Source organism: Telluria antibiotica (genome assembly GCF_011682055.1).
Classification (GTDB): Bacteria; Pseudomonadota; Gammaproteobacteria; order Burkholderiales; family Burkholderiaceae_D; genus Telluria; species Telluria antibiotica.
Window position 1 is genome coordinate 242,463 of sequence record NZ_JAAQOM010000004.1, and the last position, 55,596, is coordinate 298,058.

A 55,596-nucleotide genomic window follows, 5' to 3' on the forward strand; every position below is an offset into this window, starting at 1 on the left:
CCGTCCAGCTGCTGGACGGTGGCCGCCTGGTTCTGCGCGAGGTGCGCGGCCAGTTCCTGGCGCGTGGCCTGCGCACTGGCCTGCAATTCCTGGCGCAGTTCGCGCTCCAGGCGTTCGAACGCGTGGCGCTCGTCGCCGCCGCGCCGCGCGCGGCTCAAGAGGACGGCCTGCAGGCCGAGCACGGCCAGCAACGCCACCGCGAGCACGATGAATTCCAGGGTCGACATTTAGTGAGCCCGGTTCCGCATCCAGTCGGCCGTCTGATAAAACGATTGCATCAGCGCGAGGCGCAGATCGTAGTCGTAGCCGAGATCTTCCAGCGCCATCGCCATGCAGCGCAGCCACTGGTCGCGCTCCGACGTGCCGATCGCGAACGGCAGGTGGCGCGCGCGCAGCATCGGGTGGCCGTAGCGTTCGATGAACAGGTTCGGTCCGCCCATCCAGCCGGACAGGAACATGAACAGTTTGTCGCGCGAGCTGTCGTTGGGGACGGGGTGCATTGCGTGGATGCCGGCGAAATCCGGCTCGAGCTGCATCAGGTCGTAGAAACGGTCGACCAGTTCGCGCAGGCGGCTTTCGCCGCCGATGATTTCGTAGAGGCTGCGAGTCTCTTCCTGCGCGTCCTGGGACTCTTGGGGTGCGTTGGTATCGGACATCCATCCATGATAGCGCAACGCACGCACCGCGGGTATGTCACGCCTCCCTGAGCGTCTGCAACGGTGGCTGCCGCAACACATTGCGGAGGCCAAGCCAGCCGCCGACCAGCGCACACACGGCGCCCGCGACGAGGCCCGCGATCCAGACGGTCGGATCGAACGTCCACGGGAACTTGAACTGGTACTCGGCCAGCGCCCAGCCCAGCGCCGCCGCGCCCGACGCCGCCAGCAGGCCGGACAGGCCGCCGACCAGCACGAACTCGATGCGCTGCGCCCGCGCCAGCTGGCCGCGCGTGGCGCCCAGCGCGCGCAGCAGGCCCGCTTCGCGCGTGCGCTCGGCCGTTGACCCCATCAGCGCCGCGTACAGCACGAGCACGCCGGAGGCCAATGTGAACAGGAACAGGAATTCCACGGCGACGACGACCTGGTCGAGCACGTCCTGCACCTGGCGCAGGATGCCGCTGACGTCGATGACCGTGAGGTTCGGCCACGCGCGCGTCAGCGTGTTGGCGAGGCCGATGCCCCGCGCAGGCAGGTGGAACGCCGTCATGTACGTCGTCGGTGCGTCGCGCATGGCGGCCGGGTTGATGATGACGAAGAAGTTCGCGCGCATCGAGCCCCATTCCAGCTTGCGCAGGCTCGTGATCCGCGCGTCGACGACCTGGCCGCCCATGTCGAAGCGCATCGTGTCGCCCAGTTTCAGGCGCAAGGTGCGCGCGAGGCCCTGCTCGACCGACGCTTCGGCCACGCCCGGCGCGTCGCGATACCAGCGGCCTTGCACGATCTCGTTCGTCGCGGGCAGCGCGCTGGTGGACGACAGGTTGAACTCGCGCTCCGCGAGGCCTTTCGCGCGCTCGTCCGTGTACGTGGTCGCCGTCACCGCGTTGCCGTTCACCGCGACGAGGCGGCCGCGGATCATCGGGTACAAGGTGACGTCGCGCACGCCGGCCGCGCGGATCGTGCGCGCGACGCCGTCGCGCTGGTCGGGCTGGATGTTGATGATGAAGCGGTTCGGCGCATCGGGCGGCGTGGCCGTGCGCCAGGCCGCCATCAGGTCGCCCCGCACGACGGTCAGGACGAGCAGCGCCATCAGGCCCAGCGACAGCGACACGATCTGCACGACCGTCGCGCCGGGCCGCCGCTGCAGCGACGTGACGGCGAAGCGCCACGCCTGGTGGCGGAACGCGCCGCGCACGCTGCGCAAACCGCGCAGCGCCAGCCAGCCGACGAGCGCGAACAGGCCGAAGGCGCCGGTGAAGCCGCCCGCGGTCAGCAGCGCGAGCTGCAGGTCGCCGGCCTGCCACAGCAGCAGTCCGACGAAGACCGCGGTGCCGAGGCCGTACGTAGCCAACGCGAGCGGCTTCGGTGCATCCTGCTCGCGCCGGATCACGCGGTTGTGCGGCACGTTGCGCAACTGGAGCACGGGCGGCAGCGCGAAACCCACGAGCAGCAGCAGGCCGGTGGCGATGCCCTGCAGCGCGGGCAGCGCCGACACGGGCGGCAGCTCGGTCGGAATCAGGCCCTTGACCATCTCGAGCAGCACGAAGTGCGCGCCGAAACCGACGAGCACCCCGAGCACGCTGCCCGCGAGGCCGACGATGAGGAATTCGACGAGGAACAGCGTCCCGACCTCGTTCTGCGTCATGCCGAGGCAGCGCAGCATGGCGCAGGCGTCGAGGTGGCGCTGCATGAAGCGGCGTGCGGCCATCGCGACGGCCACCGCGGCCAGCATCGCCGACAACAAACCGACGAGCGACAGGAAACGCTCGGCGCGGTCGATCGTCGAGCGCATCTCGGGGCGGCCGTTTTCCAGGGTCTCGATGCGCACGCCACGTACGTTGTCGGCAGCGATCCTGCCGCGCAGCCACCGTTCGTACCCGGCGACGGAAGCCTGGTCGTTCGGCGACTTCGCCGCGACCTGCATGCGGTACGTGACGCGCGCATAATTGTCGACGAGGCCCGTGGCTTGCAGGTCGCCGAGCGCCAGCATCACGCGCGGCGCGAAGTTGGCGAACGAGGCGCCGCGGTCCGGCTCCGACGCGATCAGGCGGACGATCTTGAAACTCTTGTCGCCCAGCTGGATCGTCGAGCCGACCTTCGCGCGCAGCGGCGGCAGCAGGTTGACGTCGACCCACACCGTACCCGGCGCGGGCGTGTCGTGCGTGACGTCGCCGAGCGCTTCGCTCGCGTCAATCGGACTCGTCGTCACGCGCATGGTGCCGCGCAACGGATAGCCCGGCGACACGGCCTTCACGGACGCGAGCAGCGCCTGCGACGCGTCGCCCTGCCCCGCCTGCGCCATGCTGGGAAACGTGACGGTGTCGGCCAGCACGAGCCCGCGCCGCACCGCTTCGTCGCGCCAGTCCTGGCGCAGCGGCTGGTCGGCATTCACGAGCAGGTCGGCGCCAAGCAGCTGGCGCGCGTCGCGGTTCAAACCCGCGCGCATGCGGTCGACGAAAAAGCCGACGGCGGCCAACGCCGACACCGCGACCACGAGCGCCACCAGCAGGAAGCGCAATTCGCCCGCGCGCCAGTCGCGCATCGTCATGCGCAGCGATTGCTTCAGCATGTCATGCGGCCTGCGCGGCGTCGAAGAACGCGTCGACCTCGGCGAGCCAGGCGCGCTTGCGCTCCGGTTCGACAAAGGCAGCGGCAAAGCTGTTCTTCGCGAGCCGGCGCGCGTGGCCCGCGTCGAGCGGCAGCGCGTCGAACGCGGCCAGGTAGTTGTCGTTGACGTAGCCGCCGAAATACGCGGGGTCGTCCGAGTTCACGGTGGCGACGAGGCCCGCGTCGAGCAGGCGCCGCAGGTTGCTGTCGCCCATCACGTCGAACACGCGCAACTTGGTGTTCGACAGCGGACATACGGTCAGCGCCATCTGCTCGCGCGCCAGGCGCTCGACCAGCGCGGGGTCTTCGAGGCAGCGCACCCCGTGGTCGATGCGCTCGACGTTGAGGACGTCGAGTGCGCTCTCGATGTACGCCGGCGGCCCCTCCTCGCCCGCGTGCGCGACGAGGTGCAGGCCCAGGTTGCGCGCGCGCTCGAACACGCGCGCGAATTTTTCCGGCGGATGGCCGACTTCGGACGAATCGAGGCCCACGCCGATGAGCTTGTCGCGGAACGGCAGCGCTTCCTCCAGGGTGGCGATGGCTTCTTCCTCGGACAAATGGCGCAGGAAACACATGATCAACGTGGCGCTGATCGGGCCGTCCTGGCAGGCGCGCCAGATGCCGTCGATGACCGTCTTGAACGGCACGCCGCGCGCCGTGTGGGTCTGCGGATCGAAGAAGATCTCGGCGTGGCGGACGTTGTCGGCGGCGGCGCGCTGCAGGTACGCCATCGTCATGTCGTAGAAGTCCTGCTCGGTCAACAGCACGCTTGCGCCCGCGTAATAGATGTCCAGGAAAGACTGCAAATCGGTGAAAGCGTACGCTTGGCGCAACGCTTCAACGGATGCATACGGCAGCGACACCCGATTCCTTTGCGCTAACTCAAAAATCAGCTCGGGCTCGAGCGAACCTTCGATGTGGATGTGCAATTCTGCTTTCGGCATCGCCTGCAGCAGGTGGCGCAGCTGGTCGTTCAGCATGGGATCTCCGCGATGGATCGTGAAATGGATACAGGCGACCAGTGTAGCGCATGGCTGCCCGCCTCTCATTTCACGGGAGAATTCCTGGTATGTCGGGACGCGATACGCGTGCGCCACTGCTTAGCAAGATGGTGCACTATTTACTTACCAATTAATAAACACGATTGCCGCTGCCGGGGGCAAAAGTCCCGAATGGAAATCATGTCGTTAATACCAAAACCAGGGTAAAGACGTGGTCCTCGATCCTATTTAAATTATTTATTTTCTTATTCGTTTCAAGGACTTGGAAAGACCACGCACAAGTGCGCGACACTGTTTTGACTTCGAGAACTAATAGGCAGATAATAAATTTCATAAGCGTAAGAAGACGCTCTCTGCGGGCGCTAACAAACCGGCGAGGGGCCTCGCCACCAGCGCGGATCCACGACAGCGGGCTCCACGAGGTCCCGGTAAAACTGGTTGAGAACAAGAACATCGCCCTACGTTTTGTGTCAGATCTTCTGACCTCCAGACGCAGGCGGCGACCCCGACAACAACACCTGCCAAAACGGGGCTTGGGCGGCTGACTTCACGGGCCGCCGGACAGTGATCAGTGTTAGCACATTAGAGGACATTCACATGACCATTTTTGATAACTACGCAGCCCGCTATGAGCGTACCCGGGAAGAGGAATACTCCCTGTCTGAGTACCTTCAGCTTTGCAAAAAAGATCCCCTGACTTACGCCAGCGCTCCCGAGCGCATGCTGGCCGCAATCGGCGAACCCACCCTGGTCGACACCCGCCTCGACCCGCGCCTGTCGCGCATCTTCGCCAACAAGGTCATCAAGATTTATCCTGCTTTCCGCGAGTTCTACGGCATGGAGGAAGTGATCGAACAGGTGGTTTCCTATTTCCGTCACGCGGCCCAGGGCCTCGAAGAGCGCAAGCAGATCCTTTATCTGCTGGGACCGGTCGGCGGCGGTAAGTCGTCCATCGCGGAAAAACTCAAGCACCTGATGGAACAGGTGCCGTTCTATGCGCTGAAAGGCTCGCCGGTGAACGAATCGCCGCTCGGCCTGTTCAACGAAGAAGAGGATGGCGCGATCCTCGAGGAAGACTACGGCATCCCGCGCCGCTTCCTGCGCGCGATCCCGAGCCCGTGGGCCGTCAAGCGCCTGCACGAGTACGGCGGCGACATCAACAAGTTCCGCGTCGTCAAACGCTATCCGTCGATCCTGAAACAGGTCGCGATCTCGAAGACGGAACCAGGCGACGAAAACAACCAGGACATTTCCTCGCTGGTCGGCAAGGTCGACATCCGCAAGCTGGAAGACTATGCGCAGGACGATCCGGACGCCTACAGCTATTCCGGCGGCCTGTGCCTGGCGAACCAGGGCCTGATGGAATTCGTCGAGATGTTCAAGGCGCCCATCAAAGTCCTGCACCCGCTGCTGACCGCGACGCAGGAAGGCAACTATAAAGGCACCGAGGGCTTCGGCGCGATCCCGTTCGAAGGCATCATCCTGGCGCACTCGAACGAGTCGGAGTGGAAGACCTTCCGCAACAACCGCAACAACGAGGCATTCCTCGACCGGATCTACATCGTCAAGGTGCCGTACTGCCTGCGCGTCGCCGACGAGATCAAGATCTACGACAAGCTGCTGCGCAATTCCTCGCTCGACAAGGCGCCCTGCGCCCCGGGCACCTTGCGCATGATGGCCCAGTTCGCGATCCTGTCGCGCCTGAAGGACCCGGAAAACTCGAGCATCTATTCGAAAATGCTCGTGTACGACGGCGAGAACCTGAAAGACACCGACCCGAAGGCCAAGTCGCTGCACGAATACGTCGACTATGCCGGCGTGGACGAAGGCATGAACGGCCTGTCGACCCGCTTCGCCTTCAAGATCCTGTCCAAGGTCTTCAACTTCGACAACACGGAAGTGGCAGCGAACCCCGTGCACCTGCTGTACGTGCTCGAACAGCAGATCGAGCGCGAGCAGTTCCAGCCGGAGACGGAACAGCGCTACCTGTCCTATATCAAGGAGCACCTGGCGAACCGCTACGTCGACTTCATCGGCAAGGAGATCCAGACGGCCTACCTGGAAAGCTATTCCGAATATGGCCAGAACATCTTCGACCGCTACGTCACGTTCGCCGACTTCTGGATCCAGGACCAGGAATTCCGCGATCCGGACACGGGCGAAAGCTTCGACCGCGAAACGCTCAACGCCGAGCTCGAGAAAATCGAGAAACCGGCCGGCATTTCGAACCCGAAGGATTTCCGCAACGAAATCGTCAACTTCGCGCTGCGCGCACGGGCGACGAACGGCGGCAAGAATCCTGCGTGGACCAGCTATGAGAAGTTCCGTACGGTGATCGAGAAGAAGATGTTCTCGAATACCGAGGAGCTCCTGCCGGTCATTTCGTTCAACGCGAAGGCCAGTGCGGAAGATGCAACCAAGCACGCCGACTTCGTTGCTCGTATGGTCGAAAAAGGCTATACGCCCAAGCAGGTCCGCCTGCTGTGCGAATGGTACTTGCGCGTCAGGAAGTCCTCGTAAAGGCCATCGCAAAACCAGGAGCGTGGGGCGGACGATGGAGCGTCCGCCAGGCAGGACCGGTGGACCGGCACGAGGCCGGCTGCCGGAATCCGCAGCGCCAACCACGTGACGACGCGGCGCGTTATATTATGTAAGGACCGGGAAGGAATCCGGCCCGCCGCGACTTTCAGCAGGAGGCCTGTTTTGACTTACCTCATCGACCGACGCTTGCAGGGCAAGAACAAGTCTGCGGTCAACCGCGAACGATTCTTGCGCCGCTATAAGGCGCAAATCAAGGATGCGGTGGGCCGGGCGATCAAGGGTCGCTCGATCACCGACGTCGAGAATGGCGAGAAGGTCTCGATTCCCGTCAAGGACGTGAACGAGCCCCACTTCGGACATGCCCATGGCGGCGTGTGGGAGACCGTCAACCCCGGTAATACGGAGTACCAGAAAGGCGATACGATCAACCGCCCCCGCGGCGGGGGCGGCGGTGCCGGGCGTGGCCGCGCCGGCAACAGCGAGCAGACGACCGAGGACGATTTCATCTTCGAGCTCAGCCGCGAAGAATTCATGAACTATTTCTTCGAGGACCTCGAGCTGCCGAATATGGTGAAGACGCAGCTCACCCAGGTCGTCGAGTACAAGAACCAGCGCGCCGGCTACAATATTTCCGGCACGCCGTCGAACATCCACGTGCTGCGCTCCCTGCGCGGCGCGCTCGGCCGGCGCATCGCGGTGGGCGGCCCTTCCCGCAAACAGCTGACGGCCCTCGAGCACCAGTTGCGCGAACTGCGCGAACAGGGTGTGGAAGACGACGATCCGCTGGTCATCGAACTCAAGCAGAAGATCCATCACCTGCACACGCGCCTGCTGGCGATTCCGTTCATCGATCCCATCGACCTGCGCTACAGCAACCGGATCAAGATCCCGAAGCCGTCCACGGCGGCCGTCATGTTCTGCATCATGGACGTGTCGGGCTCGATGGACGAAAGCCGCAAGGACACGGCCAAGCGCTTCTTCATCCTGCTGTACCTGTTCCTCAAGCGGGTCTACGAACGGATCGACGTCGTCTTCATCCGCCACCACACGGCGGCGGCCGAGGTCGACGAAAACGAGTTCTTCCACTCGCGCGAATCGGGCGGCACCGTCGTGTCGTCGGCGCTGCACCTGCTGAACAAGGTCATCAGCGAGCGCTACAGCAACGGCGACTGGAACAGCTACGTGGCGCAAGCGTCGGACGGCGACAACTGGGACAACGATTCCGTGCTGTGCAAGCAGATCCTGACCAGCGCCATCATGCCCCGCGTCCAGTACTACACCTATGTCGAGATCACGGACGGTCCCCCGCAGAACCTGTGGGAGCAGTATGCCGAAGTGGCGGCCACGCACCAGAACTTCGCCATGCAGAAGATCGTGACGCCCGCCGACATCTATCCGGTGTTCCGCGAATTGTTCAAGAAGCAGCCAAAGTAGCGAGGCCCGCTCATGCCAAGAGATCCCAACAACCCGCGCGCCCTGCCGGAACAGTCGGAATGGACGTTCGACCTGATCGAACAGGCGCACGAGGAAATCCGCCGGGTGGCCAAGAAGTTCGGCCTGGACACCTACCCCAACCAGCTCGAGATCATCACGGCCGAGCAGATGATGGACGCGTACACGTCCGTCGGCATGCCCGTCTCGTACAACCACTGGTCGTTCGGCAAGCACTTCCTGACAACGGAAAAGAACTACAAGCGGGGACAGATGGGCCTCGCCTACGAGATCGTCATCAACTCGAACCCGTGCATCGCCTATTTGATGGAGGAAAACAGCCTGACGATGCAGGCGCTCGTGATCGCGCATGCGGCCTATGGCCACAATTCCTTCTTTAAAGGCAATTATCTGTTCCGGACCTGGACCGACGCCGACGCCATCGTCGACTATATGGTGTTCGCGAAGAACTATATTGCCGAGTGCGAACAGCGTCATGGCATCGACGCCGTCGAAGAGCTTCTCGACTCCTGCCACGCGATCCAGAACTATGGCGTCGACCGCTACAAGCGGCCGGCCAAGCTGTCGGTGGCGCAGGAAGCGGCGCGCCAGAAGGAGCGCGAGGAATACATGCAGTCGCAAGTCAACGAGTTGTGGCGCACCCTGCCGCGGCGCGAGGAACAGGTGAAGGACCAGGCGCCGTCGCGCTTCCCGCTCGAGCCCGAGGAAAACCTGCTCTACTTTATAGAGAAGTACGCGCCACTGCTCGAACCGTGGCAGCGCGAACTCGTGCGGATCACGCGCAAGATTTCGCAGTATTTCTATCCGCAGCGCCAGACCCAGGTCATGAACGAAGGCTGGGCGACCTTCTGGCACTATACGATCCTGCAGGAGCTCTATAAAGAAGGGATCGTCGGCGACGGCTTCATGCTGGAATTCCTGCAGAGCCATACGAACGTCGTCTACCAGCCGCCGGCCACGAGCCCGTATTACAACGGCATCAATCCGTATGCGCTCGGGTTTGCGATGATGACCGACATCAAGCGCATCTGCGAAGACCCCACGGATGAGGACCGGACCTGGTTCCCCGACATCGCCGGCAGCGACTGGCTCAAGACCCTCGACTTTGCCATGCGCAACTTCAAGGACGAGAGCTTCATCGCCCAGTACCTGTCGCCGAAGCTGATCCGTGAATTCCACTTCTTCGCCGTGCTGGACGACGACCGCAGCGACAAGCTGACGATCTCGGCCATCCACGACGAGGCCGGATACCGCTATGTCCGCCAACAACTGGCCGATCAATACAATATCGGCAACCGCGAACCCAACATCCAGGTCTGGCAAGTCAACACGCGCGACGACCGGGCACTGACGCTGCGTCATACCCAGTTCCAGCGCCGCCCACTGAACCAGCAGGCCCATGAGGTCCTGAAGCACGTCGCACGCCTGTGGGGGTTCGATGTGCGCCTCGAGACCGTTGACCCATCCGGGCGTGTCGTCAGCAGCCTGGAGTGCCGCCGCGAGAAACGGGCACGTTACTAATCCTCCCGCCCGCACTACTCGGTGCGGGCACTCTTTTCTTCCATCCTGTTGACATCCTTCTCGCCTTGTGATGTAGTTCGACTAACATCCGACGTGGTGAGTGAGCCATACAAATCGCCTGTATCCGCATAAGCGTTTGTTATGGCCGAGCCCTCTGATCCAGGGCGAAATCCGTTTCAACAGTACGCCTAACCCGGTTTAACTTCGCTATAGTTGGCAGAAACGCCATGACGCTTTCTTATGATATTTGCTGAGCTGCAAAATAGGCATGGAAAATTCGGTGATCGGGCGTTCGCAGCCTTATCTTCTATAAGTCACGAAAGGGGCCCACACGACATTGCAAAAAAACTAACTTCCACTTCCATCGGCACCCCTGCGAGCGTACTTTCTTGATCACATTCTTTGCCTGTTTTTACAGACAAATAGCCTCTCTTTGAGGGTGTAAAAATGTATGTGCAAAAAAGAATTCGTAGGTATAATTCGCCGATGTCCCGGATGCGGCTCTTAGCTTTATGTCGTGTTTTGTGGGTTTAGTGGCAACAAAAAAAGGTTGGTATTGGAGAAAGCAGGATGAATTTTTCGCATGAGAAGAACCCCGGGAAGAATTTGACTGGTATCGCCATTGTCATCATCTTGCACCTGATCGTTGCTTACGGGATCGTGACCGGTCTCGGCAAACGGATGGTCAGCAAGATGGCCGAGGCAGTGGAGACCAAGATCATTGAAGATGTAAAACCGCCACCTCCTCCGGAGACGCCGCCCCCGCCGCCGCCGCCGGAAATGAAGGCGCCGCCTCCGCCGTTCATCCCGCCGGTGGAAGTGCAAGTGCAAACCCCGCCGCCGCAACAGAACGTGATCGCGAATGCGACGCAGACGAAACCGGCGACGACGGAAATCATCAAGGCACCGCCGGCACCTGCCGCCGCGCCCCCGGCTACCAAGCCGGCCGGCCCGGCCCGGACGCCGGCTGTCGCAGACTTCAATTCGTGCGCGAAGCCGGAATATCCGAAGGCGTCGCAGCGTAACGAAGAAACGGGTGTGTCGACCATTTCGTTCCTGATTGGTGCGGATGGCAGTGTGAAGGATTCCAAGGTCACGAAGTCCAGCGGCTTCCGCGACCTGGATAAGGCTGCTCTTGTGGCGCTGGGCAAGTGCCGGTTCAAACCGGCTACTGAAAACGGCCAGGCCATCGAGTCTTGGCAGCCGGTACAGTACGTCTGGCAGCTGGATTAACCAGGGACAGCGTATCTCTCAACGCGTGATTTTCGTTGTCATTTGTTCAGCGAACTGTTCATTTTAAATTTTTGGAGGAAGCATGTTTAAGAATACCCGTTTGTCCGCTACCGTAGCGGCTCTCCTGTTCTCGGTCACTGCGGCATCGGCACTGGTGTCCGCTCCGGCCTTCGCCGACGCTCCGGCCTCGGCAGCAGCGAGCGCCCCGGCCGCAGCACCGGCGGCTGACGCAGCAGCACCGGCAGCCGACGCTGCCGCTTCGGCACCGGCAGCGGCTCCGGCAGCTGGCGGCGAAGCCAAGAAAGAAGAAGTCGAGAACCCGTTCGGTATCTCGGCTGTGTGGGAAGGCGGCGTGGTTTCGCGCGGCACCCTGATCATCCTGGCCATCATGTCGATGGGTTCCTGGTACATCATGATCACCAAGCTGATCGACCAGATGAAGATCTTCAAGCAGTCGAAGGAAACCAACCAGAAATTCTGGAAAGCACCGTCGATCGCTGCTGGCTCGGCTCAACTGACCGACGGCTCGCCGTTCCGCTTCATCGCTGAAACCGGCACCAAGGCAACCCAGCACCACGACGGCGCCCTGCTCGAGCAGATCGACCTGTCGACCTGGGTGACGATGCAGATCCAGCGCGCCGTGGACAAAGTCCAGTCGCGTCTGCAAGATGGCCTGTCGTTCCTGGCAACCGTCGGCTCGACCGCACCGTTCATCGGTCTGTTCGGTACCGTCTGGGGTATCTACAACGCACTGACCAACATCGGTATGACCGGTAACGCGTCGATCGACAAGGTCGCTGGTCCGGTGGGTGAAGCACTGATCATGACCGCCTTCGGTCTGTTCGTTGCAGTTCCGGCCGTTCTGGGCTACAACTGGCTGGTCCGTCGCAACAAGTCGGCAATGGAAGACGTCCGTTCGTTCGGCGCTGACGTGCACTCGGTCCTGATCTCGGGCGCAATGCACACCTCGGAAGCTGCACGTGCTCAAGGCGCCAGCACCGCTAAAAAGGTTGGCTAAACCATGAGCATGAGTGTTGGCTCCGATAGCGGAGATGAAGATGCAGTGATGTCAGAGATCAACACCACGCCCCTCGTGGACGTGATGCTGGTTCTCCTGATCATCTTTCTGATCACCAGCCCGGTTGTCCTCCACCTGCAGAAGATTAACCTGCCGATCGAGACCAACCAGGCTGCCAAGACCACGCCGGAAGACGTGAACATCGTCGTCAACAAAGATGGCGAGATGTACTGGAACCAGAAGCACCTGAACAACACCGACGAGCTGTTCGATTTCCTGGCCAAGGAATCGGTGAAAGTTCCGCAGCCGGAAGTGAAGATTCGTGGCGACCAGCAAACCCGCTACGAAGCGATCGGTCGGGTGCTTTACACGGCCCAGCGTGCCGGGATTCAGAAGGTCGGTTTCATCACCGAACCGCCTGATAAGGGCTGATCCACCAGGACACAACCCGCCAGCGTGACGGTGGCTCTGCCGCTGTCACGCTGGTTCCCAAGATTTGAAAGGAAACACCATGGGTATGAACGTTGGTTCGTCCGGTGCTAAATCGGCAGATCCGGAACCGATGATGGAAATGAACATGACGCCGCTGATCGACGTCATGCTGGTGCTGATCATCATGATGATCATCACCATTCCAAAACAAAACCATTCGGTTAACTTGAACATGCCGGTTGGCACTCCGCCGCCACCGACCAAGGAACCGGTAGTCATCACGATTGACGTGGACTTCGACGGAACGATCCTCTGGGATAACACCCCCATTCCGGACCGCGCCACCCTCGAAGCGAAGCTGGCCAACGTGGCGGCCCAAGCTGATCAGCCGGAAGTGCACCTGCGTCCGAACAAGCTGGTCGAGTACAAGGTTGTCGCCAGCGTCATGGCAGCCGCCCAGCGTCTTGGCGTGACCAAGATCGGTATGGTCGGTAACGAACAGTTCCAGTAAGTCGCTTTGGCTATAATGAACACGGCAGGGTTTCCCTGCCGTGTCTATTTTGAATGAAAGAATTTCGATAATGGCTAAATTCCGCCTCGCACACCTCGGCCTCGTTGTGGCCGCCCTCGGATTCACCGCTGCTGCTCCCGTCGTTGGCCTGGCGCCCGCTTATGCGGCCGAGACCCTCCGTCCGGAAATCGGCAAGCCTCTGCAGGAAGCCCAACAGCTGATGAAGTCGGGCAAGAACAAGGAAGCGCTGGCCAAGCTGCGCGATCTGGACAAGGTCGGTGGCAAATCGGCAAACGAAACGTATTTGATCGAACGCACCCGCGCCGGTGCCGCGTCCGCCGCCGGCGACTACGAAACGGCCGCGAAGGCCTTCGAATACCTGATCGGTTCGGGCAAGCTGTCGGGCGCCGAAAAGGCCCAGTTCTCGGAAGGCCTGATCGGCATCTACATGCGTGCCGGCGACCTGGGCAAGGCAAACGCCGCGATCGAACGCCAGCTCAAGGAGCATGACGATCCGAAGCTGCGCGCCTACCTGATGCAGAACTATTACAAGCAGGGCAACATCAAGGCGCTGGAAGACGAGCTGCGCTCGGCCGAGAAGAACGGCCGCCTGAGCGAAGACCAGCTGGGCATGCTGGCCAACATCCAGCTCAAGAAGAACGACAAGGCCGGCTACGTCAACACCATCGAGAAACTGGCTGCGAACTATCCGAAGGCCCAGTACTGGACCGACCTGCTGAACCGCGTGCAAGGCAAGCCGGGCTTCTCGGGCCGCCTGTCGGTGGACGTCTACCGCCTGAAGCTGGCCAACAACCTGCTGAAGAAGCCGAGCGAGTTCATGGAAATGGCCCAGCTCGTGCTGCAGGCCGGCGCGCCGGCGGAAGCGCTGAAGGTCATCGACAAGGGCTACAAGGCAGGCGCACTGGGCACCGGCCCGGACGCCGCCCGTCACCAGCGCCTGAAGGACCTGGCCGATAAGACCCTGGCCGACCAGAACAAGAACCTGGCCGCCACCGAAGCACAGCTGACGAAGGACGCCGACAACGACGGCCTCGCCTCGCTGGGGTACGCGCTCGTGCAGTCGGGCCAGGTCGACAAGGGCCTCAAGATGATGGAAGCCGCGGCCAAGACCAAGGACTTGAAGCATCCGGAAGACGTCAAGCTGCACCTGGGCGAAGCGTTTGCCGTCGCCGGCAAGAAGCAGCAAGCCATCAGCACGCTCAAGACCGTCGGCGGTACCGATGGCACGGCGGATCTGGCCCGCTACTTCATCATGGCGATCAACAAGCCGCTGTCCAACTGACATCCTGCTTTACGCATGCCGGCCGCCCACGGGTGGCCGCACGAAGCGCAGCCCGCTCACGCCGGCTGCGCTTTTTTGTAGGGTGGGCACCCCGTGCCCACTCGTAACATTCGCACATTGCAAACGTCCGCGTGGGCACAGGGTGCCCACCCTACACTTCCCCGTGCAAACAAGGCATTGCGCTGTGCAACATGTCCTTTGCCGTATAATCTGGTATTTCGCCTAGAAGCACGATTCAACCAATGAAGGTATTTCGCGGACTTCCCAACGACAGGGCGCGCGCGCCTTGCGCCCTCACGATCGGCAACTTCGACGGTGTCCACCGCGGACACCAGGCGCTGTTGGCCCACGTGACCGCCAGCGCCCGCCAGCTCGGGCTGGAAGCCGCCGTGATGACCTTCGAGCCCCATCCGCGTGAATATTTTGCGCAGCGCAGCGGCGACATGTCGAAGGCGCCGGCCCGCATCGCGAACCTGCGCGACAAGCTGGAATCGCTGGAGCACGCCGGCATCGACCGCGTCATCGTCGAACACTTCAACGAACATTTCGCGTCGATGTCGCCCGATGAATTCACGCAGCGCGTGCTCGTCGACGGCCTGCACGTGAAATGGCTGATGGTCGGCGACGACTTTTGCTACGGCGCCCGGCGCGCCGGCAACGTCGCCCTGCTGGCCGAAGCCGGCAAGCGCCACGGCTTCGAGGTGCACAGCCTGCCGGCCGTGCTGCACGACTCCACCCGCATCTCGTCGTCGGCCGTGCGTGCCGCCCTCGCCGCCGGCGACTTCGACGCGACGCGCGCGCTGCTGGGCCACCCGTACTCGATGTCCGGCCACGTGATCCATGGCCAGAAGCTGGGCCGCACCTTGGGCTTTCCGACGTTGAACCTGCGCGTCGCCCACCGCCCCGCGCTGGCCGGCATCTTCATCGTGCAAGTGCATGGCCTGGCCGACGGCCCGCTGCCCGCGGTCGCCAGCCTGGGTGTCCGCCCGACCGTCGAGGATGCGGGCCGTATGCTGCTGGAAGTCCATGTTTTCGATTGGAATGCGCCCTGCTACGGCAAGCTCGTGCGCGTGGAATTCCTCGCCAAACTACGCGACGAAGAAAAATACGTCGACCTTCCGACCCTCACGGCCGCCATCGACCGCGACGCGCAGCAAGCCCGTGCCTGGTTCGCGCAGCGCGCCGGCGCCCTCACGGCCACCGACCGAATTTGAGCGGGGCTCGCGCGGTCTCGTCCGCTCCCGGCGCCCACGCGCCGTCCCGTCTTCACGAATAACAGCAGTCCATTTAGAAACCACCATGTCCGATACCAAGCAAGGCCAGAAAGGCCAACAAGGCAACAAGAAGCCTGAGAGCAAATACCCGGTCAACATGACCGACACCCCGTTCCCGATGCGCGGCGACCTCGCCAAGCGCGAGCCGGGCTGGGTCAAGCAATGGCAGGACAAGAAGATCTACCAGCGCATCCGCAAGGCGGCCGCCGGCCGTCCGAAGTTCGTCCTGCACGATGGTCCGCCGTACGCGAACGGCGACATCCATCTGGGCCACTCCGTCAACAAGATCCTCAAGGACATGGTGGTCAAGTCGCGCACGATCGCCGGCTACGATGCACCGTATGTGCCGGGCTGGGACTGCCACGGCATGCCGATCGAGATCCAGATCGAAAAACTGTACGGCAAGAACCTGCCGACGGCCGAGGTGCTGCAGAAGGCGCGCGCGTACGCGCTCGAGCAGGTCGACCGCCAGCGCGCCGGCTTCATCCGCCTGGGCGTGCTGGGCGAGTGGGACAACCCGTACCTGACGATGAACTTCAGTAACGAGGCCGACGAGTTGCGTGCCCTCGGCACGATGCTCGACAAAGGCTATGTGTACCGCGGCCTGAAGCCCGTGAACTGGTGCTTCGACTGCGGCTCCGCGCTGGCCGAGGCGGAAGTGGAATACCAGGACAAGCGCGACCCGGCGATCGACGTCGGCTTCCCCTTCGCGGAAGGGGACAAGCTGGCGCAGGCGTTCGGCCTGCCCGCGCTGCCGGCGGGCGACGGTTTCATCGTGATCTGGACGACGACCCCGTGGACGATCCCGTCGAACCAGGCGCTGAACGTGCATCCGGAAGTGACGTACGCGCTGGTGAAGGCCGATCGCAACGGCTCGCCGGTCATGCTGATCGTCGCGCAGGATCTCGTGGAGAGCGTCCTGCAGCGCTACAAGCTGGAAGGCGAGATCGTCGCGACGACGACCGGCGAAAAACTGGGCGGCATCCGCTTCAAACACCCCCTGCACGCGGCCGATCCGTTCTATGACCGCACGTCGCCCGTCTACCTGGCCGACTACGTGACGACCGACAGCGGCACGGGCGTCGTCCACTCGGCCCCCGCATACGGCCTGGACGACTTCCAGTCCTGCAAGGCGCACGGCATGAAGGACGACGAGATCCTGAAGCCCGTGATGGGCGACGGCCGCTTCGCGAGCACGTTGCCGCTGTTCGGCGGCATGACGATCTGGGAAGCATCCAAGCCGATCTGCAATGCGCTCACGGAAGCAGGCGCCCTGTTCGAACTGAAGATGTTCGACCACAGCTACATGCACTGCTGGCGCCACAAGACGCCGATCGTCTACCGCGCGACGAGCCAGTGGTTCGCCGGCATGGACGTGAAGCCGAAAGACGGCGGCCCCACCCTGCGCGAATCCGCACTGGCCGGCATCGCCGACACGCAGTTCTTCCCCGACTGGGGCCAGGCGCGCCTGCAGGGCATGATCGCCAATCGTCCGGACTGGACCCTGTCGCGCCAGCGCCAGTGGGGCGTCCCGATGGCCTTCTTCCTGCACAAGGAAACGGGCGACCTGCATCCGCGTACGCCGGAGCTGCTGGAGCAGGTGGCCAAGCTGATCGAACAAGGCGGCATCGACGCGTGGCACAAGCTCGACCCGCGCGACCTGCTGGGCGATGACGCGGCGATGTACGAAAAAAACCGCGACACGCTGGACGTGTGGTTCGACTCGGGCACGACGCACCAGACCGTGCTGCGCGGCTCGCACGCGGCGCAATCGCACTTCCCCGCCGACCTGTACCTGGAAGGCTCGGACCAGCACCGCGGCTGGTTCCACTCGTCGCTCCTGACGTCGTCGATGCTGAACGGCCGCCCGCCGTACAAGGCGCTGCTGACGCACGGCTTCACGGTGGACGAGCATGGCCGCAAGATGTCGAAGTCGCTCGGCAACGTGCTGTCGCCGCAGAAGATCAGCGACACGCTGGGCGCCGACATCCTGCGCCTGTGGGTCGCGTCGACCGACTACACGGGCGAGCTGGCGCTGTCCGAGGAAATCCTGAAGCGCGTGACGGAAGCGTACCGCCGCATCCGCAACACGCTGCGCTTCCTGCTCGCGAACACGTCGGACTTCGATCCCGTCAAGAACGCCGTGGCCGTTGCCGAGATGCTCGAGATCGACCGCTACGCGCTGGCCGAGACGGCGCGCCTGCAGGATGACGTGGCGAAGCACTTCGAGCGCTACGAATTCCACCCGGTCGTCGCGCGCCTGCAGAACTTCTGCTCGGAAGACCTGGGCGGCTTCTACCTCGACATCCTGAAGGACCGCCTGTACACGACGGGCGTGGACTCGTTCGCGCGCCGCTCGGCGCAGACGGCGCTGTGGCACATCGCGCACGCACTGCTGCGTATCATGGCGCCGATCCTGTCGTTCACGGCCGAGGAAGCATGGGCCGTGTTCGCGGGCGATGCGGCCTACAAGGACAGCGACGAAACCATCTTCACGCAGACGCTGTGGACCTTCCCGCAGATCGGCGACGCCGCCGCGCTGCTCGACAAGTACGCGCTGCTGCGCGCCGTCCGCGCCGACGTCACCAAGCAGCTGGAAGAAGTGCGCGCGTCCGGCGCGATCGGCTCGTCGCTGCAGGCGGAGCTTGCGATCAAGGCCGCGGGCGACAAGTACGCGGCCCTCGCGAGCCTGGACGACGACCTGAAATTCGTGTTCATCACGTCGCAGGCCAAGGTCGAACAAGTGCAGGACGCGGCCGCCGAAGCCGTCGCCGTGACGCCGTCCGACGCCGCCAAGTGCGAGCGCTGCTGGCACTACCGTCGCGACGTCGGCCACGACCACGCGCACCCGGGCCTGTGCGGCCGCTGCACGAGCAACCTGTTCGGCAGCGGGGAAAGCCGCCGCTTCGCCTGACCTACCGTCCCCGGGCCCTGTGCCCGGGGTTTTCACTTCACGACCATCGACATGGCCAGCAAAAAAAAACCGACATTCTCCGCCGTCTCGTCGCGCTCTGGCGGCAGCCTCGCCCCGTGGCTCGGCATCGCCTTCATCGTCATCCTGCTCGACCAGATCAGCAAGATTACCATCACGCGCACCTTCTCGCTCGGCGAGGAAAAGCCCATCACCGGGTTCTTCAACCTCGTGCTCGCGTATAACAGGGGCGCGGCATTCAACTTCCTGTCGGACCAGAGCGGCTGGCAGCGCTACCTGTTCGCCGGCATCGCCATCGCCGCGGTCTGCTTCATCGTGTACCTGCTGCGCAAGCACGCGGGCCAGCGCACGTTCTGCTGGGCCCTCGCGCTGATCATGGGCGGCGCCCTGGGCAACCTCATCGACCGCATCGCGCACGGCCACGTGATCGACTTCCTCGATTTCTACTGGCGCGGCCTGGAGCACTTCCCGGCCTTCAATATCGCCGATACGGCCATCTCCATCGGCGCGTTCCTGTTCATCGTCGATGAACTGCGGCGCGTGAACAAGCATTGAACGCAGCATTGAACTCAGCTTGGAGGATGTCATGAGCATGGACTTGAAGGGCAAGAAGATCGTCCTCGGCCTGTCCGGCGGCGTGGCCTGCTACAAGGCCGCGGAACTGTGCCGCGCCCTGACGAAGGAAGGTGCGCACGTGCAGGTCGTGATGACGGAAGCGGCCACGCATTTCATCGGCACCGTGACGATGCAGGCGCTGTCCGGCCGCAGCGTCTACACGGACCAGTGGGATGGCCGCGTCCCCAACAACATGGCGCACATCGACCTCACGCGCGACGCCGACGCCATCCTCGTCGCGCCCTGCTCCGCCGACTTCCTGTTCAAGCTCGCGCACGGCGCCACGGACGACCTGCTGTCCACGCTGTGCCTCGCGCGCCCGCACACGGTACCGCTGCTCGTCGCGCCCGCGATGAACGTCGAGATGTGGGAAAAAGCGCCCACGCAGCGCAACGTCGCGCAGCTGCGCGAGGACGGCGTCTGCATCCTCGGCCCCGCCGCCGGTTCGCAGGCCTGCGGCGAAACGGGCATGGGCCGCATGCTGGAGCCGGACGAACTGCTCGATGAACTCGTGGCGTCGTTCCAGCCGAAGCTCCTGGCCGGCAAGCGCGTGCTGATCACCGCGGGCCCCACGTACGAAGCGATCGACCCCGTGCGCGGCATCACCAATCTCTCGTCCGGCAAGATGGGTTATGCGATCGCGCGCGCCGCGCGCGAGGCCGGCGCCGAGGTCACGCTCGTCTCCGGTCCCACGGCGCTGCCCACGCCGCATGGCGTGCGCCGCATCGACGTGCAGAGCGCGCGCCAGATGCTGGACGCCGTCATGCAGGCCGTCGGCGGCCAGCACGTGTTCGTGGGCGTGGCGGCCGTCGCCGACTGGCGCGTCGACAACGCCAGCGACCGGAAGATCAAGAAGGACGGCAGCGGCGACGCCCCGCAGCTGCAGTTCGCGGAAAACCCGGACATCCTCGCGAGCGTGGCCGCCACGACGTCGCTGAACGGCTGGCCGTATTGCGTCGGCTTCGCGGCGGAATCGGAGAACCTGATCGAATACGGCGCCGTCAAGCGCGAGAAAAAAGGCATTCCTCTGCTCGTGGGCAATATCGGTCCGCAGACGTTCGGGCAGGATGAGAATGCGATCGTGCTGTTCGACGAAAGCGGCCACACCGTACTTCCGCGCGCGACCAAGCTGGAACTGGCGCGCCAGCTCGTATCCGAAATCGCCAAGCGCCTCGAACGCCGTTCGCTGCTGGCCTGAACCATCCCGCATCACAAGCAAAAACGACTACCCAAGCTTCATGAAGAACATCGACCTGAAAATCCTCGACCCGCGCATGAAGGACTTCCTGCCGGCCTACGCCACCGCCGGCAGCGCGGGCCTCGACCTGCGCGCCTGCATCGAGGCGCCCATGACCATCGAACCCGGCCAGACCGTCCTCGTGCCGACCGGCCTCGCCATCCACATCGGCGATCCGGGCTATGCCGCGATGATCCTGCCCCGGAGTGGACTCGGCCATAAGAACGGCATCGTTCTGGGTAATCTGGTAGGCTTGATCGACTCCGATTACCAGGGCCAGTTGATGGTCTCGACCTGGAATCGCGGCCAATCGACGTTCACGTTGCAGCCGATGGACCGCCTGGCGCAGCTGATCGTGGTGCCTGTCCTGCAGGTAGGCTTCAACGTCGTGGAGGATTTCGCAACGAGCGACCGGGGTGACGGAGGTTTCGGCTCCACCGGCAAACACTAGAATGAGGAGCACATGACCGGCATTCATCGTCAGCGCCCCGCGGGCTTCAAGACGTCCGCGCTGGGCATCACCGCAGCCCTGCTGCTGTCGGCCTGCGCCACGCAGGCCCCGCGCCAGCCGTCCACCGCGCCGCGCATCATCGAACGCAACGCGGAAGCGCCGTCCCTGACGCCGCACATGGCCGCCGCGGCCGACACCCTGACGAAGATGGCGGGCCTGCAGGACCGGTTGTACAAGGTGGCCGCCCCGCTGCTGATCCAGAATGCCGAATTGTGCAAGGGCCAGGCCCGCAACCTGCTGGGCTTCACGGCGAAGAACCGCTGGTCCTATCCGGGCGAATACAACGAAGCCGCCCACGTCGCCTTCGGCATGGACGAACGCCTGCAGGTGACGGGCGTGCTGGCCGGCAGCGGCGCCGCGCGCGCGGGCCTGCAGACGGGCGACATCCTCCTCACCGCCGGCGGCAAGCCGCTGCCGACGGGCGAACATGCGCTGTCCGAGGCGGGCGCCGTGTTCAGCAGGGTCAAGGCGAGCCTGCCGATGACGGTCGAACGCCGCCGCAGCGAGCGCGAGCTGACGATCCCCGTCACGCGCGCGTGCGCGTTCGCGATCGAGCTGGGTAACTCGGACAACGTCAACGCCTATGCGGACGGTTCGCGCGTGCTCGTCACGCGCGGCATGATCAACTTCACGCGCGACGACGACGAACTGGCGTTCGTGCTGGCCAAGACGATGGCCCACAACATGCTGGGCCACGCGGCCGCGCAGCACAACAGCGCGACGATCGGCACCATCATCGACAACCTCAAGAGCATCACGCCGGACACGTCGCTGCTGATCGGCAGTGGCGGCATCAAGGCGATGCCGGCGGAAGCCGACGCCGCCGCCGACCGCCTCGGCATCTACCTGGCCGCACGCGCCGGCTACGACGTCAAGGACGCGCCCGCGTTCTGGACGCGCCTGGCCGAGACGTATCCGCCCAGCGTGTTGAACGGCTACAGCGCCAATCATCCGGCGCTGCCGCAGCGCTTGACGGCCGTCGAGAAGGCGATCGCGGAGGTCAAGGCGAAGCGGTCTGCAAAGAAGCCGCTGGTGCCGTGAGCATCGACGAACCGACGTAATCGACAGGGGCCGCGTTTGCGGCCCCATTCAATTCCGCGTGGGCTCGTTTCATTTGAGGCACCCCGGCCTCAAATGCCCACCCTACCACGCTGACGTAGGGTGGGCACCCTGTGCCCACGCGTTCATCACCGCAAATTTGACCGCCTCCGGCAACGTTCCCGGCCTTTTTGTATCATTACCAATTCCCCACCCCCGCCGCGCAATTCGAGCGCAAGAAACGGGAAGGCGGGGCAAGCCGCGCGCCCTATCATCCGGCGCCGGTCAAACCTGATACCCACCCAGGAACCATGAACACTGCCAACCTGCTGCGCCTCATCGTGCTCGCCGCCATCTGGGGCGGCTCCTTCCTCTTCATGCGCATCAGCGCGCCCACGCTAGGCCCCGCCGTGCTGATCGAATTCCGCGTGCTGTTCGCCGCGCTGTTCCTGGCCGGTGTCGGCGTCGTCCTCAAGAAGCGCCTCGACCTGCGCGCCCACTGGAAGCATTACTTCATCCTCGGCTTCTTCAATTCCGCGTTTCCGTTCCTGCTGTTCGCATTCGCCGCGCGCACGTTGCCCGCATCCGTGCTGGCCGTGCTGAACGCCACCGCGCCGATGTGGGGCGCGCTGCTCGGCGCCATGTGGAACCGCCAGCGGATCGGCGCGCGTACGGCGCTGGGCCTCGTGCTGGGCACCGTGGGCGTCGCGCTGCTCGTCGGCTTCGACCACGCGACCACCCGTCCGGGCGCCGGCATCGCCGTCGCCGCCGCGCTGGTGGCGGCGCTGAGCTACAGCGTCGCGAGCCAGTATGCGCGCACGGCCACGAGCGTCGAGCCGTTCGCCAATGCGCACGGCACCATGTGGACGTCCGCGCTGATGGTGCTGCCCGCCCTGCCCCTGTTCCCGCCCGCGGGCGCGCCGACGGCCGGCATCGTCGGCGCCGTCGTCGCGCTGGGCGTGCTGTGCAGCGGCATCGCGTACATCCTGTACTTCAAGCTGATCGAGGAAGTCGGCACGACGTCTGCCCTCACCGTCACGTTCCTGAGCCCCGTCTTCGGCATCCTGTGGGGCCGCCTGTTCCTGGGCGAGGCGATCGGCTGGTACACGGTCGTGGGGTCCGCGGTCGTGCTGGTGGGCACCGCATTCGTGACGGGCTTCGTGCCCCGCTTCGGCCGCGCCGCGGCGCTGACGGCGTCCGGCAAATGAGCGAGCACCATCACACGATCGCGCTGCCGGCCGGCTACCGCCACGCGGACGCCTTCACGTTCCACGGCCGCGATGCCGATGCGCTGGCCGAACGGGTCGAGCCGGAAGCCGGCCGCTCCCACGGCGGCCGCATACGCAAGGGCGTGCTGCTGGGCGGCGTGCCCGTCATGCTCGACATCACGCTGCACGCGGACCGCGCCGAGTGCAGCGTCGCCAGCGATGGCGCGGCGCCCGGCGATGTCGTGCACGACGCCCTCGTGAACATGCTGGGCATGCGCATCGATCCCGCACCGTTCGAGGACGCCGTGCGCGACGACCCGCTGCTCGGCCCCGTCGTCGCGCGCCAGCCGGGCCTGCGCGTCATCCAGTCCGCCACCGTGTTCGAAGCGCTGACGTGGGCCATCATCGGCCAGCAGATCAACCTGTCGTTCGCGATTGCGCTGCGCCGCACGTTCATCGGCCTGGCCGGACGTGCCCATTCGAGCGGCCTGTGGTGTTATCCGGAAGCGGCGGACGTGGCCCGTCTCGACCTCGAGCAACTGACGAGTCGCAAGTTCTCCGGTGCGAAAGCGGAAACCCTGCTGCGCTTCGCGCGCCTCGTCGCGGATGGCGCGCTGTCGCTGGATCGCGCGGACGACCCGGCCGCCGTCGGCGAGCGCCTGCTCGCGGTCAAGGGCATCGGCCCGTGGACCGTCAACTACGCGCTGCTGCGCGGCTGGGGCTATGCGGATTGCTCGCTGCACGGCGACGTGGCCGTGCGCAATGCCATCGGCCGCCTGCGCGGCACGGAACGTCCCGGCCTGCGCGAAGCGGAAACGTTCCTGGAAGCGTATCGTCCGCACCGCACGATGGCCGCCGCCTACCTGTGGGCCAGCCTGAGCCAGGACGCCGGCTGACGCCAGCCAAACGGGCCGACGCCGGAATTTACGCGGCCACAAGGCTTACCCGCCACGCTTGTCCAGACTGCTGCTAGACGCCACTCAGGCGGACTCGAGCAGAGGTAAATCATGACAGCGACAACATGCATGGCGGCGGTGCTGGTAATGCAGGCCGCGTTGGCCCACGCAGGCGTGGGGGCTGCGGCGGGCGATCCTGCGGCAGGCGATCCTGCGGCAGGCGATCCTGCGGCAAGCGACCCCGTGGCAGGCGACCCCGACGACCGCGGCGCGTATCTCTCGACCGCGTTCGGCAACGGCCGCATCCACGGCGGCAACGCGAGCGGCGACCGCTGGATGCGGGGCCGCACGTTCGAAGTCCGTGCCGGACGCCAGCAGCACGACGTATGGGGGCTCGCCCTGCCTCCCGGCTGGACCATGCGTGTCGACTTCGTCCACTACAACGAAGGCCATCCGGACAACAACCACCGCGACGGCTTCGCGCTGCAATGGCTGGCCGTGCGCCGCCTGGCGCCCGCGTGGACGGGCGAACTGGGCGCCGGCCCTTACCTCAGCATGAACACGACCAAGATAGCCGGCGAACAGATCGACGACGCCCGCCTCGGCGCGCTCGTCAGCGTCGCGCTGCGCGTGGCCGTGCCCGGACCGTCCGGCACGCACCTGCGCCTCGGCTTCAACCACGTGGCCATGCATACCGTGCACCGGTCGGACGCGCTCGTGTTCGGCATCGGCCGCCAATTCGGCGCGGCCGAGCCGGCGCCCGCCGTCGTGCCGGACGGCCGGCCGTGGCTCGGCGCCACGCTCGGCACGTCGATCACGAACATGGCGGGCACCCACGGCGCCCATGCGGCCGTGCTCGAGGCCAGGCAGTATGCGGGGCGCTGGGGTATCGGCTACAAATTCCTGTTCGAAGGCGACGACGGTGCGCGCGTGGACCGGCGCGGGCTCGCGGGCCAGCTGTGGTACGTGCAGCCCGTCACGCCGCGCTTCTCGATGAGCGCCGGCCTCGGCCCCTATTTCGCCGCAAACCGGCGCGACGGCAATCGCACGGCCACGAATCTCCTCGTCACGTTCCAGGCCGAACACGCGCTGTCCGCGCACACACGAGTCGTCGTGAACTTCAACCGCATCAAGACGTTCCGCAAGACGAACGACCGCGACCTGTTCCAGGTGGGCCTGCTGCGCCGTTTCTAGACGAACGCGTCCCAGCCGGGCAGCCCGTCGAACTGCTGGGCACCTTCGCCGGAAAAGCGGATCAGCTCGTGCAGCGGCACCATGGCCAGGTTGTCGCGCCCGTAGTGCCCGCCCAGCGCGCTCGGGATCCGCAGGCAGTACTTGCGCCCGGCCGTCAGCGGGCCCAGCGCCGTCTCGGCCAGGCGCACCTGGTCGGGCATGTACCAGCCGTCGAGGAATTCCTGGTTGTACGACAGGGCGTCGAGGGCTGCCCTGTCTTCCGCGACGGGCTCGCACCGGAGGTCTTGCGGCGACAGGCGCCAGTACATGCCGTCGTCGTCGCGCACGATCAGGTTGCCGAAGGCGTTCTCGCCCAATACCTCGACGGCATGGAGACCGGTCCAGCCCCATGCATCATTGATCTCGTCCACGGTAATCATCCGTTCGCTCCTTTTTCGATGCACACGGAGACTTCGACCGAGCCGGACGGCGCGCGTTGCGGGGATGGCGGGAAGGCTTGACCGGGGTCGAAAACGAAAAAGCCGCTGATCCTGAACAGGGTCAACGGCTTTGGAATCTGGTTGCGGGGACAGGATTTGAACCTGTGACCTTCGGGTTATGAGCCCGACGAGCTGCCAGACTGCTCCACCCCGCGTCTGATGATTCGCATTATACGCACCTTCGGCACTTTAGGCAATCGCAGTTCTAAGACGCCCCGGTATCGCAGCATAAGCGCCCTCTGTCGGCGGCGCGAACGGCAGGCGGATTGCGGCACCACGGGTCCGATACAATGGTAAAGTAAGGACAATTCAATTCATCCGTTTCCTATGAAATTCTGTTCCGAGTGCGCCCACCCGCTCACGGTGTCCGTTCCCGAAGGCGACAACCGTCCCCGTTTCGTGTGCACCCATTGCGGCACCATCCATTACCAGAACCCGAAGATGGTGATCGGCTCGATTCCCGTGTGGGAACAGGACGGCGAGTTCAAGGTCCTGCTGTGCAAGCGCGCCATCGAGCCGCGCTACGGGTACTGGACGCTGCCGGCCGGCTTCATGGAAAACGGCGAGACGACGAGCGCCGCCGCCGCGCGCGAGACGGAAGAGGAAGCGGGGGCCAACGTCGAGCTGGGCCATTTGTTCACCTTGCTGAACGTCGTGCACGTGCACCAGGTCCACATGTTCTACCTGGCCCGCCTCGTCGACCTCGATTTCGCGCCCGGCATCGAAAGCCTGGACGTGCAATTGTTCAGCGAGAGCGAGATCCCGTGGAGCGACCTGGCCTTCCCCACCATCCGCACGACGCTCGAACTGTTCTTCGCCGACCGCGCCCGCATCCGTGAACACGGCGGCACCTACGGCTTCCACACGCACGACATCGCCGGGCCCATGCGCGCACCCGTCCAACCCGACTGACACACCGCACGACCATGATTCCCTGGCTCGAGGCCCATACGCCGTTTCCCGACGTGTCCGAAGCGTTGACGACGGACGCACCGGGCCTGCTCGCGGCCGGCGCCGACCTCTCGCCGCAACGCCTGCTGCAGGCGTACCGGAACGGCATCTTCCCCTGGTTTTCCGAGGGCCAGCCGATCCTGTGGTGGAGCACCGACCCGCGCATGGTGCTGTACACGGAACGCTTCAAGGTCAGCGACAGCCTCAAGAAGACGCTGCGCAAGATCGAGCGCAGCCGCCAGGCCGGAGGGCCGTGGGTCGTGCGCTTCGACGGCGCCTTCGAGGCCGTGATGCGCGCCTGCGCCGCGCCCCGCAAGGACGGGCCGGGCACGTGGATCTCGGAAGACATCATCGCCGGCTACACGGGCCTGCACCGCATGGGGTATGCACACTCGTCCGAGGTCTGGCTGGACGGCGAACTGGTCGGCGGCGCCTACGGCGTATGCATCGGCCGCATGTTCTACGGCGAATCGATGTTCGCGCGCGTGTCGGACGCGTCGAAGGTCGCGCTGGCCTACCTCGTCGCCTTCCTGCGCAGCCACGGCGTGACGCTGATCGACTGCCAGCAGGAGACGGGACACCTGGCCTCGCTGGGCGCCGTGCCGATCCCGCGCCGCGATTTCCTGCGGCATCTGCGCCACGCAATCGCGGAACCGCCCATCGAACGGTGGGAAATCACGCCACCGTTGACCACCTAACGGTGCGCGGCGCCGTCTTTGGCTACAATGGGTCATACACACGTCGTTCCGAGAGCCTTGCATGACGCACCTGAATGATCTGCCATTTTCCACGCTGCAGTTCTATACGACGGCACCGTATCCTTGCAGCTATCTGGACGCACGCCAGGCCCGTTCGCAGGTCGCCACGCCGTCGCACCTGATCAATGCGGACGTCTATTCGGAACTCGTGCGCAACGGCTTCCGCCGCAGCGGCATCTTCACGTACCGTCCCTATTGCGACGGCTGCCGCGCCTGCATCCCCGTGCGCGTGGCCGCGGAACAGTTTGCCCCCAACCGCAGCCAGCGCCGCGCCTGGAAGCGCCACGACGACCTGACGGCGATGGTGGCCAACCTGTCGTTCTCCGACGAGCACTATGCGCTGTACCTGCGCTACCAGACCACGCGCCACGTGGGCGGCGGCATGGACCAGGACAGCCGCGACCAGTACGCGCAATTCCTGCTGCAAAGCCGCGTCAACACGCGCCTCGTGGAATTCCGCGAACCGGACGGCACCCTGCGCATGGTGTCGATCATCGACGTGCTGTCCGACGGCCTGTCGTCCGTCTACACATTCTTCGACCCGGACGTGGCCGGCGCCTCGTACGGTACGTACAACGTGATGTGGCAGATCGGCCAGGCGCGCGAGCTGGAGCTGCCCTACGTCTACCTCGGCTACTGGATCGAACAAAGTCCCAAGATGGCCTACAAGATCAATTTCAGGCCGCTGGAAGCGCGTATTGACGGCGCCTGGGGTGTGCTGGAACATTGACGGCCCGCAGGTGGCGATGAAAGTGCGGTATTGCCTCCACACAAGGTAAAATGTCGCGAATTCTGAATTAGGCCACCATGTCCGACAAACTCCTGTACGCACTCGCCCGCCCGCTGCTGTTCTCCCTCGATCCCGAAACGGCTCACAACCTGACGCTGCCCGCGCTGCGCCGCGCGGCCACGATGGGGCTGACGGGCGTCGTCAAGAAGCCGAAGCCGGATCCGCGTACGGTGATGGGCATCACGTTCCCGAACCCGGTGGGTCTCGCCGCCGGCCTCGACAAGGACGGCGCGTACATCGACGGCCTGGCGGCGCTCGGCTTCGGTTCCATCGAGATCGGCACCGTGACCCCGCGCGCCCAGCCCGGCAACCCGCGTCCGCGCATGTTCCGCCTGCCGGCCGCGCGCGGCATCATCAACCGCATGGGCTTCAACAACGGCGGCGTCGACGCGTTCGTCGCCAACGTCCAGGCCTCGCGCTTCTACCAGGACCGCCAGGGCGTGCTGGGCCTGAACATCGGCAAGAATGCCGACACCCCGATCGAACGGGCCGCCGACGACTACGTGGCGTGCCTGCGCAAGGTGTACCCGTATGCGAGCTACGTGACCGTCAACATCTCGTCGCCGAACACGAAGAACCTGCGCCAGCTGCAGGGTGCGTCGGAACTGGATGCGCTGCTGTCGCAGCTGAAGGAAGAGCAGGCGCGCCTGGCCGACAAGTACGGCCACTACGTGCCGCTGGCACTGAAGATCGCGCCGGACGTCGACGGCGACCAGATCCGCAACATCGGCGCCGCCCTGGTCCGGCACCGCATCGATGGCGTGATCGCCACCAACACGACCTTGGCCCGCCGCGACGTGGAAGGCATGCGCCATGCGGCCGAACAAGGCGGCCTGTCGGGTGCGCCCGTGTTCGAACAGTCCAACATCGTGATCCGCGCGCTGAAGACGGAAGTGGGCGATGCCGTGCCCATCATCGGCGTCGGGGGCATCCTGAGCGGACGCGACGCCAAGGCCAAGATCGCGGCCGGCGCGCAACTCGTGCAGCTGTACAGCGGCCTGATCTACCGCGGTCCCGCGCTCGTGCGCGAATGCGCGGACGCGCTGCGCGCGTAAACGCCAACACACCGCATGCGTTCGCGTGGGCACGGGGTGCCCACCCTACTCCACGACCGGATGCAGCGCCTTCTCGATATCCGACTTCGTGAAACCCTGCGCGAAACGCTCGATGAAGTCGTAGGCATACGCACGCAGGTACGCGCCGCGGCGCACCGCCAGGCGCGTCACGTTTGGCGCGAACAAATGCGACGACTCGATCGCGCGCAGCCCGCGGTCGCGGCCGTGGTCGAACGCCATCGACGCGACGACGCCGACGCCCATCCCCAATGACACGTACTGTTTGATGACGTCCGAATCCATCGCCGTCAGCATGATGTCCGGGCTCACGCCGGCGGCGGCGAACGCGGCGTCGATGTGGCTGCGGCCAGTGAAGCCCACGTCGTACGTGATCAGCGGGAACTCGGCCAGGTCCGACAGCTTGATCGGCGACCGCTGCAGCAGCGGGTGGCCGTCCGGCACGACGACGAGGTGGCTCCAGCGGTAGCACGGGAACGACACGAGGTCGGGGAACGCGGACAGGCCTTCCGTCGCGATGCCGATGTCGGCGCGGCCCGACAGCACCCACTCGGCGATGTGTTCCGGTGCGCTCTGCTGCAGGGCGATGCGCACACCGGGGAACGCCGCGCGGAACGCCTGCACGACCTGCGGCAGCGCGTAGCGCGCCTGCGTGTGCGTGACGGCGACGGTGAGCGTCCCGCTGTCCTGCGCGGCGTATTCGCTGCTGGCCTGCTGCAGGTTCTCGGCCTCGACGAGCAGGCGCTCGATGATCTTCAGGATGCCCTTGCCCGGGTCCGTGAGCCCGGTGAGGCGCTTGCCGTTGCGCTCGAAGATGACGACGCCCAGCTCGTCCTCCAGTTCGCGGATCTGGCGCGACACGCCCGGCTGCGACGTGAACAGGGCTGTCGCCACGTCCGTCAGGTTGAAATTGCGGCGCGCCGCTTCGCGCACCGATCGCAGCTGCTGGAAATTCATATGTCCGCTCCCTGGTCGACGAATACGTGCATGCGCCGCGGCTTCACCAGCAGCGTCTCGCCGTCGCGCAACGCCAGTTCCCGATAGCGTTCGTTCGGGATCACGGCCTCGATGATCTGCGCATTGTCGGCACGCTCGAGATCCAGCTGGGCCAGCGGACCGATCGCGTGCGCGCGCCGCAGCTTCACGGCGACGCCTTCGCCGCCCGGCACATAACGCTCGACGTCCAGGTCGTGCGGCCGCACGTAGGCGATGCCTTCGCCGTTCTGCACGCCCGCGTGCTGCGGCGCGTGGAACGTGGCGTCGCCGCTGGCCAGCACGCCTTCGTGGACGCGGCCGTGGAACAGGTTCACGTTGCCGAGGAAGCCGTAGACGAACGGCGATGCCGGGTGGTTGTAGACGTCGCTCGGCGTGCCCAGTTGCTCCACGTGCCCCTTGTTCATCAGGACGACCTGGTCCGCCACTTCGAGCGCCTCCTCCTGGTCGTGCGTGACGAAGATCGACGTCACGTGCAGCTCGTCGTGCAGCTGGCGCAGCCAGCGCCGCAACTCCTTGCGCACCTTCGCATCCAGCGCACCAAACGGTTCGTCGAGCAGCAGCACGCGTGGCTCGACCGCGAGCGCGCGCGCGAGGGCGATGCGCTGGCGCTGGCCACCCGACAGCTGCGGCGGATAGCGGTCGGCGATCCAGTCCAGCTGCACGAGCTCCAGCAGCTTCTTCACCTTCTCGCGGATCTGCGTTTCGGACGGGCGTTCCTTGCGCGGCTTCACGCGCAGGCCGAAGGCGACGTTCTCGAACACGGTCATGTGCTTGAACAGCGCGTAATGCTGGAACACGAAGCCGACCTGGCGCTCGCGCACGTGGCGGGCCGACGCGTCGGCGCCATCGAGAAGTACCCTGCCCGCGTCCGGAAACTCGAGGCCGGCGATGATGCGCAGCAGCGTCGTCTTGCCGCAGCCGGACGGGCCCAGCAGCGCCGTCAGCTCGCCGTCGGCGAACTTCAGCGACACGTCATCCAGCGCCGTGAACGCGCCAAACTGCTTGCGGATGTGCTCAACTTCGATCGTCATGTCAATGCTCCGTGGTGTGGTCCTGCACGCTGGCCTTTTGGGCCTGGTGCAGACGCCATTCGATAAAGGTTTTCACGGCCAAGGTGACGAGGGCCAGCAGCGCCAGCAGCGATGCGATCGCGAACGCGGCCGTGAAGTTGTATTCGTTGTAGAGGATCTCGACCTGCAGCGGCATCGTGTTCGTCTCGCCGCGGATATGGCCGGAAACGACGGACACGGCGCCGAACTCGCCCATCGCGCGGGCGTTACACAGGATCACGCCGTACAGCAGGCCCCACTTGATGTTCGGCAGCGTGACCTTGCAGAAGGTCTTCCAGCCGGACGCGCCCAGCACGAGCGCCGCCTCTTCCTCTTCGCTGCCCTGCGCCTGCATCAGCGGGATCAGTTCGCGGGCGACGAACGGGAACGTGACGAACACGGTCGCCAGCACGATGCCCGGCACGGCGAACAGGATCTTGATGTCGTGGTCCATCAGCCACGGACCGAACCAGCCCTGCGAGCCGAACAGCAGCACGTAGATCAGGCCCGCGATCACGGGCGACACGGAGAACGGCAGGTCGATCAGCGACAGCAGGATGCTCTTGCCGGGGAAGTCGAACTTGGCGATGGTCCACGCCGCCGCCACGCCGAACACGAGGTTCAGCGGGACGGCGATGCCGGCCGCGATGAACGTCAGCTTGATGGCGGACAGCGCGTCCGCATCGAGCACGGATTCCTTGTACACGTCCCAGCCCTTCTTCAGGGCTTCGGTGAACACGGCCACGAGCGGCACGAACAGGAACAGCGTGAGGAAGACCAGGGCGATGGCGATCAATGCATAGCGCACCCAGCCAGGCTCCAGCGTATTGGTTGCCTTGCGCGGCGCGTTCGCGACCACGGCAGCCTTGTCTTTCAGGTGATTGTCGAGGACGGCACTCATGTCACTTCCCCGCGCGCTTGCGCGCCCAGGCCTGGAGCAGGTTGATGGCGAGCAGGAGGATGAACGACACGATCAGCATCACGACGGCGATCGCGGTGGCGCCCGTGTAGTCGTACTGCTCCAGCTTGGTGATGATGAACAGCGGCGTGATCTCCGACACCATCGGCATATTGCCGGCGATGAAGATCACGGAACCGTATTCGCCTGTGGCGCGCGCGAACGCGAGGGCGAAGCCCGTCAGCAGCGCGGGCACGACGCTCGGCAGGATCACGCGGGTGAACGTCTGCCACGGGCTCGCGCCCAGGCTGGCGGCCGCCTCTTCCAGTTCGCGCTCCGCATCTTCCAGCACGGGCTGCACCGTGCGCACGACGAACGGCAGCCCGATGAACGTCAGCGCGATGACGACGCCCAGCGGCGTGAACGCGACCTTGATGCCCGCTTTTTCCAGGTACTGGCCGATCCAGCCGTTCGAGGAATACAGCGCCGTCAACGTGATGCCGGCAACGGCGGTGGGCAGCGCGAACGGCAGGTCGACGAGCGCGTCGACGAAGCGCTTGCCGGGAAACTGGTAGCGCACCAGCACCCACGCGACGATGCCGCCGAACACGACGTTGATGGCGGCGCCGATCAGCGCGGCGCCGAAGCTCAGCCGGTACGACGCCATCACGCGGTCGGACGTGACGGCGGCCACGAACGCGTCCCAGCTCATCGTGAACGTCTTGAGGAAGATCGCCGACAGCGGGATCAGCACGATCAGCGCGAGATAGAAAATCGTGAAACCGAGCGACAGCCCGAAGCCGGGAATCACCCGGTTCGCACTGCTACGCGATAGTAAAGTGGTCATCGTACGCCTTATTACAATTTCTTCTAACAGAACCAAATAATCTCATCAGAAAGACATATTACAAACGAAGCATTCCTCATTTGCATAGAAGATTCCCGTATTAGCCCACCCCAAAACAGAAAGGCGCCTCGCGGCGCCTTTTGCTTGGTTTGGCTCAGTGGAGCAGCTTGACCGCTACCCCCGCCAGCGTCATCGCCAGCAATCCCCGGAGGAACCTCTCCGGCATGGCCCGTGCGGCCCAGGAACCCAGCGTGATCCCGGGCAGCGAGCCGATCAGCAGCGCCGACAACAGCGCCCAGTTGATCGAGCCCAGCCACCAGTGGCCGACGGCCGCGATCGCGGTCAGCGGCACGGCGTAGGCGATGTCGGTGCCCGCGACCTCGGCCGGCGTGAGGCGGGGGTACAGCATGACAAGCAAGGTGGCACCGATCGCGCCCGCGCCGATCGACGAAATGGTCACCAGGGTGCCCAGCACCGCGCCAGACACGACCGTGGCGACGACGAGGCTGCGCCCCTGCAGCTGGCGCGACGGCTTGGCATTGACCCAGGCGAGCATCTTGCCGCGGAACAGGATGGCCACGACGGTCAGCAGCACGGACACGGCGATCGAATAACGGATCACCTTCCCGATCGAGGCACCCAGCGGCCCGAAATATTGCAGCGCCAGGGTGGCGAGCAGCGCCGCCGGCAGCGCGCCGAGGCACAGGCGGCCGACGATGTTCCAGTGCACGGTGCCGCGCGAGCGATGGGTGATGGTGCCGGCGGTTTTGGTGATCGAGGCGAAGGCAAGGTCGGTGCCGACGGCGACGGACGGCGTGACGCCGAACAGCAAGGTCAACAGCGGCGTCATCAGCGAACCGCCGCCGACGCCCGTCATGCCGACCAGTAGGCCAACGGCGAATCCCGACAAAATATATGTAATCGACATGCTTTACCCCCAGGTTGGCTCCAAGGGTAAATGCCCTCAGCCGTAAAACAAACGATACGTTCCTTATTTGCTTATGCGAGACGTGATGTCGGGAATGAATTGGGTGGAACGGTGGGCGGAGGCCGCCCACCCTACTGACTGATGGGAATTCGTAGGGTGGGCTCCCCTGAGCCCACGCGGACGTCGGCATGACGCAAACGTACGCGTGGGCACGGGGTGCCCACCCTACGAACAATGCGCAGTGCGTTTATTTGTTCGGCTGCGGGGTGATACGGAGGTAAGGCCTCGGCGCCGTGAACCCTTTCGGATACTTCTGCGCCAGTTGGTCCGGGTCCTGCACGGTCAGCGGAATGATCACGTCGTCGCCATCCTTCCAGTTGCCCGGCGTCGCCACGGTATAGCCGTCCGTGAGCTGCAGGGCGTCGATCACGCGCAGCACCTCGTCGAAGTTGCGGCCCGTGCTCATCGGGTACGTGATCATCAGGCGGATCTTCTTGGCCGGATCGATCACGAACAGCGAGCGCACGGTCGCCGTGGCCGACTGGTTCGGGTGGATCATGTCGTACAGCTGCGAGACGGATTTGTCCGCGTCCGCGATGATCGGGAAGCCGACGACGGTCTGCTGGGTTTCCTCGATATCCTTGATCCAGGCCTTGTGCTGCTCGGCCGGGTCGACGGATAGCGCGATCGCCTTCACGTTGCGCTTGTCGAATTCCGGCTTGAGTTTCGCGGTCAGGCCCAGTTCGGTCGTGCACACGGGCGTGAAGTCGGCGGGATGCGAGAACAGCACGACCCACGAATCGCCCGCCCATTCATGGAAACGGATGCGGCCGATGGTGGAATCCTGCTCGAAATCCGGTGCGGTGTCGCCCAGGCGTAAAGTCATGGTCGTCTCCTTCAGGTTGATGAACGGTCAGAAAAAGCGGTTGTACAGCACGACGGCCCACGTGGCGGACGCCATCGCGATCGCCAGCGCCACGGCGGCGCTGCCCAGGTCCTTGGCGGCCTTCGACAGCGGATGGCGTTCCAGCGACACGCGGTCGACGACGGCTTCGATGGCCGCATTGATCAGCTCCACGAGCAGCACGAGCCCCAGGACCGCGATCAGCGCCAGCTTCTGGAACGCCGAAATCTTCAGCACCAATGCGATGACGGCGGCCGGCACGGCCACCATCACTTCCTGGCGAAACGCATGCTCGTTGCGCCACGCCGTCTGGAACCCCTGGATGGAATAGCGGAATGCGCCCGCGATACGGCTCAGGCCGCCCTTACTCTTGAACTCGCTGCTAGGTTGATCCATGTAATTTCGGCAATCTGTACAGAATCGCCATTATGCCCACACAGCGCCACCCGTGCGCAACACAAACCGATTGCATTACCACTTATTTTCACATTGTGGTATAAAGTAGAGAAATATACCGCACTGCACCAACCACATCATGAAAATGGAAACCCCTGAACCGGCGAAGACTTCCATCCAGGTCATCGAGCGCATGGTGGCCTTGCTCGACGTGCTGGCCATGTATCCCGACCCCGTCAGCCTGAAAGAGTTGTCGAAGATCTCGGGCCTGCACCCGTCGACGGCACACCGCATCCTGAACGACATGGTCGTGACGCGCTTCGTCGACCGCGTGGAACCCGGCACGTACCGCCTGGGCATGCGCCTGCTCGAGCTGGGCAACGTGGTCAAGAGCCGGCTCTCCGTGCGCGAGGCCGCCGTCGATCTGATGCGCGCGCTGCACAACAAGACCAAGCAGACCGTCAACCTGTCCGTCCGCCAGGGCGACGAGATCGTCTACATCGACCGCGCGTTTTCCGAGCGCTCCGGCATGCAGGTCGTGCGCGCGATCGGCGGGCGCGGCCCGCTGCACCTGACGTCGACGGGCAAGCTGTTCCTGTCGATCGACGAGCCGAAGGCGATCCGCGCCTACGCGACGCGCACCGGCCTCGCGGGCCACAACAAGAACTCGATCACGGATCTGACGCGGCTGGAGCGCGAACTGTCGCTCGTGCGCGCGCGCGGCTATGCGCGCGACAACGAGGAACTGGAACTGGGCGTGCGCTGCATGGCCGCCGGCATCCACGACGACAGCGGCAAGCTGGTCGCGGGACTGTCGATCTCGGCACCGGCCGACCGCCTGCAGGATGAATGGCTGGAAGACCTGGTGAACACGGCGGCGCAGATTTCCGCCACGTTGGGTCACCGGGTCGGCGGGACGAGCTGACCCTCGTCCCGCGGGGTGTGATTACTGGACGACGGGCGCCGCCGCAGCGGCAGACACCGTCGCCGGCACCGTGGCCGAGACGGTCACGGGCACGCCCGCTGCCGCCGTGGCGGGAATGGCGGCCGGCTTGAGCGCCTCGAGCCAGCGGCGCATGCGGCCCGCGTCGGCCGTGCGCGACTGCTTGCCCTTCGAATCGAGGAACACCATGATCACGTTGCGGCCCTGGATCATGGCCTGCATCACGAGGCAGCGCCCCGCTTCGTTGATGAAGCCCGTCTTCTGCAGGCCGATGTTCCAGTCGGGCGACGCGACGAGGTAGTTCGTGTTGTGGTACTGCAGCGCCCGGCCGCTCGCTTCCACGACGTATTGCGGGTCCGTCGTGTACTGGCGCAGCAGCGGTTCCTCGTGCGCCACCTTGACGAGCTTCGCGAGATCGCGCGCGCTCGACACGTTCTGGCTCGACAGGCCGCTCGAATCCACGTAATGCGTGTCATTCATGCCGAGTTCGTGCGCCTTCGCATTCATCGCCTCGACGAACGCCTGGATACCGCCCGGATAGTTGCGGCCCAGTGCCGCGGCAGCGCGGTTTTCCGAGCTCATCAGCGCGATGTGCAGCAGGTTGCCGCGCGTCATGCGAGCGCCGACCGGCAGGCGCGAGCTGGTGAACTTGTGGCGGTCGACGTCGGCTTCCGTGATCGTCAACACCTCGTTGAGGTCCTGCTGGGCTTCCACGACGAGCAAGCCCGTCATCAGCTTCGTGATCGACGCGATCGGGAGCGCGACGGCGGGATTCTTTTCGAACAGCACTTCCGAACTCGTCTGGTCTATCACGTACGCCACGTTGGAACGCAGCTCGAGCGGGTCGCGAGTGTGGTTCAGGCCGGCGATATCGCCGGCGCTGGGCATGGCGACGGCCGGGGCGACATGGCGGATGCGCTGGTACACGACGCGGCGCTTGCCGTGCACGATCGCGACGCGACGCACGAGGCGTTCGCGGTTGTCGTCCACGTCCGCCTTGGCCACGACCGCGCGCTTGGCCTTCACGTGCTTGGCCGTGTGTCCGTGTCCCTTGTGCCTGGTCGCAGCCGCGGCGGGTTCGAGCACGAACATCATGGAAATGGCGGCTGCCAACACGAGCTTGAACATCTTGAAAATCCTTGAACGCGAACTGAAGAGCACTAAATGCAGTGTAGCGGAAGACGATTGGAGCGCAAGTGCGCACCCACCGAATGTACCACCTGCGCTCGCTTTTTTCTAGAACGCAAAAATCAATGCGTTGTAGAAATCTCTTGATTTTTCAATAGCTTGCGAAGACAACTATACTCTGCTAGTCCAGGAAGCGCGCGAAAGATGAGACCGGTTCGCGCTCCGTGACGAGCGTGTTTTCGACCTTGTCCGGATCGGCGTAGCCGAGCGCCATGCCACACACGACCATCTCGCTGTCGAGCAGGCCGAGCTCGGCGGAAATGATGCGGTGAAATTGCGTGAACGCGGCCTGCGGGCAGGTGTCGAGGCCGCGGCCGCGCGCGGCGACCATGATGTTCTGCAGGAACATGCCGTAGTCGAGCCAGGAGCCCTGCTCCATGACGCGGTCGATCGTGAAGATCATGCCGACGGGCGCGTCGAAGAAGCGGTAGTTGCGGCCGTGCTGGGCCGCCATGCCGGCCTTGTTGTCGCGCGTCAGGCCCAGCAGCGCATACAGGTCCCAGCCGACCTTGCGCCGCCGGTCGACGAACGGCGACACCCATTCGCGCGGATAGTACGCATATTCTTCGACGTGCTCGCGGGCCCGGGCCGGGTCGGCGTAGGCGGCGAGGATGCGGTCGGACAGGCGTTCCTTCGCGGCGCCCGTCAGCACGTGCACTTTCCACGGCTGCGTGTTCGTGCCGGACGGCGCGCGCGCCGCGACCTCCAGAATGGCTTCCACGTCCTCGCGCGCCACCGGTGTCGGCAGGTACGCGCGGATCGAGCGCCGCGACGTGATGGCGGCATCCACCGCACGTTGTTGTTCGCTGGTGATCATTGAGTCTCCTCTTACTTTTATTTTTTGACGACGAACGCGACGCCCATGACCGCGACGGCCATGCCGGCCAGCCCGAGGCTGCTCAACCGTTCGCCGAACAAGGCCCAGGCCATCAGCGCGGTCGTCGGCGGCGTCAGGTACAACAGGCTCGTGACACGGGTGGCGTCGTTGCGGCTGATGAGGCGGAACAGCAGGAAAATGGCGCCGATCGACAGCGCCAGGATGGACCACAGCAGCGCGCCCACGAATTGCGGCGTCCAGCGGATGGCGTCCAGGTGCGGCCCGAACCCTTCCAGCCAGATGGCGAGCGGCAGCAGCGCCAGCGCCGTCGCCGTGTACTGGATCACGGTGCCGGTGCGCAGGTCGAAATGGGGACAGAAGCGTTTCTGGTACAGCGTGCCCGCCGTAATCGACAGCAGCGCGAGCACGCACAGTGCGATCGCCACGGGCGCCAGCCCGTTCAAATGAATCTTCGCCGCGACGACGAGAGCCACGCCGGACAGGCCCAGCAGCAGCCCCAGCCATTGGCGCGGCCGGACCCGTTCGCCGATCAGCGGCGCGGCGATGGCCGTCAGGATGGGCTGCATGCCGACGATCAGCGCGGACAGCCCGGCCGGCATGCCGAGCTTGATGGCGCACCAGACGCCACCCAGGTAGCCGGCCTGCAGCAACAGCCCGGCCACGGCCACGTGCCTGACGCGCCCGCGCGGCCACGCGGCGCCCGTCAACAGCACGACGGGGAGCAGGATCAGCACGGCGCCCAGGCAGCGCAGGATCAGGAACGACAGCGGCGGCGCATACGGCAACCCATATTTCGCGGCGATGAAGCCGGTGCTCCAGAGAACGACGAAGAACAGAGGCGTCAGGGCTTGCCGGCGCGTGTGCTGCGTGGCCTGGGTTGCGGTCGTATCGGACATCGTCAAGGTTACGCGGACGTGCAGGGCCGCGTCGGCCGGGCTACGTCGAATGATTGGAAGGCAAGTTTATCACGGCAGGTCGGCGGCCCGTCGCCTTGCTGAAAAGCACTAAAGTGTTGTAACGGCGCAAACAAAAGTCGCGCAAACGTTTGAATCCATTGATCTTACTCAACAGAACAGGGTTGAATTGTGCGACGCATCAAAAGTGCTTGACGCACAATCGAAAACCGTGAAAAATGGCTTCATGTTGCGACGCACAATCGCCGAGATTTTCAAGCAGTAGACGTTTTTTGCAGCACCGCTTCACTGGTCCAAAGCGGGTGTCGACAGGCACCTCAAAGCAAAGTTCACATAACGATCCATTACTGGAGAACCATATGTTTGCATTCCCTGAGCAATTTTCGAACGCGACCAAAGCCAACCTCGAATCCCAGTTTGCGCTGTTTTCGGCCCTGACCTCCAAGACCTTCGAAGGCGTGGAAAAGCTGGTGGACCTGAACATCAACACCGTCAAGGCCGCCCTCGAGGATTCGTCGGCAACGGCACGTCAGCTGCTGTCCGTCAAGGATGCCCAAGAATTCTTCACCGTGTCGGCATCGCAAGCTCAGCCGGCCGCTGAAAAGGCCCTGGCCTACAGCCGCCAGGTGGCATCGATCGCTGCCGACACCGGCGCCGAGTTCTCGAAAGCCGCCGAAAGCCAGTTCGCCGAAGTCAACCGCAAGGTGATCTCGCTGGTCGACGAAGTGACCAAGAACGCACCGGCCGGTTCGGAGACCTATGTCTCGGCCCTGAAGACCGCCATCAGCAACGCCAACGCCGGCTACGAACAGTTCACCAAGACGACCAAGCAGGCCGTCGAGGCGATCGAATCGAACCTGAACGCCGCCGTGTCGCAGTTCACGCAAGCCACCCGCAAGGCTGGCGCTGCCGCCAACTCGGCCGCTGCTGCCTAAGCATCACCGCGAGCTTCCCCTCCCTCTGGAAGCCGAACGGCCCGGACCGCGCAAGCGGTTCCGGGCCGTCTGTTTTGTGCTTGTAACGCCAACACACCGCGACCGTCCGCGTGGGCACGGGGTGCCCACCCTACCCTCTGCCGTAGGGTGGGCACCCTGTGCCCACGCGTAACGCCAACACACCGCGTATGTTACTCCCCGAGATAGGCGGCCTGCACGCGCGGATCGTGCAGCATGTCCTGCGCGTTGCCCGTCATCGTGATCTGGCCCGATTCCATCACGTAGGCCCGATGCGCGGCCTGCAGCGCCAGCTTCGCGTTCTGCTCCACGAGCAGGACCGTGATGCCCTGCCGCGATACGTCGCGGATCACCTCGAAGATCTTCTCGACCATGATCGGGGCGAGGCCCATCGACGGCTCGTCCAGCAGCAGCAAGGTGGGATGGCACATCAGCGCGCGCGCCATCGCCAGCATCTGCTGCTCGCCGCCGGACAACGTGCCGGCCAGCTGGCCGGAGCGCTCCTTCAGGCGCGGGAAGACGGCGTACCACTTGTCGACGTCGGCCTCGATCCCGGCCTTGTCGTTGCGCGTGTACGCGCCCATCAACAGGTTTTCGTGGATCGTCATGCGCGTGAACACGCCGCGGCCTTCCGGTACCATTGCCAACTTCTGCTCGACGAGCTTGAACGACTTGTTCGCATTCAGCGGCTGGCCGAGATAGGCGATCGTGCCCTCGACCTTGCAAGGCGGCAACGTACCCGTGATGGCTTTCAACGTGGTCGTCTTGCCGGCGCCGTTCGCGCCGATCAGGGTGACGAGCTCGCCACGATTCACTTCCAGGTCGATCCCTTTGACGGCCTTGATGCCGCCATACGCCACCTTCAGGCCGGCAATCTTGAGAACATTGTCTGCCATCAGTGGGCACCTCCGAGATAGGCGTCGATGACGGCCTGGTTCTTCTGGATCTCGGCCGGCAGCCCTTCCGCGATCAGCTTGCCGTATTCCAGCACCGAAATGCGGTCGCACAGCCCCATCATGAGTTTCACGTCGTGTTCGATCAGCAGGATCGTCACGCCGGCGCGCTGGATCTTCACGAGCAGTTCGCGCAGCGCGACTTTTTCCGTCGCATTCATGCCGGCCGCCGGCTCGTCCAGCGCCAGCAGCTTGGGCTCCGTCGCCAGCGCGCGCGCGATCTCCAGGCGGCGCTGGTCACCGTACGACAGGAAGCGCGCCGTGCGCTGGCCGAACTGCCCGATGCCGACGAAGTCCAGCAATTCCTGCGCGCGGGCGCGGATCGCCGCTTCTTCGCGACGTGCCGCGCCGTGGCGGAAGACGGCGCCGAACACGCCCTGGCGCGTGCGCACGTGGCGCCCGACCATCACGTTTTCCAGCGCCGACATTTCACCGAACAGGCGGATGTTCTGGAACGTGCGCGCGATGCCGGCCTTCGCGACGGCATGCGGCGCGGACGGCGAATACGGCTTGCCGTCCAGTTCGAACGTGCCCGTGTCCGGTTGATACAGGCCCGTGATCACGTTGAAGAACGTCGTCTTGCCGGCGCCGTTCGGGCCGATCAGGCCATAGATCTGGCCCTTCTCGATCTTGATACCGACGTCCGTCAGGGCCTGCAGGCCGCCGAAGCGCTTGTTGACGCCGGAGATGTTCAGCAGGGTGTCGCTCATGCCTCGTTCTCTTCTTTCTCTTCCTTGGCGATCGCCGCGGCGGGACGATCTTCCTTGATCGGCGAAGGCCACAGGCCGGCCGGACGGTTCAGCATGATCAAGACCATGGCCAGGCCGTACAACAGCTGGCGCAGCACTTCGGCCTCGATGACGACCTTGCCGAACAGCGCCTGCTGCGCGGGCTCGACGACGTGGCGCAGCACTTCCGGCAGCGCGGCCAGCAGCACGCCGCCCATCACGACGCCGGGGATGTGGCCGATGCCGCCCAACACGACCATCGCCAGCACGGCGATCGATTCCGTCAGCGAGAACGATTCCGGCGAGACGAAGCCCTGGAACGCGGCGAACATGGCGCCCGCGACGCCGCCGAACGACGCGCCCATCGAGAACGCGAGCAATTTGACGTTGCGGGTGTTGATGCCCATGGCCTTCGCGGCGATCTCGTCCTCGCGGATCGCGACCCACGCGCGGCCCAGGCGCGAATGCTGCAGGCGGCTCGTCATGAAGATCGACACGATGCACAGCAGCAGGAACAGGAAGTAATACGCGTTCACGGAGGGCATGCCGAAGCCGCCGACGTACACCGTCGCGCGCGAGCCCGCCTCGCCCGCCAGCGACACGCCGAAGATCCGCACGGGATCGATCAGGTTGATGCCTTGCGGACCGTTGGTGAAATTGATCGGATCGTTCAGGTTGTTCATGAAGATCCGGATGATCTCGCCGAAGCCCAAGGTCACGATGGCGAGATAGTCGCCGCGCAGCTTCAACGTGGGCGCACCGAGCAGCGCGCCGAACAACGCGGCCACGAGGCCCGCCAGCGGCACGATGAACCACACGGACAAGTGGATACCGTTCGTGCGCACGTCCTCGCCGAACGTGCGGACGACGGCGTCCTGCAGGTCCGGGTGGTAGTTCACGACGGATTCCAGCAGCGCGGCGAACTGCGGCGACGAGAGCAGGCCCGTCAGGTAGGCGCCCACCGCGAAGAAGGCGATATAGCCCAGGTCCAGCAAGCCGGCGAAGCCGACGACGATGTTCAGGCCGAGCGCCAGCATGATGTACAGCAGCGCCATGTCGATGATGCGCACCCACGAGTTGCCGAACTGCGCGGCGACGAACGGGAACACGGCCATCACGGCCAGCAGCACGGCCACGCTCGTGTACGCCTGGCGCGGCTTGTGCGCCGTGTCGAAAGTCAGGAGAGCCATGGTCCGTTCTCCTTATGCGCGGTCGGCCACGCGCTCGCCCATGATGCCGGAGGGCCGCACGGTCAGCACGAGGATCAGCACGATGAACGCGAAGATGTCCTGGTAATTACTGCCCAGGAAGCCGCCCGTCACGTCGCCGATGTAGCCGGCACCGAGGCTTTCGATGATGCCGAGGACGATCCCGCCGATCATGGCGCCGTAGATATTGCCGATACCGCCAAGCACGGCGGCCGAGAACGCCTTCATGCCCGGTACGGTACCCATCGCGAACTGGATCGACGCATAGTTCGCGCCCCACATCACGCCGGCGACGGCGGCCAGCGCGGCGCCGATGGCGAACGTGGCGACGATCACGCGGTTCGAATCGACGCCCATCAGGCCGGCCACGCGCGGATTCTCGGCGACGGCGCGCATCGCACGTCCCATGCGGGTTTTCTCGACGAGGAACACGAGGCCGACCATCGCGGCGGCGGCCAGCACGAGCAGCAGCACCTGCGTGTGCGAGATGACGGCGCCCGCGATCGAGATCGGATCGGACGACAGCAGTTGCGGGAACGGCAGCGGGCTGCGGCCCCAGATCATCATGGCGAACGTCTGCAGCAGGATCGACACGCCGATGGCGGTGATCAGCGGCGCCAGGCGCGGCGCGTTGCGCAAGCGGCGGTAGGCGACGCGTTCGATGAGAATGTTCACGAGCACCGCGACGGGAATCGCGCCGACGATGGCGATGGCGAGCTGCACGCCGCCCGGCAGGCCGGGCACGACGCTGTCCAGCAGCTTCAGGATCGACAGGCCGACCATGGCGCCGATCATCAGCACGTCACCGTGCGCGAAGTTGATGAGGTTGAGAACGCCGTAGACCATCGTGTAGCCGAGCGCGACGAGCGCATACATGCTGCCCAGCACCAGCCCGTTCAGGATCTGTTGGACAAAAGTTTCCATGCTTGTGGGGTTTCCTTTCCAACTAACAAAAACGGCACCCGGGGTACGAGTGCCGCTAGTCAAGCAACATAATTCCGAGTGTCATCATATCATCGGAAAATGGATGAGTTGCCCGAATTTTCACATCGCTTACACGTCGCGCAGCGTCACCACCGGCATCGTCAGGTCGCGCTTGTCCTTGAAGAACGCCACGTCGAACAGCGCGGCTGCGCCCACGACGTCCTTGCCGACGCGGCGCAGCAAAGTGGCGGCCGCCTCGATCGTGCCGCCCGTGGCCAGCACGTCGTCGACGATCAGCACGCGATTGCCCTTGATGCGCTCGGGCTGGATCTCGATCGTCGCGCTGCCGTATTCGCGGCGGTAGTCGATGGCGATCGCCTCGCCGGGCAGCTTGCCGGGCTTACGGGCCATCGCGAAGCCGATCCCGCGCCGGTACGCGAGCGCGCCCGCGAGCATGAAGCCGCGCGCGTCCATCGCGAGGAGGAAGTCGGCGTCCAGGTGGGCCGTGCACTCCGTCAGCGCGTCGACGGCAAGCTGCCAGTGGTGCGGGTTGTCGAACACGCAGCCGACGTCGATGAAGTTGACGCCCGGTTCCGGATAGTCCTGGAAGAATTCCAGCGGAATGGCGGCGAAATCGGCGGGCGCGCTCTGGCGCAGGTCGAATACGTTCATCGGATCGATCAGGCCGCGGCGTTCGCCTTGCCGCCGTCCAGGCCCTTCGGGAGCGGGAACGTAACGTGTTCCTCCACGCCCTCGAGCGCACGCACGCTGGCGGCGCCCAGGTCCTTCAAGCGTTCGATGACGGCCTGCACGAGCACTTCCGGCGCCGATGCGCCGGCCGTGACGCCGATGCGCTTCTTGCCTGCGATCCACGCGGGGTCGATACCGGCCGCATTGTCGACCATGTACGCGGGCGTGCCCTTCTTTTCCGCCACTTCGCGCAGGCGGTTCGAGTTCGAGCTGTTCGGGCTGCCGACGACGATCACCACTTCCACCTGCGGCGCCATGAATTTCACGGCTTCCTGGCGGTTCGTCGTCGCGTAGCAGATGTCGCCCTTCTTCGGCTCGACGATGTTCGGGAAGCGCGCCTTCAGCGCCGCGATGATCTCGGCCGTGTCGTCGACGGACAGCGTGGTCTGCGACACGTAGGCCAGCAGGTCCGGATTGGCGACGTTCAGTTTTGCCACGTCGTCGACCGTCTCGACGAGGTGCATGCCCTCTTCCGCCTGGCCCATCGTGCCTTCGACTTCCGGGTGGCCCGCGTGGCCGATCATGACGATCTCGGCGCCCTGCTTGCGCATCTTCGCCACTTCCACGTGGACCTTGGTCACCAGCGGGCACGTGGCGTCATAGACCTTCAGGCCGCGCGACTCGGCTTCCTCGCGCACGGCCTTCGACACGCCGTGCGCGGAAAACACGAGCGTGTTCCCGGCCGGGACGTCGTCCAGGTCCTCGATGAAGATGGCGCCCTTGTTGCGCAGGTCGCTGACGACGTAGGCGTTGTGGACGATCTCGTGGCGCACGTAGATCGGCGCGCCGAACTGCTGCAGGGCGCGTTCGACGATCTCGATTGCGCGGTCGACGCCGGCGCAGAAACCGCGCGGCTGGGCTAACAGGATCTCGTTTTCCATGATTCGTGTCGGGGCTGTGGTCAGAGTACGGAAATCAGCTGGACTTCGAACTTGAGCGCCTGGCCCGCCAGCGGATGGTTGAAGTCGAACACGGCGTCGTTCGCGCGCATCTCGCGCAGCACGCCGGCGAAGCGGCCGCCGCCCGGGGCGCGGAAGTCGACGAGATCACCGACCTGGTAATCGGCGTCCGGTTCCGAATTCTCGTCCAGCGTCTTCTTCGTCACGACCTGGATCAACTCGGGATTGCGTTCGCCGAACGCCTCGGATGGCGTCAGGTCGAACGTCGTATGCGAGCCTTCCGCGAGGCCGAGCAGGCGCTGCTCCAGGAACGGGGCGAGCTGACCCTGGCCCAGCAACAAGGTGGCCGGGGTGCTGGCAAAGGTCGTGACGAGGTCCGTACCATCGGCAGTGGCAAGGCGGTAATGCAGGGTCAGGTACGACGATTCGGTGACGATAGGAGCGTTGGAGGAAGACATTCGCGTGTTCGGTTGACGTGCAAACCGCTATTGTAAGCCACCCGTGCCGCTCCCGCCCGGGCCGGCGCCGTTTCCGCCCCCGATTTGTCCCGTTGCTGTCGTGGGCGGGAAACGGTCGGGCGTCAGCGGCGCAGCTTCCAGCCGCCGTCCACGTCGATCACGGTGCCGGTGATGAAAGTATTGCTAGCCAACATGACAATGACCTCGGCCACGTCCGCGGGCGTGCCCACGCGCCCGGCGGGCACGGCGGCGCCCATCTCTTCGAACAGGCGGCTGCGCTGGGCGTCCGGTACGCGGTGCCACCAAGGCGTGTCGATGACGCCCGGCGCCACCATATTGACGCGCAGCGGCCGCAGTTCCGACGCCACGATCGGCAACATGGCTTCCAGCGCGCCGTTGATGGCGGCGAGGCCGGCCGTCCCCGGTTGCTGGGCGCGGGCGGAAATGGCGCCGACGAGCGTCGCGGAACCGCCGGCCGCGATGTGGGCAAGGCTGGCCTGCAGCACGTTCAGCTGGGGCCAGAACTTGCCGTCGAAGCCCGCGCACAAGTCGTCCAGCGCCAGGTCGCGGAACGTGCCGGCCCCGGCCGCGCCGGACGCGCACACGACCAGGTGCTCGAACGGCCCGTGCTCGGCAAAGAACGCGTCGCACTGCGCGCGCACGCCCGCGTCGAGCTGCGCGAAGCGCACGCCGGGCACGTCGAGGGCGGCGCCCTTCGCGGCGTCGCGGCCCGTCACGGTCACGCGGGCGCCTTGTGCGGCGAAGCGGCGTGCGCTCTCCAGGCCGATGCCCGACGTGCCGCCGATGACGATGATGCGCTGGTCTTTCATGATCTGCCTTTCAGTGTTGGTTGCGATGCATGGCAGTGTAGGCGTGGCCGCCTGGCGGCGGAAATCGTATCCGCCGATACGACCCATCGGCCGCGCCGATCAGGTGGCGACGTGCACGACCTGCTCACGCAGCCAGGCCAGCGCCGGGTCGGCGTGGAAGCGAGGATGCCAGGCCGCGTACAGCGAAAAGCCCCTCGCGTCGAACGGCAGCGGCATGGTATCGAGCACGTCGGCATGCAGCGCGGCCAGGCGCGACGGCACCGTGGCCACGTGATCGGACCGGCTCAGCAGGTCCGGCACGAGCGCGAACGATTGCACGGACAGCACGACGTTGCGGCTGCGGCCCAGCGCCTGCAGGTGCTCGTCCATGAAGCCATGCAGGCTGCCGCCGCTCGTCGAGACGAGGATATGGCGCAGTCCGCAGTAGCCGTCCAGGTCGGGCGGCAACGGGCCGCGCGGATGGCCCTTGCGCTGGACCATGACGAAGTGTTCGTCGAACAGCAGGCGCGCGCGCAGGTGTGGAGGCACCATGCGTTCCGAGCCGATCAAGAGGTCGACCTCGCCTTCCTGCAACTGCGTCGCGATGCGCGCACCGTCGGCCATGCGGAACGCGAGCCGCACGCCGGGGCCCGCGGCCTGCGCCAGCCGGCCCGCCAGCGGCAGGCCCAGCACGGCCGTCGACAGATCGCTGGCGGCGACCTGGAACGTGCGCTGCGCCGTGGCGGCGTCGAATAGCGCGGGGCCGCGCACGATACCCGCGAGCTGCTCGAGCGCGGCGCGCACGGGCGCCGCGAGCTCGAGCGCTCTGGCCGTCGGCGTCATCCCGCGCCCGTTATCGGCCGGCACCAGCAGCGGGTCGTGGAACAGCTGGCGCAGGCGCGCAAGCTGGCCGGACACGGCCGATTGGCTCAGGTGCAGCCGCTGGGCGGCGCGGGTCACGTTCGCCTCTGTCAGCAAGGCATCGAGCGTGACGAGCAGGTTCAGGTCGAAGGCGCGCAAATCGTTCATGCGGCTATTATTGCGCAAGCCCAAGAGACTGCCTTGCCGCCGCGCGAATAATGCACGGTCGCACAGGGAGGCATCGATGGGTATCGAAGACTGGCCAGAACAGACCCGGCCGCGCGAACGGCTCGTGCGCGAAGGGGCGCAAGCGTTGTCCGATCCGGAACTGCTGGCGCTGCTGCTGCGCGTGGGCGTGCGCGGCAAGAGTGCGGTGGAACTGGGCCGCGACATCCTTCGACACTTCGGTTCGCTGCACGGCCTGTTCGGTGCCACGCTGGACGATTGCGCCGAAGTGCACGGCCTCGGCATGGCGAAATATGCGCAGCTGCAGGCCGTGATGGAACTGGCCCGGCGCGCCATCGCCGAGCAGTTGCAGGCGGGCGAAGCGTTCGGCTCGCCCGAGCTGGTGAAACGCTATCTGCGCATCAAGCTGGGTGGCCAGCGCCACGAGTCGTTCGTCGTGCTCTTCCTCGACGTCAAGAACCGCCTGATCGCCGACCGCGAACTGTTCCGCGGCACGCTCACGCACACGAGCGTATACCCGCGCGAAGTCGTCATCGAAGCGCTGTCGTACAACGCGGCCGGCGTGATCCTCGCGCACAACCACCCATCCGGCTTGCCTGAGCCGAGCGAGGCCGACCTGCGCCTGACGGGCGCGCTCGTCCAGGCCCTGAACCTCGTGGACATCCGGGTGCTCGACCATTTCATCGTGGCAGGGCCGCTCGTGCATTCCTTCGCGGAGCATGGCCAGATCTGAGCTAGCATGGCTGTTTTAACAAAAGCCATGAGCCCATGTCCCTCCGGATTCTCGCCCTCTGTGGGAGCCAGCGCGCCCGTTCGCTGACTGCCGGCCTGCTGCGCGCCTGCCAACGCCTCGCCCCCGCCGGCGTCGCCATCGACTGTTTCGAGCAGCACAAGGATTTCCCCCTGTTCAATCCCGAACGGACCGACGTGCCGCCCGGCGTGCTGGCCCTGCAGGACGCCATTACGGCCGCCGACGCCCTCCTCATCGCGAGTCCCGAGTACGCGCACGGCGTCACGGGCACGATCAAGAACACGCTCGACTGGGTCGTCAACCATGCCCCGTTCGCGGGCAAGCCCGTTGCCGTGCTGAACCCGTCCTACCAATCGTTCCACGCGGACGAGGCGCTGAAGGAGACGCTGCGGACGATGTCGGCCGACCTCGTCCTCGATGCCTGCCTGCGCATCCCCGTCATCGGTTCCGGTGCCGATCCCGACCGGATCCACGACATCCCCCGCTTCGCCGTATCGATCTCGGCCGCGCTGCGGGCACTCATCGCGCATGCCGAACGCACGGCCGGGGCCCGGCCCACGGCGGAATAACGGTGTGTAAACAGGACCTTACAGCACAAACATTGCGAAAATTCACGATTGTAAAATCGATTGAGTTTATCTGGACACAATTTTTTTCCGCAAGTTGTTGATTACGCGACGATTTTCAAGCTATACTCTCGTTTTTCCGATTGTGGAAGTTTATTCAAGGAGTGCGCTATGGCACGTGTTTGCCAAGTTACTGGCAAGGGTCCGATGGTTGGCAACAACGTCTCCCACGCCAACAACAAAACCAAGCGTCGTTTTCTGCCGAACCTGCAGAACCGCCGTATCTTCGTAGAATCCGAAAACCGCTGGGTCTCCCTGCGTATTTCGAACGCCGGCCTGCGCGTCATCGACAAGCTCGGCATCGACGCTGTGCTGGCCGATATGCGCGCCCGCGGCGAGAAAATCTAATTAGGGAGTCATCATGGCAAAAACTGGCCGCGACAAGATCAAACTGGAATCGACCGCAGGTACCGGTCACTTCTACACCACGACCAAGAACAAGCGCACGATGCCGGCGAAGATGGAAATCACCAAATTCGACCCGAAAGCTCGCAAGCACGTGGTCTACAAAGAAACCAAGATCAAGTAATCTGGTTTTTTTCAAAAAAGCCGCCCACTTCACCGTGCGCGGCTTTTTGTTTTTCTGAGCCATTGAGCGGGATCATTCGATCCTCAATTTACAGCATTTCCACCGCGGCGGCCTGGCTATAGTCGAACGTCCTCCCCGCTGGAGAAACGCATGATGTGGCGCTCCCGACTGTCGTTCCTGTCCGTCCTCGGCCTCCTCGCCGCCTGCGCCACTCCCTACCGCCCCGCCGTCGTCGTGCACGACAGCGCGACCTTTCCCGGCATTGCGGGCATCGTTGCGGTCGCAGGCAGCCGGCCCGTCGACGTGCTCCTCGTCCACGGCATGTGCACGCACGACAGGGCCTGGGCCGAGCACCAGATCGACCGCATCGCGGGCATCGTCGCGGACCATGCGCCGGCCGCCTCCGCCACCGCGCGCGCGCCCGCGCCCGCGCGCATCGAGGTGGTGGAAAGCACGCGCCGGCTGGCAGGCGGCACGGTGCGCTTTCACGCCCTCGTGTGGTCGCCGCTGACGGCGCCGTTGAAGCACCAGCTCGACTTCGACCTGACGGGCAGACCGACGGATTGCGCGGGCGCAGGCGCCTGCAAGCCCAGGCGCGCCGCGCTGAACGCCTACGTCAAGGTCAATCTGCTGGACGATTGCCTGGCCGACGCCGTCATCTACGAAGGCGAAAGCCATGTGGCGATCCGCGATGCCATGGTCCGGACGATCGCCCAGGTGATCGCGAACGATCCGGACAGCGAAGCGCCGCTCGTCGTCGTCGCGGAAAGCCTGGGCAGCAAGATGCTGTTCGACGCGCTCAGCGCGATGCTGGAATCGTGGCAGCCGCAGACCCGGGCGCTGGGCCAGCAGGCGGCGCGCCGGCTCGGGTTGCTGTTCATGGCCGGCAACCAGTTGCCCATTCTCGGCCTCGCGGAGCAATCGGGCGGCGCGGGCGGCGTGGGCGGGATGGGCGGGATGAGCGGAATAGGCGCGATTCCCGTGCAGGACTCCCTGCAGCATTTCCTCGACTTGCGCCGGCGCCAGCCCAATCGCCGCGCGGAAGCGCTGCAGCGGCTGGCCGTCGTCGCGTTTACCGATCCGAACGACCTGCTGTCCTATCGCCTGCTGCCCGCTCGCTACGCGGCGCCGGACGTGGCCGTGGCGGACGTCCTCGTGTCGAACGACAGGACGTGGCTGGGATGGATCGAGAATCCGCTGACGGCGCACCTGGACTATCTGGCGAACCCGGACGTGGCGACCATGGTCGCGTGCGGCTTCCCGTCGTCCGCCATCTGCCCCCGTTAGCCCGACAGGCTGCCGTGCGCTCGCGGGCGCGACATGCGCGTACAGTCGGATGACCGGCAACAGGCCGGAAAGCGAGAGCGCCATGAAAGAATCCAGACCCTCCAACACATTCCGCGGCCTGCCGCTCACGCCGGAACAGGATAGCGAGATCCGTCACTACATCCACACCAGGGAACGCAACGGCGCCCAGTGGGACACGCCCGAACTCGCCGCCATGCTGGCCGACATGCTCGATCCGCCCGAACTGGCCATCGAAGAGCGCCAGTCGATCGACGATTGCACGCGGACCGAACACGCGACGGCATTGGAAGGCGCGGACGCCGAATCCCCGCCGTCCACCGCCGGACGCGACGCGACCTAGGCAGGCTCCTGGGGCTCCGTACCGTCCTGCGGGGACGGCGTGATGGCCTCTGAAATGGATTGCTCCGGGCTGAGCCGGCGACGAAGCGTGGGCTGGGTGAGCACCCTGCAGATGACATGCGGCGGAACGCGCTTGTGTTCCATGTAACGTTGGGCGACGTCGGCGTTGCGGACAGCAAGAATGTTCATGCCACGCGCCACGGCGTTGGCGGTCACTTCATCTAAACGGCGCTGACGTTCCTGCATGACAGATTCCTCCGGTTCCGGCCGCACACTCTTCCCACGCGGCGATCATACGCGCGCACGCTGCGATGCGCCACGCTGTTGCCGGCGCCCCCCCTTCACGCTCCACAAAAGAAAACACCCCTGCGCGAGGGGTGTTCAAAAGCCGGCCGGACCGGCGTCGTTCGTGATTGCTTACGCGTAGCTGCGCAGGCGCATCGAGAACTCTTGCAGCGACTTGATGCCCGACGCTTCGGCACGGGCACACCAGTCCTGCAGCTGGTGCAGCAGCTGGTCGCGGGTCGAGTGCGAGCGTTCCCAGATCGCGCCCAGTTCCACGCGCATTTCGTGCATCGTTTCCAGGACTTTGCTGTGCTGGAACAGCTCGACCAGCTGGGCCTGTTGCGGCGCCTGCAGCTTGGCCGGCTCGCGCTGCATCAGCTTGCGCGAGCTCTTCAGGAAGCGCGATTCCAGCTCGGCCTTTTGCTTCAGGTGCTCCACTTCTTCACGGAACGCATGCTTGACGGACTTGGCGTACTTCGCCATCACGTCGTAGCGGTTGGCGATGACGGCCTGCAGGGTGTCGAAGTCCGCTTCCTGTTTGTTCTTTTGCAGGCGCGGCTTCGGGATGGTTTTCTTGACCTTGGCCAGGCCCACCATTTCCATCATGCGGATATACGCCCAGCCGATGTCGAATTCGTACCACTTGCTCGACAGCTTGGCCGACGTGGCGAACGTATGGTGGTTGTTGTGCAGTTCTTCGCCGCCGATGAGGATGCCCCACGGCAGGACGTTCGTCGCCGCGTCGTTGCAATCGTAGTTGCGGTAGCCCCAGAAGTGGCCGATGCCGTTGATGATGCCGGCCGCCGTGATCGGGATCCACAGCATCTGCACGGCCCAGATCGTGATGCCGATCACGCCGAACATCGCGACGTTCAGCGGCAGCAGCATCGACACGCCGAGCCAGCTGTACCGCGTGTACAGCTTGTTCTCGATCCAGTCGTTCGGGCAGCCGTGGCCGTATTTGTCCAGGGTTTCCTGGTTCTTCGTTTCGACGCGGTACAGTTCCGCGCCTTCGAGCAACACCTTCTTGATGCCGTGCGTGACCGGGCTGTGCGGGTCTTCCACGGTCTCGCACTTGGCGTGGTGCTTGCGGTGCACGGCCGCCCATTCCTTCGTCACCTGGCCCGTGGTCAGCCACAGCCAGAAACGGAAGAAATGGCTGGCGATCGGGTGCAGGTCCAGCGCGCGGTGCGCCTGGTGGCGGTGCAGGTAGATCGTCACGCCGGCGATCGTGATGTGCGTGACGACCAGCGTGTACACGACCATCTGCCAAACCGAGAGGTCGAACAGACCGCCGTCCAGGAAGGACAGCACGGCGTGCAAGGTGTTGCTCAAGAAATTCATCGAGACTCCACTAAGGATGACTAGGGTAGTGCTGTTCTTTCTATGGAACAGTCGCTATGACAAAACGTCACGCGTTGGTGCGTGACGCAAACGGGTATTTTACGCGTAACGCGTGCCGCACGGCACGTATTGACGCAATCAAGACGCACCCGGCTGGGAATTCTGCGTCGGCTGCGTGATTCGCGCCACAACCGATGCTATATGGGAGTCGAGGAGACGAGTATCAATGGATGGAAAGCCTAATTTGACGGTACCGGCCTGCACCAGCGCGTAAATCTTTTTATTGATTTCTGAAACGACACCGCCCTGCCCGTTTTCCGGATCGGCAATCCAGAACCCCAGGTCGAGCTCATAGCCATCCGGGCCGAATCGCGTCAGCGAGATGCCGGGCGCAGGCTCTTCCAGCACGCGCGGCGTGCCCACGGCTTGCGCGATCAGCAACGGCATCACCTCATCCAGGTCGGAGCCATAGGCCAGGGTCACTTTCGTCGACGCCCGCACCCTTGGCGTCGTCAGCGACTGGTTCTGCACGGGGCCCGAAATCAGCAATTCGTTCGGCAACACGGTCTCGACGCCGTCGAGCCCCTGCAACACCGTGTAGCGCGTGTTGATCTGCGTGACTTTACCGGTAAAGGTGCTGACCGAGATCATGTCGCCGATCGACAGGCTGCGCTCGAGCAGGATGATGAAGCCGGACACGTAGTTGCTGGCGATCCGCTGCATGCCGAGACCGAGGCCGACACCCAATGCGCCGCCGAACACGGAGAGCACGGTGAGATCGATGCCGACGAGATTCAGGCTCAGCAGCACGGCGCCGACGATCAGGAACGCGCGACCCAGGCGCGCCAGCGCCACGCGCAGCGAGCTGTGCAGCGCATGCACGCCCATCAACCGCTCTTCCAGCGCGGCACCGGCCCACAAGGCCAGCATCAGCGCCACGACGATGGATGCAACGGCCTGCAGGATGTCGGCCAACGTGACGCTGTTCGATTTCTTCGGGCCGAACTGGATCTTGTAGCTGTCGAGAAAATCGAAGATATCCGGCCACAAGCCCGTGATGTACAGCACGACGGCGAGCCAGGCGACCAGCGCGAAGATCTTCTCGAACGTGACGAGCGCCTGCCCCAGCTGCCCGCGCCGCGCGAACACGCGGCGCAACAGGTAGAACACGAGGCGGATCGCGGCCAGCGACCAGAACACGGGAATCGCCACCTTGACGATATTCGTGTGGAAGTGGCTTTTGGTCAGGAGGAATTGCGTCAGATACAGCAAGCTGACGACGAGCAACGGCGCCACGACGCGGGTAAAGCTTTCGACACCCGTATGCAACAGGCTGCCGGCCTCGCCGCGGCGACGGTTCCACCATATGCGGACCACTTGCGCGCTGAGCCAGCCGAACAGGATGCTGGCGATGATCGCCCCGACCTGCCACGGCATGCCGGGGCGGCTCAGGTCGTCGAGCAGATCGTAGATCAGGCTGGTCAGCGGCATCGTCCTTTATTACTCGGCAGCGTCGTCGGATTCGTCGGCAACGGGCTTGGCAGGCGCGGCCTTGCGCTCCAGCACGGCGGCAAAGAAGCCGTCCGTGCCGTGCTTGTGCGGCAGCATCTTCAGGTAGTCGCCCATGTCCAGCGGGATGCGCTGTTCAGCCAGGACCTTGTGCATCGGCAGCAGTTCAAAATCCGGGTGCGACGCCAGGAAGCCTTGCACGATGCCGTCGTTTTCCTCGTCCAGCAGGCTGCACGTCGCGTAGACGAGGCGGCCGCCGAATTTCACGAGGCGCGCGGCGCCGTCCAGGATCGAGGCCTGCTTTTCCGTCAGCTCGGCGATGCCCTCGGCCTGCTGGCGCCATTTCACGTCCGGGTTGCGGCGCAGCGTGCCCATGCCGGAACACGGCGCATCGACGAGCACGCGGTCGATCTTGCCGGCCAAACGCTTCACTTTCGAATCGCGTTCGTGCGCGATGACGACGGGATGCACGTTCGACAGTCCGCTGCGCGCCAGGCGCGGCTTGAGCTTGGTCAGACGCTTTTCCGACACGTCGAACGCATACAGGCGGCCCGTATTGCGCATGATGGCGCCAATGGCCAGCGTCTTGCCGCCCGCGCCGGCGCAAAAGTCGACGACCATCTCGCCGCGGCGCGCGCCCAGCAGCTGGGCCAGCACCTGGCTGCCCTCGTCCTGCACCTCGATCGCGCCTTCCTTGAACAGCGGCAGGTTTTGCAGCGCCGGTTTCTTCCAGATGCGCAGGCCCAGTGCCGAATACGGGGTCGGCTCGGCCGCGATGGGGGCCGTCGCCAGTTCGGCGATGACCTTGTCGCGATCGGTCTTCAGCGAGTTGACGCGCAGGTCCAGCGGCGCCGGCGTGTTCAGCACGGCGGCCAGGGCCAGGGTTTCTTCCTCGCCGTACTGGGCGACGAATTTGTCGTACAGCCAGTCCGGCAGGTTCGCCAGCTTCTTCGGCGGCAACAGCGAACGATCGATGTCCTTGATGCGCGCCAGGAAAGCGACTTCGTCTTCCGTCAGGCCCCCCAGCGAGTCCGCGCCGATGGC

Annotated in this window: 57 protein-coding genes and 1 tRNA gene (2 of these 58 running past the window's edge); 29 read left to right on the forward strand and 29 right to left on the reverse strand. The window is 64.7% G+C overall.

The window, feature by feature from the left end:
* The 4 genes in view from HAV22_RS08650 to HAV22_RS08665 are tightly spaced (at most 37 nt apart) and all read right to left on the reverse strand, a layout consistent with a single transcriptional unit that may run on beyond the window.
* Nucleotides 1-227: the start of a DNA recombination protein RmuC gene (locus HAV22_RS08650; protein WP_166858534.1), read on the reverse strand. 1,099 nt of this gene lie to the left of the window's left edge; the window shows 227 of its 1,326 coding nt (coding positions 1-227); its start codon is at nt 225-227; its stop codon lies off the left edge, out of view.
* Nucleotides 228-656: a group II truncated hemoglobin gene (locus HAV22_RS08655; protein ID WP_166858536.1), complete on the reverse strand. Its 429-nt coding sequence runs from the start codon at nt 654-656 to the stop codon at nt 228-230.
* Between the two features lie 37 nt (nt 657-693).
* The gene (locus tag HAV22_RS08660; RefSeq protein ID WP_166858538.1) at nt 694-3,225 is read right to left on the reverse strand and encodes an ABC transporter permease; all 2,532 of its coding nucleotides are present in this window, start codon (nt 3,223-3,225) and stop codon (nt 694-696) included.
* A gap of 1 nt (nt 3,226) precedes the next feature.
* Nucleotides 3,227-4,243: an adenosine deaminase gene (locus tag HAV22_RS08665; RefSeq protein WP_166858540.1), complete on the reverse strand. Its 1,017-nt coding sequence runs from the start codon at nt 4,241-4,243 to the stop codon at nt 3,227-3,229.
* A gap of 618 nt (nt 4,244-4,861) precedes the next feature.
* Between HAV22_RS08665 and HAV22_RS08670 the strand changes: the two genes are divergently transcribed.
* The 17 genes from HAV22_RS08670 to HAV22_RS08750 all read left to right on the forward strand — a co-directional run bounded on the left by HAV22_RS08670 (nt 4,862) and on the right by HAV22_RS08750 (nt 25,180).
* Nucleotides 4,862-6,784, forward strand: coding sequence for a PrkA family serine protein kinase (locus tag HAV22_RS08670; RefSeq protein WP_166858541.1), 1,923 nt, complete (start codon nt 4,862-4,864; stop codon nt 6,782-6,784).
* Nucleotides 6,785-6,967: 183 nt separating this feature from the next.
* Nucleotides 6,968-8,239, forward strand: a complete 1,272-nt coding sequence (locus tag HAV22_RS08675) for a YeaH/YhbH family protein (RefSeq protein ID WP_166858543.1) — start codon at nt 6,968-6,970, stop codon at nt 8,237-8,239.
* A gap of 12 nt (nt 8,240-8,251) precedes the next feature.
* On the forward strand, nt 8,252-9,778 hold the full coding sequence (locus tag HAV22_RS08680; protein ID WP_166858545.1) for a SpoVR family protein: 1,527 nt from the start codon (nt 8,252-8,254) through the stop codon (nt 9,776-9,778).
* A gap of 570 nt (nt 9,779-10,348) precedes the next feature.
* Nucleotides 10,349-11,011, forward strand: a complete 663-nt coding sequence (locus tag HAV22_RS08685) for an energy transducer TonB (protein WP_166858547.1) — start codon at nt 10,349-10,351, stop codon at nt 11,009-11,011.
* 82 nt (nt 11,012-11,093) lie between these two features.
* Complete coding sequence (locus HAV22_RS08690; protein ID WP_166858549.1) at nt 11,094-12,029, forward strand: MotA/TolQ/ExbB proton channel family protein; 936 nt, start codon at nt 11,094-11,096, stop codon at nt 12,027-12,029.
* 3 nt (nt 12,030-12,032) lie between these two features.
* On the forward strand, nt 12,033-12,461 hold the full coding sequence (locus tag HAV22_RS08695) for an ExbD/TolR family protein (protein WP_166858551.1): 429 nt from the start codon (nt 12,033-12,035) through the stop codon (nt 12,459-12,461).
* Between the two features lie 79 nt (nt 12,462-12,540).
* A complete protein-coding gene (locus HAV22_RS08700; RefSeq protein ID WP_208296118.1) occupies nt 12,541-12,972 on the forward strand; it encodes an ExbD/TolR family protein in 432 nt (143 codons plus the stop codon).
* 70 nt (nt 12,973-13,042) lie between these two features.
* The gene (locus HAV22_RS08705; RefSeq protein ID WP_166858553.1) at nt 13,043-14,275 is read left to right on the forward strand and encodes a tetratricopeptide repeat protein; all 1,233 of its coding nucleotides are present in this window, start codon (nt 13,043-13,045) and stop codon (nt 14,273-14,275) included.
* 242 nt (nt 14,276-14,517) lie between these two features.
* A complete protein-coding gene (locus HAV22_RS08710; RefSeq protein WP_166858555.1) occupies nt 14,518-15,489 on the forward strand; it encodes a bifunctional riboflavin kinase/FAD synthetase in 972 nt (323 codons plus the stop codon).
* Nucleotides 15,490-15,574: 85 nt separating this feature from the next.
* Nucleotides 15,575-18,463 carry an isoleucine--tRNA ligase gene (ileS, locus tag HAV22_RS08715; protein ID WP_166858557.1) on the forward strand — a complete coding sequence of 963 codons (2,889 nt, stop codon included), beginning with the start codon at nt 15,575-15,577 and terminating at the stop codon, nt 18,461-18,463.
* A gap of 51 nt (nt 18,464-18,514) precedes the next feature.
* Nucleotides 18,515-19,036: a signal peptidase II gene (lspA, locus tag HAV22_RS08720; RefSeq protein ID WP_166858559.1), complete on the forward strand. Its 522-nt coding sequence runs from the start codon at nt 18,515-18,517 to the stop codon at nt 19,034-19,036.
* Nucleotides 19,037-19,073: 37 nt separating this feature from the next.
* On the forward strand, nt 19,074-20,294 hold the full coding sequence (gene coaBC / locus HAV22_RS08725) for a bifunctional phosphopantothenoylcysteine decarboxylase/phosphopantothenate--cysteine ligase CoaBC (RefSeq protein WP_166858817.1): 1,221 nt from the start codon (nt 19,074-19,076) through the stop codon (nt 20,292-20,294).
* A 40-nt stretch (nt 20,295-20,334) separates the two neighbouring features.
* Entirely contained in the window at nt 20,335-20,784 is a 450-nt protein-coding gene (gene dut, locus HAV22_RS08730) for a dUTP diphosphatase (protein ID WP_166858561.1), read from the forward strand.
* Between the two features lie 12 nt (nt 20,785-20,796).
* A complete protein-coding gene (locus tag HAV22_RS08735; RefSeq protein ID WP_166858564.1) occupies nt 20,797-21,885 on the forward strand; it encodes a M48 family metallopeptidase in 1,089 nt (362 codons plus the stop codon).
* Between the two features lie 308 nt (nt 21,886-22,193).
* Nucleotides 22,194-23,090, forward strand: coding sequence for a DMT family transporter (locus HAV22_RS08740; RefSeq protein WP_166858566.1), 897 nt, complete (start codon nt 22,194-22,196; stop codon nt 23,088-23,090).
* Nucleotides 23,087-23,986, forward strand: coding sequence for a DNA-3-methyladenine glycosylase family protein (locus HAV22_RS08745; protein ID WP_166858568.1), 900 nt, complete (start codon nt 23,087-23,089; stop codon nt 23,984-23,986). The genes HAV22_RS08740 and HAV22_RS08745 overlap by 4 nt, the downstream gene beginning before the upstream one ends.
* Nucleotides 23,987-24,097: 111 nt before the next feature.
* Nucleotides 24,098-25,180, forward strand: a complete 1,083-nt coding sequence (locus HAV22_RS08750; RefSeq protein WP_166858166.1) for a porin family protein — start codon at nt 24,098-24,100, stop codon at nt 25,178-25,180.
* Here HAV22_RS08750 and HAV22_RS08755 read toward each other — a convergent pair.
* Nucleotides 25,177-25,599 (reverse strand): T6SS immunity protein Tdi1 domain-containing protein, encoded by a 423-nt coding sequence (locus HAV22_RS08755; RefSeq protein ID WP_166858570.1) that lies wholly within the window; start codon nt 25,597-25,599, stop codon nt 25,177-25,179. The genes HAV22_RS08750 and HAV22_RS08755 overlap by 4 nt on opposite strands.
* Nucleotides 25,600-25,737: 138 nt before the next feature.
* Nucleotides 25,738-25,814, reverse strand: a tRNA-Met gene (locus tag HAV22_RS08760).
* A 172-nt stretch (nt 25,815-25,986) separates the two neighbouring features.
* Between HAV22_RS08760 and HAV22_RS08765 the strand changes: the two genes are divergently transcribed.
* The 4 genes from HAV22_RS08765 to HAV22_RS08780 all read left to right on the forward strand — a co-directional run bounded on the left by HAV22_RS08765 (nt 25,987) and on the right by HAV22_RS08780 (nt 29,213).
* On the forward strand, nt 25,987-26,571 hold the full coding sequence (locus tag HAV22_RS08765) for an NUDIX hydrolase (protein WP_166858572.1): 585 nt from the start codon (nt 25,987-25,989) through the stop codon (nt 26,569-26,571).
* Nucleotides 26,572-26,585: 14 nt separating this feature from the next.
* On the forward strand, nt 26,586-27,308 hold the full coding sequence (gene aat / locus HAV22_RS08770) for a leucyl/phenylalanyl-tRNA--protein transferase (protein WP_166858574.1): 723 nt from the start codon (nt 26,586-26,588) through the stop codon (nt 27,306-27,308).
* Between the two features lie 61 nt (nt 27,309-27,369).
* Nucleotides 27,370-28,098, forward strand: coding sequence for an arginyltransferase (locus HAV22_RS08775; RefSeq protein WP_166858575.1), 729 nt, complete (start codon nt 27,370-27,372; stop codon nt 28,096-28,098).
* A 77-nt stretch (nt 28,099-28,175) separates the two neighbouring features.
* Nucleotides 28,176-29,213, forward strand: a complete 1,038-nt coding sequence (locus tag HAV22_RS08780; protein WP_166858576.1) for a quinone-dependent dihydroorotate dehydrogenase — start codon at nt 28,176-28,178, stop codon at nt 29,211-29,213.
* 45 nt (nt 29,214-29,258) lie between these two features.
* On the opposite strand, the gene HAV22_RS08785 is transcribed toward HAV22_RS08780, so the two are convergent.
* From HAV22_RS08785 to HAV22_RS08815, 7 genes are all read right to left on the reverse strand, one after another.
* Nucleotides 29,259-30,188, reverse strand: coding sequence for a CysB family HTH-type transcriptional regulator (locus HAV22_RS08785; protein ID WP_166858577.1), 930 nt, complete (start codon nt 30,186-30,188; stop codon nt 29,259-29,261).
* Nucleotides 30,185-31,258, reverse strand: coding sequence for a sulfate/molybdate ABC transporter ATP-binding protein (locus HAV22_RS08790; protein WP_166858578.1), 1,074 nt, complete (start codon nt 31,256-31,258; stop codon nt 30,185-30,187). Before HAV22_RS08790 ends, HAV22_RS08785 begins: the two co-directional genes overlap by 4 nt.
* A 1-nt stretch (nt 31,259) precedes the next feature.
* Nucleotides 31,260-32,177: a sulfate ABC transporter permease subunit CysW gene (cysW, locus tag HAV22_RS08795; RefSeq protein ID WP_166858579.1), complete on the reverse strand. Its 918-nt coding sequence runs from the start codon at nt 32,175-32,177 to the stop codon at nt 31,260-31,262.
* A 1-nt stretch (nt 32,178) separates the two neighbouring features.
* Entirely contained in the window at nt 32,179-33,021 is an 843-nt protein-coding gene (gene cysT, locus HAV22_RS08800; protein WP_166858580.1) for a sulfate ABC transporter permease subunit CysT, read from the reverse strand.
* Nucleotides 33,022-33,175: 154 nt separating this feature from the next.
* Nucleotides 33,176-33,949, reverse strand: a complete 774-nt coding sequence (locus HAV22_RS08805) for a sulfite exporter TauE/SafE family protein (protein WP_166858581.1) — start codon at nt 33,947-33,949, stop codon at nt 33,176-33,178.
* 247 nt (nt 33,950-34,196) lie between these two features.
* Complete coding sequence (locus tag HAV22_RS08810; RefSeq protein ID WP_166858582.1) at nt 34,197-34,835, reverse strand: peroxiredoxin; 639 nt, start codon at nt 34,833-34,835, stop codon at nt 34,197-34,199.
* Between the two features lie 27 nt (nt 34,836-34,862).
* On the reverse strand, nt 34,863-35,249 hold the full coding sequence (locus HAV22_RS08815) for a diacylglycerol kinase (RefSeq protein ID WP_166858583.1): 387 nt from the start codon (nt 35,247-35,249) through the stop codon (nt 34,863-34,865).
* A gap of 139 nt (nt 35,250-35,388) precedes the next feature.
* Here HAV22_RS08815 and HAV22_RS08820 point away from each other — a divergent pair, with 139 nt between their 5' ends.
* Nucleotides 35,389-36,174, forward strand: a complete 786-nt coding sequence (locus HAV22_RS08820; protein ID WP_166858584.1) for an IclR family transcriptional regulator — start codon at nt 35,389-35,391, stop codon at nt 36,172-36,174.
* Nucleotides 36,175-36,195: 21 nt separating this feature from the next.
* On the opposite strand, the gene pbpG is transcribed toward HAV22_RS08820, so the two are convergent.
* From pbpG to HAV22_RS08835, 3 genes are all read right to left on the reverse strand, one after another.
* Complete coding sequence (gene pbpG / locus HAV22_RS08825) at nt 36,196-37,320, reverse strand: D-alanyl-D-alanine endopeptidase (RefSeq protein WP_166858585.1); 1,125 nt, start codon at nt 37,318-37,320, stop codon at nt 36,196-36,198.
* 181 nt (nt 37,321-37,501) lie between these two features.
* The gene (locus HAV22_RS08830; protein WP_166858586.1) at nt 37,502-38,197 is read right to left on the reverse strand and encodes a nitroreductase; all 696 of its coding nucleotides are present in this window, start codon (nt 38,195-38,197) and stop codon (nt 37,502-37,504) included.
* Nucleotides 38,198-38,214: 17 nt separating this feature from the next.
* Nucleotides 38,215-39,114, reverse strand: coding sequence for a DMT family transporter (locus HAV22_RS08835; RefSeq protein ID WP_166858587.1), 900 nt, complete (start codon nt 39,112-39,114; stop codon nt 38,215-38,217).
* Nucleotides 39,115-39,491: 377 nt separating this feature from the next.
* Between HAV22_RS08835 and phaP the strand changes: the two genes are divergently transcribed.
* On the forward strand, nt 39,492-40,067 hold the full coding sequence (phaP, locus tag HAV22_RS08840) for a TIGR01841 family phasin (protein WP_166858588.1): 576 nt from the start codon (nt 39,492-39,494) through the stop codon (nt 40,065-40,067).
* A 191-nt stretch (nt 40,068-40,258) separates the two neighbouring features.
* Here phaP and HAV22_RS08845 read toward each other — a convergent pair whose 3' ends face one another.
* From HAV22_RS08845 to HAV22_RS08885, 9 genes are all read right to left on the reverse strand, one after another.
* A complete protein-coding gene (locus tag HAV22_RS08845) occupies nt 40,259-40,981 on the reverse strand; it encodes an ABC transporter ATP-binding protein (RefSeq protein ID WP_166858589.1) in 723 nt (240 codons plus the stop codon).
* Nucleotides 40,981-41,748 carry an ABC transporter ATP-binding protein gene (locus HAV22_RS08850; RefSeq protein WP_166858590.1) on the reverse strand — a complete coding sequence of 256 codons (768 nt, stop codon included), beginning with the start codon at nt 41,746-41,748 and terminating at the stop codon, nt 40,981-40,983. The genes HAV22_RS08845 and HAV22_RS08850 overlap by 1 nt, the downstream gene beginning before the upstream one ends.
* The gene (locus HAV22_RS08855) at nt 41,745-42,956 is read right to left on the reverse strand and encodes an ABC transporter permease subunit (RefSeq protein ID WP_166858592.1); all 1,212 of its coding nucleotides are present in this window, start codon (nt 42,954-42,956) and stop codon (nt 41,745-41,747) included. The genes HAV22_RS08850 and HAV22_RS08855 overlap by 4 nt, the downstream gene beginning before the upstream one ends.
* Nucleotides 42,957-42,968: 12 nt before the next feature.
* Complete coding sequence (locus tag HAV22_RS08860) at nt 42,969-43,898, reverse strand: branched-chain amino acid ABC transporter permease (RefSeq protein WP_166858594.1); 930 nt, start codon at nt 43,896-43,898, stop codon at nt 42,969-42,971.
* A 129-nt stretch (nt 43,899-44,027) separates the two neighbouring features.
* Nucleotides 44,028-44,570 carry an adenine phosphoribosyltransferase gene (locus HAV22_RS08865; protein ID WP_166858596.1) on the reverse strand — a complete coding sequence of 181 codons (543 nt, stop codon included), beginning with the start codon at nt 44,568-44,570 and terminating at the stop codon, nt 44,028-44,030.
* Between the two features lie 8 nt (nt 44,571-44,578).
* Complete coding sequence (gene ispH, locus HAV22_RS08870) at nt 44,579-45,529, reverse strand: 4-hydroxy-3-methylbut-2-enyl diphosphate reductase (protein WP_208296119.1); 951 nt, start codon at nt 45,527-45,529, stop codon at nt 44,579-44,581.
* Between the two features lie 20 nt (nt 45,530-45,549).
* Nucleotides 45,550-46,005 (reverse strand): FKBP-type peptidyl-prolyl cis-trans isomerase, encoded by a 456-nt coding sequence (locus tag HAV22_RS08875; protein ID WP_166858599.1) that lies wholly within the window; start codon nt 46,003-46,005, stop codon nt 45,550-45,552.
* Nucleotides 46,006-46,127: 122 nt separating this feature from the next.
* The gene (locus tag HAV22_RS08880) at nt 46,128-46,835 is read right to left on the reverse strand and encodes an SDR family oxidoreductase (RefSeq protein WP_166858601.1); all 708 of its coding nucleotides are present in this window, start codon (nt 46,833-46,835) and stop codon (nt 46,128-46,130) included.
* A gap of 99 nt (nt 46,836-46,934) precedes the next feature.
* Nucleotides 46,935-47,843: a LysR family transcriptional regulator gene (locus HAV22_RS08885; protein WP_166858603.1), complete on the reverse strand. Its 909-nt coding sequence runs from the start codon at nt 47,841-47,843 to the stop codon at nt 46,935-46,937.
* A 76-nt stretch (nt 47,844-47,919) separates the two neighbouring features.
* Here HAV22_RS08885 and radC point away from each other — a divergent pair, with 76 nt between their 5' ends.
* From radC to HAV22_RS08915, 6 genes are all read left to right on the forward strand, one after another.
* Nucleotides 47,920-48,594 carry a RadC family protein gene (gene radC / locus HAV22_RS08890; RefSeq protein ID WP_166858605.1) on the forward strand — a complete coding sequence of 225 codons (675 nt, stop codon included), beginning with the start codon at nt 47,920-47,922 and terminating at the stop codon, nt 48,592-48,594.
* A gap of 35 nt (nt 48,595-48,629) precedes the next feature.
* A complete protein-coding gene (locus HAV22_RS08895; protein WP_166858606.1) occupies nt 48,630-49,181 on the forward strand; it encodes an NADPH-dependent FMN reductase in 552 nt (183 codons plus the stop codon).
* 168 nt (nt 49,182-49,349) lie between these two features.
* A complete protein-coding gene (rpmB, locus tag HAV22_RS08900) occupies nt 49,350-49,586 on the forward strand; it encodes a 50S ribosomal protein L28 (protein ID WP_025511730.1) in 237 nt (78 codons plus the stop codon).
* A gap of 13 nt (nt 49,587-49,599) precedes the next feature.
* Nucleotides 49,600-49,767, forward strand: coding sequence for a 50S ribosomal protein L33 (gene rpmG, locus HAV22_RS08905; RefSeq protein ID WP_029755886.1), 168 nt, complete (start codon nt 49,600-49,602; stop codon nt 49,765-49,767).
* A 150-nt stretch (nt 49,768-49,917) separates the two neighbouring features.
* Nucleotides 49,918-51,054, forward strand: coding sequence for a hypothetical protein (locus tag HAV22_RS08910; protein WP_166858609.1), 1,137 nt, complete (start codon nt 49,918-49,920; stop codon nt 51,052-51,054).
* Between the two features lie 82 nt (nt 51,055-51,136).
* A complete protein-coding gene (locus tag HAV22_RS08915) occupies nt 51,137-51,415 on the forward strand; it encodes a hypothetical protein (RefSeq protein WP_166858168.1) in 279 nt (92 codons plus the stop codon).
* On the opposite strand, the gene HAV22_RS08920 is transcribed toward HAV22_RS08915, so the two are convergent.
* The 4 genes from HAV22_RS08920 to HAV22_RS08935 all read right to left on the reverse strand — a co-directional run.
* Nucleotides 51,412-51,660 carry a hypothetical protein gene (locus HAV22_RS08920; RefSeq protein WP_166858610.1) on the reverse strand — a complete coding sequence of 83 codons (249 nt, stop codon included), beginning with the start codon at nt 51,658-51,660 and terminating at the stop codon, nt 51,412-51,414. The genes HAV22_RS08915 and HAV22_RS08920 overlap by 4 nt on opposite strands.
* Nucleotides 51,661-51,831: 171 nt before the next feature.
* On the reverse strand, nt 51,832-53,043 hold the full coding sequence (locus tag HAV22_RS08925) for a DesA family fatty acid desaturase (RefSeq protein ID WP_166858612.1): 1,212 nt from the start codon (nt 53,041-53,043) through the stop codon (nt 51,832-51,834).
* A 138-nt stretch (nt 53,044-53,181) separates the two neighbouring features.
* Nucleotides 53,182-54,534 (reverse strand): mechanosensitive ion channel family protein, encoded by a 1,353-nt coding sequence (locus tag HAV22_RS08930; RefSeq protein ID WP_166858614.1) that lies wholly within the window; start codon nt 54,532-54,534, stop codon nt 53,182-53,184.
* A gap of 9 nt (nt 54,535-54,543) precedes the next feature.
* Nucleotides 54,544-55,596 carry the 3' portion of an RsmB/NOP family class I SAM-dependent RNA methyltransferase gene (locus tag HAV22_RS08935; protein WP_166858616.1) on the reverse strand. It continues 243 nt past the right edge of the window, so 1,053 of the gene's 1,296 nt are visible here — the last part of the coding sequence; its start codon lies beyond the right edge, outside the window — the gene reads right to left on this strand; it ends in the stop codon at nt 54,544-54,546.

Excerpts from the sequence above, each read along its gene's own strand:
- HAV22_RS08920 (WP_166858610.1), bottom strand. The coding sequence starts at position 51,660 with ATGCAGGAACGTCAGCGCCGTTTAGATGAAGTGACCGCCAACGCCGTG.
- HAV22_RS08755 (WP_166858570.1), bottom strand. The coding sequence starts at position 25,599 with ATGATTACCGTGGACGAGATCAATGATGCATGGGGCTGGACCGGTCTC.
- HAV22_RS08835 (WP_166858587.1), bottom strand. The coding sequence starts at position 39,114 with ATGTCCGATACGACCGCAACCCAGGCCACGCAGCACACGCGCCGGCAA.
- coaBC (WP_166858817.1), top strand. The coding sequence starts at position 19,074 with ATGGACTTGAAGGGCAAGAAGATCGTCCTCGGCCTGTCCGGCGGCGTG.
- HAV22_RS08750 (WP_166858166.1), top strand. The coding sequence starts at position 24,098 with ATGACAGCGACAACATGCATGGCGGCGGTGCTGGTAATGCAGGCCGCG.
- HAV22_RS08845 (WP_166858589.1), bottom strand. The coding sequence starts at position 40,981 with ATGGCAGACAATGTTCTCAAGATTGCCGGCCTGAAGGTGGCGTATGGC.
- HAV22_RS08670 (WP_166858541.1), top strand. The coding sequence starts at position 4,862 with ATGACCATTTTTGATAACTACGCAGCCCGCTATGAGCGTACCCGGGAA.
- phaP (WP_166858588.1), top strand. The coding sequence starts at position 39,492 with ATGTTTGCATTCCCTGAGCAATTTTCGAACGCGACCAAAGCCAACCTC.
- HAV22_RS08855 (WP_166858592.1), bottom strand. The coding sequence starts at position 42,956 with ATGGCTCTCCTGACTTTCGACACGGCGCACAAGCCGCGCCAGGCGTAC.
- aat (WP_166858574.1), top strand. The coding sequence starts at position 26,586 with ATGATTCCCTGGCTCGAGGCCCATACGCCGTTTCCCGACGTGTCCGAA.
- HAV22_RS08880 (WP_166858601.1), bottom strand. The coding sequence starts at position 46,835 with ATGAAAGACCAGCGCATCATCGTCATCGGCGGCACGTCGGGCATCGGC.
- HAV22_RS08815 (WP_166858583.1), bottom strand. The coding sequence starts at position 35,249 with ATGGATCAACCTAGCAGCGAGTTCAAGAGTAAGGGCGGCCTGAGCCGT.
- HAV22_RS08805 (WP_166858581.1), bottom strand. The coding sequence starts at position 33,949 with ATGTCGATTACATATATTTTGTCGGGATTCGCCGTTGGCCTACTGGTC.
- radC (WP_166858605.1), top strand. The coding sequence starts at position 47,920 with ATGGGTATCGAAGACTGGCCAGAACAGACCCGGCCGCGCGAACGGCTC.
- HAV22_RS08820 (WP_166858584.1), top strand. The coding sequence starts at position 35,389 with ATGAAAATGGAAACCCCTGAACCGGCGAAGACTTCCATCCAGGTCATC.
- HAV22_RS08810 (WP_166858582.1), bottom strand. The coding sequence starts at position 34,835 with ATGACTTTACGCCTGGGCGACACCGCACCGGATTTCGAGCAGGATTCC.
- HAV22_RS08680 (WP_166858545.1), top strand. The coding sequence starts at position 8,252 with ATGCCAAGAGATCCCAACAACCCGCGCGCCCTGCCGGAACAGTCGGAA.
- HAV22_RS08895 (WP_166858606.1), top strand. The coding sequence starts at position 48,630 with ATGTCCCTCCGGATTCTCGCCCTCTGTGGGAGCCAGCGCGCCCGTTCG.
- HAV22_RS08735 (WP_166858564.1), top strand. The coding sequence starts at position 20,797 with ATGACCGGCATTCATCGTCAGCGCCCCGCGGGCTTCAAGACGTCCGCG.
- lspA (WP_166858559.1), top strand. The coding sequence starts at position 18,515 with ATGGCCAGCAAAAAAAAACCGACATTCTCCGCCGTCTCGTCGCGCTCT.
- HAV22_RS08785 (WP_166858577.1), bottom strand. The coding sequence starts at position 30,188 with ATGAATTTCCAGCAGCTGCGATCGGTGCGCGAAGCGGCGCGCCGCAAT.
- HAV22_RS08790 (WP_166858578.1), bottom strand. The coding sequence starts at position 31,258 with ATGACGATCGAAGTTGAGCACATCCGCAAGCAGTTTGGCGCGTTCACG.
- rpmB (WP_025511730.1), top strand. The coding sequence starts at position 49,350 with ATGGCACGTGTTTGCCAAGTTACTGGCAAGGGTCCGATGGTTGGCAAC.
- HAV22_RS08765 (WP_166858572.1), top strand. The coding sequence starts at position 25,987 with ATGAAATTCTGTTCCGAGTGCGCCCACCCGCTCACGGTGTCCGTTCCC.
- pbpG (WP_166858585.1), bottom strand. The coding sequence starts at position 37,320 with ATGTTCAAGCTCGTGTTGGCAGCCGCCATTTCCATGATGTTCGTGCTC.
- HAV22_RS08925 (WP_166858612.1), bottom strand. The coding sequence starts at position 53,043 with ATGAATTTCTTGAGCAACACCTTGCACGCCGTGCTGTCCTTCCTGGAC.
- HAV22_RS08875 (WP_166858599.1), bottom strand. The coding sequence starts at position 46,005 with ATGTCTTCCTCCAACGCTCCTATCGTCACCGAATCGTCGTACCTGACC.
- cysW (WP_166858579.1), bottom strand. The coding sequence starts at position 32,177 with ATGAGTGCCGTCCTCGACAATCACCTGAAAGACAAGGCTGCCGTGGTC.
- HAV22_RS08865 (WP_166858596.1), bottom strand. The coding sequence starts at position 44,570 with ATGAACGTATTCGACCTGCGCCAGAGCGCGCCCGCCGATTTCGCCGCC.
- dut (WP_166858561.1), top strand. The coding sequence starts at position 20,335 with ATGAAGAACATCGACCTGAAAATCCTCGACCCGCGCATGAAGGACTTC.
- HAV22_RS08655 (WP_166858536.1), bottom strand. The coding sequence starts at position 656 with ATGTCCGATACCAACGCACCCCAAGAGTCCCAGGACGCGCAGGAAGAG.
- HAV22_RS08740 (WP_166858566.1), top strand. The coding sequence starts at position 22,194 with ATGAACACTGCCAACCTGCTGCGCCTCATCGTGCTCGCCGCCATCTGG.
- ileS (WP_166858557.1), top strand. The coding sequence starts at position 15,575 with ATGTCCGATACCAAGCAAGGCCAGAAAGGCCAACAAGGCAACAAGAAG.
- HAV22_RS08710 (WP_166858555.1), top strand. The coding sequence starts at position 14,518 with ATGAAGGTATTTCGCGGACTTCCCAACGACAGGGCGCGCGCGCCTTGC.
- HAV22_RS08885 (WP_166858603.1), bottom strand. The coding sequence starts at position 47,843 with ATGAACGATTTGCGCGCCTTCGACCTGAACCTGCTCGTCACGCTCGAT.
- HAV22_RS08850 (WP_166858590.1), bottom strand. The coding sequence starts at position 41,748 with ATGAGCGACACCCTGCTGAACATCTCCGGCGTCAACAAGCGCTTCGGC.
- HAV22_RS08695 (WP_166858551.1), top strand. The coding sequence starts at position 12,033 with ATGAGCATGAGTGTTGGCTCCGATAGCGGAGATGAAGATGCAGTGATG.
- HAV22_RS08690 (WP_166858549.1), top strand. The coding sequence starts at position 11,094 with ATGTTTAAGAATACCCGTTTGTCCGCTACCGTAGCGGCTCTCCTGTTC.
- HAV22_RS08660 (WP_166858538.1), bottom strand. The coding sequence starts at position 3,225 with ATGCTGAAGCAATCGCTGCGCATGACGATGCGCGACTGGCGCGCGGGC.
- HAV22_RS08830 (WP_166858586.1), bottom strand. The coding sequence starts at position 38,197 with ATGATCACCAGCGAACAACAACGTGCGGTGGATGCCGCCATCACGTCG.
- HAV22_RS08700 (WP_208296118.1), top strand. The coding sequence starts at position 12,541 with ATGGGTATGAACGTTGGTTCGTCCGGTGCTAAATCGGCAGATCCGGAA.
- ispH (WP_208296119.1), bottom strand. The coding sequence starts at position 45,529 with ATGGAAAACGAGATCCTGTTAGCCCAGCCGCGCGGTTTCTGCGCCGGC.
- rpmG (WP_029755886.1), top strand. The coding sequence starts at position 49,600 with ATGGCAAAAACTGGCCGCGACAAGATCAAACTGGAATCGACCGCAGGT.
- HAV22_RS08780 (WP_166858576.1), top strand. The coding sequence starts at position 28,176 with ATGTCCGACAAACTCCTGTACGCACTCGCCCGCCCGCTGCTGTTCTCC.
- HAV22_RS08915 (WP_166858168.1), top strand. The coding sequence starts at position 51,137 with ATGAAAGAATCCAGACCCTCCAACACATTCCGCGGCCTGCCGCTCACG.
- HAV22_RS08705 (WP_166858553.1), top strand. The coding sequence starts at position 13,043 with ATGGCTAAATTCCGCCTCGCACACCTCGGCCTCGTTGTGGCCGCCCTC.
- HAV22_RS08745 (WP_166858568.1), top strand. The coding sequence starts at position 23,087 with ATGAGCGAGCACCATCACACGATCGCGCTGCCGGCCGGCTACCGCCAC.
- HAV22_RS08775 (WP_166858575.1), top strand. The coding sequence starts at position 27,370 with ATGACGCACCTGAATGATCTGCCATTTTCCACGCTGCAGTTCTATACG.
- HAV22_RS08685 (WP_166858547.1), top strand. The coding sequence starts at position 10,349 with ATGAATTTTTCGCATGAGAAGAACCCCGGGAAGAATTTGACTGGTATC.
- HAV22_RS08860 (WP_166858594.1), bottom strand. The coding sequence starts at position 43,898 with ATGGAAACTTTTGTCCAACAGATCCTGAACGGGCTGGTGCTGGGCAGC.
- HAV22_RS08930 (WP_166858614.1), bottom strand. The coding sequence starts at position 54,534 with ATGCCGCTGACCAGCCTGATCTACGATCTGCTCGACGACCTGAGCCGC.
- HAV22_RS08910 (WP_166858609.1), top strand. The coding sequence starts at position 49,918 with ATGATGTGGCGCTCCCGACTGTCGTTCCTGTCCGTCCTCGGCCTCCTC.
- cysT (WP_166858580.1), bottom strand. The coding sequence starts at position 33,021 with ATGACCACTTTACTATCGCGTAGCAGTGCGAACCGGGTGATTCCCGGC.
- HAV22_RS08665 (WP_166858540.1), bottom strand. The coding sequence starts at position 4,243 with ATGCTGAACGACCAGCTGCGCCACCTGCTGCAGGCGATGCCGAAAGCA.